The sequence below is a fragment of the Actinopolyspora sabaoui genome, from assembly GCF_051225635.1.
Lineage (GTDB): Bacteria > Actinomycetota > Actinomycetes > Mycobacteriales > Pseudonocardiaceae > Actinopolyspora.
On the sequence record NZ_JBMIHH010000007.1, the window covers coordinates 114,228 to 171,898 of the forward strand.

Sequence of the window (57,671 nt, forward strand, 5' to 3'; positions counted from 1 at the left end):
GAAAAATTCTTCACGACCTCCCACTACAACGGTCGGCCGATGCTGCTCGTCCGTCTCGATGGTGTCGATCGCGCCGAAGCAGCGGAACTGCTCGAGGAGTCCTTCCGGCTGCGGGCTCCCGCACGTCTCGTCGCGGAACTCGACGGGAAGTAGTGCGGGAGCCGAGAGATCCCGCCGGAGGGCGGACGGCCACCACGGCCCCGGGGAATCGCTCACGGGGAATCGCTCACGGGGATTTCCAGCCGGGAGTTACCGGGGCTTGCCTGCGAAAGCGAGTTGGATCCCCTCCGCCACACCGACACGGACATTCTCGAATGCAGCACCGCGCTGCAACTCCTCGAGTTCCTCGTCGGTGTAGACGTGCATAGCCGAACCCCAGACGTTGTCGGGCGGTTCCGGTCCCGGCACGGTGGCTATGACGAGTCGACCACCGGGGGCGAGGACGCGATGGATCTCGGTGAGCACGGTGTGGGGGTTCTCGAAGAAGAAGAACGCGCTGGTGGTCACCACGAGCGTGAACTCCCCGTCGGCGCAGGGGAGCTCACGGACGTCGGCGAGCCTCAACCGGGCGGTCCCCAGCCGACAGGCGTCCGCATTGCGGCGACGAGCGAATTCGAGGACGTCGGGACTGTGATCAACACCGGTCACCTCGGCCGCTCCCAGCTGGAGCAGTCGCTCCATCAGGCGGCCTCCCCCGCACCCCATGTCCAGAACGCGTTCGCCGGTTACCGATCCCACCCGCGCCAGCAGCAGATCGAAAATCTCCTCGTGGCCGGGCGGCGCTCCGGAAGCGCCACCGTAACCCTCCTGGGCGAGCCGCCCGCGCGGGCGGCGGGCGCTGTCGTCGATGAAACGTTGCCGGTCCATGCCCGTCACGGTGCCCGCGCGCGATGCGCGGGTCTTGGACGAATGCGAAACGCTTCAGCCGGGTAGCGGCACGTGGTTGAGCCGCTCACCTCGCTGCCGGAGGTATTCTGTCGGAGGTAGGCCGCAGTGCGAGCGGAACTCCCGGATGAGGTGCGCCTGGTCGTAGTAACCGTGCGCCGCCGCGAACGCCGACCAACCGAGCCGCGCGGCTTCGTCTATGTCCTCCAGCGCCGTTCGGAAGCGCCACAACCGCTGGTAGGCCTTCGGCGAAAGCCCCACATCGGTGCGAAACACCTGTTCCACCCGCCGTGCCGTCCACCCGAGACGTTCCCCGAGCCGACCGATGCGCCGACTCCCGGCCGCGTCGGAAAGGCAGGCTGTAGCGGCCACGGCCACTGGATGCGCGAGCTCGGCACGGCGGCTCAGCCGCTCGTGCAGAACGGATTCGAGCGTACGTAGCCGCGACCCGGTATCGGGCGCGGCGAGTACCCGCTCACGCACCAGTTCCGCGTCCGCTCCCCAGAGAGCCTCCAACGGGACGTGGCGCTCGCGCAGTTCGTGCAGCGGCGCTTCGACCAACGGCCGTGCGCCACCGGGTCGGAACACCACCCCGAGCACTCGCGACTGCTGGGTCGTGTCCAACACGTACGCACGGCGGTACGGCCCGGCCATCACCGCGCCCCTGGAGTTCCCGCTCGGCGCGGTGCCGCCGGGCAATCGGAAGGAATCCTCCCGCAGGTTGAACATCAGCTCGACCGCACCGGTGGGAAGTCGCAGTTCGGCGTGCCGCGCAGGGTTTCCACCCTCGTGGAGCCAGATCGACTCCACGAACTCGCCCACCGGGCCACCAGGCGTCATCGAGGTGAACATCGTGCCGGAAACCTTAGCGCCGATGCTCGTTCCGGGCAGGACGATCCCGCGGCGGTCCGGAGCGGACCGCCGCGGGACGAACGCGCCGTTCTCCTGCCGCGGATCGCTCCGCTCCCGCGGGAAGTGACGGTCCCGATCACGACCGGAAGGCGGGGCACGCTTCAATCGGTCCGCGAGTCGCGCCCATCGGATGCCGCCCCCTCCGCGGTGGCGACCCGCCTGTGAACCTCGCCTCGAAGCAACCGCAGTTCCGTGAACGGCAACGTCGCACGGTCCAGCAGATGAGCCACCCCCGAGCTGCCGCCCGTTCCCGCCGTCTCGCCCAGCACCCTGCTGGTCAGCCCCACGTGGCCGACCTTCCAACGCAGGTAGCCGTTGCCCAGGTGCAGCAGCGCCTCGACGATGCGGTGTTCGGTACCGGCGGCGACTCCCGCCTCGACGATCTTGGCCATGGTGCCGCCGGTCCGTTCCACCCCTCGAGCGAACGCCGGATAAAGGGTGCCGCTACGGGAGGCGTTCCCGATGATCCGGTCGAGTTCGCGGAACTGGGATGACTGTGCTCCACTCGCCGACCCCAGGTGACGCCGGAAGTCGGCGAAGTCCTCCAGGGGCAACCGCTCCAGCGCGACCAGCTGCTCGTGCAGCATTCGCAGCAGATCCCCCACGCGGTAGAGCAGGTCGACCGCCCGTTCCAATTCGGCCGGACGCATCGTCGAGAACGCTTCCTCTACAGCCGACAGGTCGGCCAGGATCTGCTTGAGCCACAGCTCGCAGGTCTGATGGCAGATGATGAAGAAGTGCTCCGACAGTACGGTGTGCTCGGTGTCGTGGTTCTCGGAGAGTGGCTGCTGCAACGAAAGCAGCTCTCCGATCCGCAGATAGCCGTGATAGGAGACCTCGGTGTCCATCAGCCTTTCCTCTTCTGTTCGACCAACGACACGATGCGCTCGACCCCGGCAGCCAACTGCCCGTACTCGACGCAGAACGCGATCCGCACCAACCGACTGGCGATGCCCCCCGGCAGGACCGGACGCAGTGTCCCGTCCGCGCCGAACTCCGGTCGGGCGGAGAAACCGCTGCCCGGTACGACCGCGACGTGTTCGTCCCGCAGGAGCTCAGCGGTGAATTCCTCCCCGGACAGGCCGCTAGCCGACACGTCGACCATCGCATACCAACCGCCCCCCGGCAGGGCGGGCAGCAGCCCGGCATCCACCAGGGTGGGCAACACGCTGTCCCGATTCGCTCGCACGTACTTGTGGTTCTCGGCGAGCGATTCCCGCGCCCGCATCGCTTCCAGTCCGGCGTACTGGATCGGGGCGGAAGGAGCGATGATGCTCGACTCCTGCACCATTCGCATCGCGGCGCACACATCCGGGCGCCCCACGGCCACGTAGCCGAGGCGGTAACCGGTCATCGCCAGCCCTTTGGAGAAGGTGAACACGCTGTTGACCAGCCGTCGGGAGGGTTCCACATCGCGTTCGAGGGAGGCTGTCGACAGATGTTGTGCCTCGAACGCGAAGTCCTCGTACGCTTCGTCGCTGATGATCTGCCACCCACGCTCGGAGGCCAGCTCGTAGAGCCGTGCCAGCACGTCGCGCCCGAGCAACGCACCCGTCGGATTGGCGGGCGAGTTCAACAGCAGGATTCGCGTGTTCGCGGTGGAAACGTCGCGGACCGACTCGGGATCCGGCGCCAAGTTGTCGTCCAGCCCGTAGAACACCGGACGCAGCCCGGCCAGCAGCGCCTGCTGCAGGTGCACCGGCCAGTGGATCTCGGGTATCAGGATCTCGCCGCCGGGCTCGGCGAGGGTCCGCATCAGGGCTGCAAGTCCCTGGCACGACCCCGGTGTCACGAAGAGGTGATCGACCGGGGCGTCGATGTCGTTGGCGGTGTCGAGCTTGTCGCTGATGGTCTCACGCAGCTCGTGCAGTCCTTGTACGTCGATGTAGCGGGTCCGACCGTCGAGCGCCGCGTCGGCCAGGCCCCGACCGACCGCTTCCGGCGGGCCGAACGCGGGCTCACCGACGTTCAGCTTGATCAGCGACGGAACTCGCCGCTCCTGCTCGTTGGCTTGCCGGAAGGACTCGTACAGCCACGAGGCCGGGATCGCGGACGCTACCGGGAAAATCGGCGTGTCCTGGGACATGTTCTTGCCTCCTCCTACTGGGCTCGACGGGGTGTCGGTTCAGGCCGTTCTGCCACCGTCCACAGCGATCAAGGAACCGGTGACCCAGGCGGCGCCCGTGGGGTCGAGCAGATGACAGATCCAGGTGGCGACCTCGCCGGGTTCGCCGAAACGTCCCATCGGAGTGCCCGCGATGATCCGCTCGCGGAGCGCCCCGACATCGTCCGAGGCGGCTTCCTCCCAGAGCTTGGTGTCCACGGGGCCGGGCAGCACCGCGTTGACCCGGACGTCGGGGGACAACTCGGTGGCCAACGAGCGTGTCAGTGAGTTCAGGGCAGCCTTGCTCGCGCCGTAGTGAGCGCGCCCGGGCATGGCCAGCACACCGCCGACCGAGGAGACGTTGACGACGCTGCCGCGATTGCTCCGGAGTTCGGGCAGACTCGCCCTGATCAGTTCGGACGCCGCGACCACATTGGTCGCGAGCATCCGCTCGAACTCGTCCGGCCCGGCGTGCTCCAGCGGCGCGAATCGCGCGTGTCCCGCGTTGTTGACCACGGCATCGATCCCGCCGAGTCGTTCGCACGCGACGGACGTGATCGTCGCGGCCGCTCCCCACGCTGTGACGTCACAGGCGTGGGTGTGGACTCGGGGGGCCGCTCGCTCGGCCACCCGCGCCAGGCTGTCGGTGTCACGTCCCACCGCCAGCACTTCGGCTCCCAGCTCGACCGCTTTGAGCACGGTCGCCTCCCCGATGCCCGAACCACCACCGGTGACGACGACGCGTTGCCCGGACCAAGGATCGTGCCCGCTCATGCCGGCGCCCCCGAACCGGCTCCGAGCCGCTCCCGCAGCAGATCGGCCAACAGGTCGCGAGGATTCTCGAAGAGGTGAAAGTGCCCGCCGCGGCGAACCCGCGTGGCGAGGGTCCCCGTGGTCCACGCCGCCCATTCCGGACCCACATCGCAGGGTACGAGCGGATCCTCGGAGCCGAGATAGCACCGGATGTCGACTCCCAGCCTGCCCACCGGAGGATCGGAGACGTATCGCCCGTGCGCGGTGATGTCCGCGCGGAGAGCGGACAGCAGCAGACCACGTAGCTCGGGGTCCTCACCCAGCGACGGATCGAGCCCGCCGAGCTCCGTCACGCGTTGCCAGAGTCGCTCGTCCGGCAGAGCGGCGACCTTCCGCGACACCGCCGGTGCCACGGAAGGAGCGCGGGCGCCGCTGACTCCCAGCGCGGCCGGGGCCGTTCCGGCTCGTTCGAGCAGTCGTGCCGTCTCGTAGGCCACCATCGCCCCGAAACTGTGGCCGAAGAGCAGCGACCGTACCGGGTCCAGGGCGGCGAGCTCGGCGCTGATCGCCTCGGCCATGACCCGAACATCCGTTTCCGGTTCCTCGGCGATCCGGTCGCCGTGTCCCGGATACTGGATCGCCAGGAGTTCGACGCTGGGCGACTCCGCGTCGCCGTCGAGGCGGCAGGTGTACTCACGCCACGTCGAGAAACTCTCGGCCCAACCGCCGGAGTGGGGGAAGCAGACCACGAGCGTTCGGGCTCGATCCGGCGGAGTGGAGACGTCGCGGGACTCCAGGGATCTCACCCACTTGCACGGTTCCATGCCGCCCTCCGATCCGTCGATGGCGCCTAGACGATGGCACGCGAACGGGGGCGGACTCACCGAATCCTTCTGGTTTCATTCAACCGCCTTACTCGGACTCGTCCGCCCTGCCAAGCTCATCGAGCAGACCCGCGCGGGACCTCTCACGCGCCCCGAGAGCTTCGACGAGGACCGAGACATGACGCTGACAGCCCGATCGGTGTCGCCACTGGATCTGACCGACCCCACGGCCCTGGTGGACAACGACCCCTACGCCTACTGGGAGCGGATGCGTGCGGAGGCACCGGTCGCCTGGCACGAATCACCGCACGGCACCGGATTCTGGTCGGTGTCCAGACACAGCGATGTGGTGGCCTGCTACAAGGACGCCACGGGCCTCAGCTCGGCCGGCGGCACCGTACTCGACGTGCTGCTGCGAGGCCGGGACTCCGCGGGTGGTCGGATGCTGGCCGTCATGGACCGACCGCGCCACCGCGCGCTGCGCCGCGTGCTGCAGCAGGCGTTCTCGCCACGGCTGATCCGGCAGGTCGAGCAGCAGGTGTCGAGTCGCGCGGACGAGCTGGTGGCCACCGTGGTGGGCTCGGGCCCGGTGGACTTCGCGGCCGAGGTCGCCGAGGCACTCCCGATCAACACGATCTGCGACCTGCTGGAACTGCCCGCGTCGGACCGTCCGGACCTGCTCTCCTGGAACAAGCGCGCGCTGTCCTCCGATGAGGACGACGCCGATCCGATGGATCCCCTCGAAGCGCGCAACGAGATCCTCGGCTACTTCATCGAAATGGCGCGGGAACGCAGGCGACGTCCCGGTGAGGACGTGATCAGCATGCTCGCGGACGCGCGGGTGGAGGGTGAGCCGCTGTCCGACGACGACATCGCCCTCAACTGCTACAGCCTGATCATCGGCGGGGACGAATCCACCCGCATGTCGACCATCGGGGCACTAGACGCCCTGGGACGTCACGAAGACCAGTGGCGCCGTCTCAGGGCCGGCTCCGCCACGGTCGGAACCACCGTGGAGGAAGTGCTGCGCTGGGTCACCCCCGCCATGCACTTCGCGCGGACCGCCACCCGCGAGCTGCTCATCGGCGGACAGCGCATCCGCCCGGGCGAGATCGTGAGCATGTGGAACATCTCGGCCAACAACGATCCCGATGTGTTCGACGCACCCCGCTCCTTCGACGTCGGCCGTGTCAACAACCCACACGTGTCTCTGGGCCACGGTCCGCATTTCTGCCTGGGGGCCTTCCTCGGCAGACTCGAACTGAGCGCTGTGCTGAACTCGATCATCAGCCGGGCTAGCACGATCGAGGTGCTGGCGCCCCCGCCCAGGGTCTACAGCACGTTCCTCTTCGGATACACCGAGCTGCGACTCGTACTGCGCTGAGCCGGGTGGGGACGCCCCGGAATACTTCGATGAGCCGGGGAGCGGCAGGGCGCCGAGGCACCGTCGCACTCTACGATTCCGGCAACCTCTTCCACAGGTCGGCCATCGTCGGGCTCTCGAGGATCAGGCGGACGGGAAGGGTCGTGCCCCACTCGTTCCGTACGCTGCGTGCCAGTTTGACCGCGAGCACGGAGTGACCTCCCCGATCGAAGAAATTCTCGTCCGGCCCGATCGACGGGACGTCGAGCACGAACGCAGCCAGCTCGCAGAGCCCGTGGAGACCCCGGCCGTTCCCGTCGACCTCCCGACCGTCGGCGGCCTGCTCGTCCGGGGCGTTCTCTCCCGGGGCGTTCTCGCCCACCGATCGCGGTGTCCGCGCGCTCCGCTCCTCCAGAGCGCGCCTGTCGACCTTGCCGTTGCTCGTCGTGGGCAGCTCGTCCAGGACCACGATGTCGGCGGGGATCATGTGGGAGGGCAGCCTGCGCGCCAACCGGTGATGCAGCTCGCCGGCTTTCGGTTCGCTTCCCCGGTGCGCCGCGACGTATGCCGTCATACGCGCGGTGTCCAGCGCGCCGCTCACCACCACGGCGCTGAGCGCCACTCCGGGGCAGAAGTCCAGCGCGGACTCTATCTCCCCCAGCTCGACGCGGAACCCGCGCAGCTTGACCTGGTGGTCAGCCCGGCCCGCGAAATACAACTCGCCGTCCGTCGAGCGGTAGCCGCGGTCACCGGAGCGGTACATCCTGGTGCCGGGTTCGCCGAAGGGATCGGCGACGAACCGCTCGGCGGTCAGGCCCGGCCGGTTCAGGTACCCCAGGGCCTCGCCGGAACCGACCAGGTAGAGCTCGCCCTCCTCGCCGGTCACGCAGGGACGCAGCTGTTCGTCGAGCACCCGAACCTCGTTGCCCGGCCAGGGACGGCCGATGCTCACCGGGGAATCGGGCCGCACCGGTCCTGCCATCGTGACACCGACGGTCATCTCGGTGGGGCCGTAGCCGTTGTACATGCGCCGGTTCGGCGCCCAGGAGCGCACCAGCGACGGCGTACATACATCCCCTGTGGACAGAAGCACGCCGCCTTCCAGCACCCCCTCGTTCTCGGTGAGACTGAGGGCGACCGGGGGGAGTACCGCGTGGCTGATGCTCCGGTCCCGCAGCGTGCGGTGCAGCTCGTCCCCGGGCAGGACGTCGCGCTCGTCGGTGATTACCAGGGTGGCTCCGGACAGCAGCGCCAGGGTCATGTCCCAGAAGCCCGCGTCGAAGTTGAACGATGCCCACTGCAACACCCGGTCACCTCTTCCGGCGCCGATCCACAGCCGCTGCGTCGCGACGAGGTCCGAGACACCGGTGTGCGGGACGACGACACCCTTCGGCACCCCCGTCGAACCCGACGTGTAGATGACGTACATCGGGTGCTCGGCCGTCAGCGGTCGGACGAGCTCTTCCCGCGAGACCGGATCGGCGGACCGGGCGGACAGCAGGGCACCGATCTCGGGATCGTCGAGATCGACAACCGCCGCCGCGCCGGTGAGGGCCTCGTGCGAGCCGCTGTGCAGCACGTGGTCCAGCGAAGCGTCGCCCACCACGTGCTCGACCCATTCCCGGGGATAGCTCGGGTCCAGGGGAACGTAGGCGGCACCCGCCGTGGCGACCGCCAGGGCCGCCACCGGCAACCAGCGACCCCGCGCGATGGAGAACCCGACGAGGTCACCGGGACCGAGTCCACGGCTGATCAGCAGTCGGGAGAGCCTGTTGACCCGCGCCGCGAGTTCCTCGTAGGTCAGCGACTCCCCGCCCGTCTCGACCGCGGGTGCATCCGGTTGGGCGGCCACGATCCGTTCGAAGTGTTCCGCCAGCGTCGGCTGCTCACTGTTCCGGCCCCGGACGGAGCGCACATCGGTCCACACGCGTTCGACGTGGGCGCGGGCGTCGTCCGGTTCGGAGGGTCCGTGCTCCACGATCCAGCCCGCCGGCACGGTCTCATCCACCGGCCACAGCGAGCGTTGACCGCGCTCGTTGCGCAACACGACGTAGTTCTTCCCCTCGCGCTCGAACGGGTTCCGACTCATCGCTGACCTCCGAGATCCCACGGTGCCACGGGTTCGGCCCGTGTCCGTCGTACGTTGCGGCGACGCGCGTCCGAGCGCTGCCACCGGACACACACCGCCGATCCACGATGAGGCCTCGCCCGCGCCGCCGTCCGAAGGCGCGACAGGTTCGTGAAGGTGACACCGCCGGGACTCGGCACCGGCGGCCAAGTTCTCGCACTTTTCTTTCATCGCCACCCGGCCACGGACTCGCCGGTGGCTATGTTGCTGGCGTGGCAGCCGAATCCCAGCCTTCCGTCGGGCAAACGCTGCTCTGGTTCCTCGACCGCTACCGCGGCGAGGAAGGAGCCCTCAACTGCCCGACCCTGTGCCGCATACACGGGCCTGTCGACAGAACACGCGTGCGCCGTGCCGTCGCCGAGGTGATGACGCGGCACGAGTCGCTGCGGACGACCTTCACCGGGGGTGGACGCAGACTCAAAGCGATCATCGCCGACACCGCCTCACCTCCCTTGAACGAGGTCGACCTTTCCGGCGAACCCGACCCGGAAACGGCGGTCGGAGATGCCATCAGGACAGAGCTGAGCACCCGTATCGACCCGACGGGGAGCTGCGTACGGCTCACCCTGTGGAAGCTCGCGGCCGATCACCACATTCTCTGCTTCAACATGCACCACATGGTCACCGACGCGTGGTCGTGCCGCGTGGTCCTCCAGGACCTGTGCGCCGCCCTGGACCGCTCCGGGAACGAGGCCGCGCCGGAGGCCGCCAAGCCCTACTCCGAGTTCGCCGCGGAGCAGCGACGGTACCTGACCTCGGAGGCGGGCAAGCGGCTCACCTCGTTCTGGTCCGAGCGGCTTCGCGACATGACGCTCGCGCCGTTGCCGATGTCGCGCGCCACGCCCGGAGCGACTCGACGCACCGATCTCGTGCAGGACACATTGGACGCCAAGACCACGACCGCGCTCGACGCGGTCGCGCGTGCGGAGCGCAGCACCTTGTTCGTCAGCCTGCTGACGGCGTACTACCGGGCGCTGCGGCAGGTGAGCGGCAGCGACGACCTGCTGGTCGCCACGCTCTTCGCCAACCGAACGCCGGAATACCGGGACACCGTCGGATTCCTGGCGAACATGGTGCTTCTTCGAACCCGGCTCTCCTCCGGGGGCGGCCTCACGGACGACCTGCGCGCCACCCACTCCACAGTGATGGACGCCTTCGTCCACCAGGCGATGCCGATACAGATGCTGCCCATCACCCCGGACGACACGAGCCGCAGGCTGGACGACGTGGTCTTCCAGATGATGCCCGATCCCGTCTACTCCACCCGGGCGGGAGGTCTGGACATCGAGGTCCTCGTCCCCGACGACGTAGCGACCCGCTTCGAACTGGAGCTGGTGGCCGTGCCCACCGAGGACACCATCCGTGTCCTCCTGTTCTTCAACCCCGACCGGTTCTCCCACGAGTTCGCCCACGAGCTGCTCGCAACGTACATCAGGATCTGCCGCGGCTTCGACCGGTTACACCGCGGCGTGAAGGAAGGGTCCGCATGATCGAGCGAGAAAACGACGAGACGGAGCGCCCTCGAATCCCGGGGGTGGAAGAGATCCGCACGGCCGTCGCGACCAGGCTCGGCATTCCGGTCTCCGAAATCGGGACCGAGGACGACCTCACGGAGCTCGGCCTCGACTCGCTGGGGGTAATGAACCTGGCGTCCACCTGGCAGGCGGCGGGTGTGGCGGTCACCTTCGGCGAGCTGATCGAGGAGGCGACGATCGCCGCGTGGGCGCGGCTCATGGCCGGGGACGGGTCCCACGCTCCGGAAGCTCCGGAACCGACGGACGACGGAACGTTCGAGGACGGGGCATTCGAGCTGGCCCCCATGCAGCACGCCTACTGGTCCGGACGTCAGCCCGGCATGCCGCTCCGGACCGGCTCGCACTTCTACTTCGAGTTCGACACCGACCTCGATCCCCACCGGCTCGACGCCGCGGTCGCCGCGCTACGTGAGCGCCACCCGATGCTGCGGACGGGAATCGACGGTGACGGTGTCCAACACGTCCACCCAACGCTCCACGGGCTGGACGAGGTGGTGGACCTACGCGCGCTGGACGCGGACACGACGGAACAACGACTGGCGGGCATACGCTCGCGCATGTCCCACCAGACGCTGCGCATAGCGGAGGGGCAGGGACTGGACATACGGCTGGTCCGCATCGCCGAGGACGCGTGTCGGCTGTTCCTCGACATCGACATGATCGTCTGCGACGCCCGGAGCTTCGGCATCGTGGTCTCCGACCTGGCGCGACTGTACGAGGCGGGTGACACCGACACCTCGTCGGTTGACCTGAGCTTCCGCGACTACCTCCGGCTGGTCGAACAATCGGGCCGAGGCCGCCGGGAACGGGACGCCGAGTACTGGCGTTCCCGGGCCGAGTCACTGCCGGTCGCCCCCGCGCTGCCCCTGGCCACCGCTCCCGAACAGCTCGAGGAGGTATCCGGGGTACGACGCCACACGTGGCTGTCCGGCGAGGCCTACGCGCGGCTGTCCGAGCACGCCCGCGCCCACGGTGTGACTACCTCGATGGCCCTCGCGGCCGCGTATGCCGATGTGCTCGCGGCGTGGAGCGACGATCCGCACTTCCTGCTCAACCTGCCCGTGTTCAACCGCGCCCCGGTACACCCGGATGTCGAGCAGCTGGTCGGCGACTTCACGGATCTACAGCTGCTGGAGGTCCGTCCCGACGGGAGCCTTTCGTTCGCCGAGCGCGCCCGCGCGGTCCAGGAGCAGTATCGGCGCGATGCCGCGCATTCCAGCTACGGCGGCACCTCGGTCCTGCGGGATCTGGCACGCACCACCAACGGGCCGGGTAACCGCTCAGGAGTGGTTTTCACCAGCGTGCTGGGTATGGGCGAGCTGTTCGACCGGTCCGCACTGCACCTGCTCGGGCAACCGGTCTGGATGAGTTCGCAGACCCCGGGAGTCTGGATCGACCTACAGTTGATCGAGCAGGACGGCGGGGTACTCATCAACTGGGAGACCGCCGAGAACCTGTTCAGCGCGGGTGTGCCCGCCGCCATGTTCGAAGCCTTCGCCGAACGTGTGCGCTCGCTGGCCTCGGACCCCGACTCCTGGTCGCGGACCCTGCCGATCCCGTTGCCGGTGGGTCAGGCGGAGGTGCGTGCCCGGGTCAACGACACCGGACCCGGCAGCCCACCACGACTTCTGCACCCACCGGTCTTCGACAACGCCCACACCCACCCCGACCGCATCGCCGTCCACGGCCACGACCACACACTCACCTACCACCAACTCACCCAACAAGCCCTGGCCATCGCCGGACACCTACGCAGCCGCGGCATCGCCCACGGCGACCCCGTCGCCATCTCCATCCCCAAAGGACCCGACCAAATCACCGCCGTCCTCGGCATCCTCGCCGCCGGCGCCTGCTACGTCCCCATCGGCACCGACCAACCACCCCACCGCCGCAACCGCATCCTCACCTCCGCACAAGCCCACCACGCCCTCATCACCACCACACCCGACCCCGACTGGCCCACCACCACCGAACCCATCGACCTCACCACCGCCACCCACACCGAACCCCTCCCACAACCAGCCCAACCCTCACCCCACCAACTCGCCTACATCATCTACACCTCCGGCTCCACCGGAGACCCCAAAGGCGTCGAAATCACCCACGCCGCCGCCGCCAACACCATCGACGCCATCAACCACCGCTACAACATCGGCCCCCACGACCACATCCTCGCCATCTCCGCCCTCGACTTCGACCTCTCCGTCTACGACACCTTCGGCCTCCTCACCGCAGGCGGACAAATCACCACCATCACCGAAAACACCCGCCGCGAACCCACCCACTGGGCACACCTCATCCAGCAGAACCACATCACCACCTGGAACACCGTGCCCACCCTGCTCGACATGCTCCTGACCACCACCGACACCCACCAACTCCCCAGCCTCACCCTCGCCATGCTCTCCGGCGACTGGATCGGCCTCGACCTCAAAGACCGCCTCACCACCACCGCACCCAACGCCCACCTCGCCGCCCTCGGCGGCGCCACCGAAGCCGCCATCTGGTCCAACGTCCACGACGTCACCCACATCGACCCCACCTGGGTCTCCATCCCCTACGGCCACCCCCTCCCCGGCCAGCACTACCGCGTCGTCAACCCCCACGGCCACGACTGCCCCGACTGGGTCCCCGGCGAACTCTGGATCGGCGGCGCAGGCCTCGCCCACGGCTACCGCAACGACCCCCACAAAACCACCACCTCCTTCATCACCACCAACAACCAACGCTGGTACCGCACCGGCGACCAAGGCCGCTACCACCCCGACGGCACCCTCGAATTCCTCGGCCGCACCGACCACCAAGTCAAAATCCGCGGCCACCGCATCGAACTCGGCGAAATCGAGCGCGCCCTCGAACACGCCGAGCCGGTGCGGGAAGCGGTGGTCACCGTGGTTCCGGAACCCCGCGCCACGCTGTGCGCCATGCTGCTCGGGCACAACGGCGGCGAGACCTCACCCGAGGAGGTGTTGGAGACCGCCGCCCGGCACCTGCCCGAGTTCATGGTGCCCGCCCACGTCGAGTTCACCGACGCCTTCCCGTTGAACGCCAACGGCAAGATCGACCGGGCCGGGGTGCGCGCGGTTCTCACCGACCGGCTCGCCGCCCGCGCGGACGCGGACGAAGCGCCGGAGGAGGAGCTCGTCGGGAACGAAGCGGTGCTCGCCTCGGTGTGGACCGAACTGCTGGATGTCCGCTCGCCCACGCGGCGGTCGAACTTCTTCCACCTCGGTGGCGACAGCCTGCTGGCTACCCGAATGCTCGCGGCCCTGCGCCGCGACGGGCTCTCCGGCAGCCTCGGTGACCTGTTCAGCGCCCCGACGATCGCGGGATTCGCGAGTCGCCTGACCAACGTGGATGGTTCCAACGACCCCACGCCGACGATCGTCGCCGACCCCGAGCACCGGCACGAGCCCTTCGAACTCACCGATGTGCAGCGGGCCTACTGGTTGGGGCGCCACACCGGATTCACCTTGGGCGGGGTCGGGTCCTACTGGTACTGGGAATTCGAGGCCGAGTCGGTGGACCTCGACCGGCTGGAGGACGCGTGGAACTCGGTGATCGAACGTCACGAGATGATGCGCGCCGTCCTGGACGGCGACGGCCATCAGCGCATCCTGGCGACCGTGCCGAGATTCCGGTTCCAGGTGCGCCACACCAACGCGGCGGACCACGACGAAGCGGTGTCCGAGCTGCGCGGCATGGACAGCCAGATCCTGGACGTGACGAGCTGGCCGCTGTTCGACGTGCGCGCGGTCCAGCGGGACGACGGGCACACGGTCCTCGGCATCGGGTTCGACTACATCGTCCTGGACGCGCTCAGCATCGTCACGGTCCTGAGCGAGCTGTCCGCCCGGTACACCGACCCGGACCTTCATCTGCCCGAGCTGGAACTGTCCTATCGCGACTACCTGCTGGCCACCAGGACCGACGACGACGTCCGACAACGGGACGAGGCCTACTGGCTCCGGGCGATCGAGGAGCTTCCCCCACCGCCCGCGCTCCCGCTGCGGATCGCCCCGGAGCAGGTGGAACAACCCCGCTTCGTCCGCCGCGAGACCCGCATCGACCCCGCACAGTGGCAGAAACTGCGCGATCGGGCCGCCGAGCACGGGCTGACCGTCTCGACCGTGGTGGCAACGGCGTTCGCCGAGGTACTGACCGTGTGGAGCGGCGAACCCGAGCTGACGCTGACACTGACGGTGTTCGACCGCCAGGACCTACACCCCGACATCAACCGAGTGGTCGGCGACTTCACCTCGCTGATGCTGCTGGCCCATCGGAGCAGGCCGGATGAGCCGTGGTCGCGGACCGTCCGCAGGGTGCAGGGGCAGGTATGGGAAGGCCTGGAGCACAACGGGGTCTCCTCGATCTGGGTGCTCCAGCAGCTGGCGCAGCGTCACGGTGCCTCGCAGATGCTCATGCCGGTCGTGTTCACGTCGACCCTGGGAGTTTCCGACGAGTTCCCGGACCTGGAGCTCTCGTTCGGCTCCCAGACCAGGGGGCTGTCCCAGACGCCCCAGGTCACTCTGGACTGCCAGGTGATCGAGCAGAACGGCGGACTCACCGTCAACTGGGACTACGTCGAAGGCCTCTTCGCACCCGGCGTGGTGGAGAACGCCGCCGACGCGCTGCGATTCCTGCTGGAGGCGCTGGTCGACCGGGAGTGGGAGGCCCCACCACCGAACGTCCCGTTGCCGGTGGGTCAGGCGGAGGTGCGTGCCCGGGTCAACGACACCGGACCCGGCAGCCCACCACGACTTCTGCACCCACCGGTCTTCGACAACGCCCACACCCACCCCGACCGCATCGCCGTCCACGGCCACGACCACACACTCACCTACCACCAACTCACCCAACAAGCCCTGGCCATCGCCGGACACCTACGCAGCCGCGGCATCGCCCACGGCGACCCCGTCGCCATCTCCATCCCCAAAGGACCCGACCAAATCACCGCCGTCCTCGGCATCCTCGCCGCCGGCGCCTGCTACGTCCCCATCGGCACCGACCAACCACCCCACCGCCGCAACCGCATCCTCACCTCCGCACAAGCCCACCACGCCCTCATCACCACCACACCCGACCCCGACTGGCCCACCACCACCGAACCCATCGACCTCACCACCGCCACCCACACCGAACCCCTCCCACAACCAGCCCAACCCTCACCCCACCAACTCGCCTACATCATCTACACCTCCGGCTCCACCGGAGACCCCAAAGGCGTCGAAATCACCCACGCCGCCGCCGCCAACACCATCGACGCCATCAACCACCGCTACAACATCGGCCCCCACGACCACATCCTCGCCATCTCCGCCCTCGACTTCGACCTCTCCGTCTACGACACCTTCGGCCTCCTCACCGCAGGCGGACAAATCACCACCATCACCGAAAACACCCGCCGCGAACCCACCCACTGGGCACACCTCATCCAGCAGAACCACATCACCACCTGGAACACCGTGCCCACCCTGCTCGACATGCTCCTGACCACCACCGACACCCACCAACTCCCCAGCCTCACCCTCGCCATGCTCTCCGGCGACTGGATCGGCCTCGACCTCAAAGACCGCCTCACCACCACCGCACCCAACGCCCACCTCGCCGCCCTCGGCGGCGCCACCGAAGCCGCCATCTGGTCCAACGTCCACGACGTCACCCACATCGACCCCACCTGGGTCTCCATCCCCTACGGCCACCCCCTCCCCGGCCAGCACTACCGCGTCGTCAACCCCCACGGCCACGACTGCCCCGACTGGGTCCCCGGCGAACTCTGGATCGGCGGCGCAGGCCTCGCCCACGGCTACCGCAACGACCCCCACAAAACCACCACCTCCTTCATCACCACCAACAACCAACGCTGGTACCGCACCGGCGACCAAGGCCGCTACCACCCCGACGGCACCCTCGAATTCCTCGGCCGCACCGACCACCAAGTCAAAATCCGCGGCCACCGCATCGAACTCGGCGAAATCGAGACTCGGTTGCGGGAACTGCCCGACATCACGCACGCGGCGGTGTGGGTGGAGGAGTCGGGAGCCGCGAAGCGCATCGCCGCGGCGGTGGCGGGCACCGACTCCGACGCGGAGAAGGTGCGCGCCGAACTGGCCGGAACCGTCCCCGACTACATGGTCCCGGAACACGTCCGGGTGCTGGAAGCGATGCCGCTCAACGCCAACGGCAAGATCGACCGGGCCGCCCTGATTCGCGCCTCGCCCGCGATCCCCGAGGCCCCCCGGGAGTCGGTTCCCCCGCGAACCGAAACGGAGCTGGCCGTGGCCGAGATCTGGCAGGAGCTGCTGGGGATGGCAGAGGTGTCGCGCGACGCCGGATTCTTCGAGCTCGGCGGGGACAGCCTGACCGCGACCCGCGTCGCACAACGCCTGCTCCGACGTTTCGACGTGGAGCTCACGCTACGCCAGCTGTTCGACCATCCCACGCTCAGCCAGGTCGCCGGTCTCGTCGACGAGCTGATCCTGGTGACCGACGATCACGACGCTCCCGTGCGACTGGAAGAAGGTGTGCTGTGACCGCTAGCGAGATCATCGCCGAGCTGGAACAAGCCGGCCTCCACCTGTGGGAGGACGAGGGAAAAGTCCGCTTCCGCGGCCCGGAAGGGGCGATGACGCCGGAGCTTCGCGATTCGATCGTCAACATGCGTGACGAGGTGATCCGCGCACTGCGCGAACGCGACAGCCAGGTGGTCGACCCGCGACCCGAGGAGCGCTTCGAACCGTTCCCGCTGACCGACGTGCAGTCCGCCTATCTGCTCGGCAGGCGCGGCGTTTTCGAGTACGGCTCGGTGCCGTGCCACGCCTACGGCGAGCTGATGTTCGACGCGCTCGACCACGACCGCCTCCAGCGGGCTTGGTCCACCGTCGTCGACCGGCACGACATGTTGCGCACGGTTCTCGACTACGACGGGTTCCAGCGTGTCCTCCCGGATCCGCCGGAGCCGACGATCGACTGGACTGACGCGCGCGAGCTCGCCTCGGCCGAGGGCGAGGCACGGGTCGTCGAGACCCGGAACCGGCTCTCGCACGAGTCGAAGGAGGTCACCGAGTGCCCGCTGTACAGCATCGCGGTCACCGAGCTCGCCGATCGCGCCGTGCTGCACTTCTCCATCGACTTCCTGATCGCGGACTACGTGAGCATCTACCAGCTGCTCGACGAGTTCGGCGCGTTCTACGAGGATCCCGACGCGAAGCTGCCGACCCCGACCATCAGCTTCCGCGACTATCTGCGGGCCGAGCGGCAAGTGCGGCAGGGCCCCGCTTACGAGCGCGACCGCGAGTACTGGTTGGAACGCCTCGACACCCTTCCGGCCGCTCCGGAACTGCCGTTGGTGCCCGAGCCCAGCCGGTACGGCCCCAGCGGATTCACGCGGCGGGAGCTTCGGCTCGACACCGAGACCTGGGCGAGTCTGAGACGACGCGCCGGGAACCACAACCTGTCAGCGTCCAATGTGGTCATGGCCGCCTACGCGGAGGTGCTCGGCCGATGGAGCCGTCATCCGCGATTCACGCTCGACATCACGGTGCTGAGCAGGCTGCCGCTGCACCCGGACGTCACCGGTCTCGTGGGTGACTTCACCTCCGTGAATCTGCTCGCCGTCGACACCGCGGGGGCCGACGACTTCGTGGACCGCGCCAAGGCACTAAACGAGCAGCTCTTCGAGGACCTGGACCACCGCCTCTTCTCCGGAGTGGAGGTGCTGCGCGAGCTGAGCCGCAGACGCGGGCAGCAGGGCGGTCTGATGCCCGTGGTGTTCACCAGTGCGATCGGGCTGTCCGACACCGAGGAACCGAACGGTCCGATGCGCACGCCGATCGAGAACGGCATCAGCCAGACTCCGCAGGTCTGGCTCGACTGCCAGGCGATGGAAGCGGGGGGTGCGCTTCGGATCAACTGGGACTCGCGCGACAACGTGATCCCCCCGGCCGCGCTGGACGACATGTTCGCGACTTTCGAAGCCCTCCTGCACCGACTCGCCGAGGACGAGTCCGCCTGGTTCGGCGACCCGGTGGAGCTGCCCGCCGCTCAGCTAGCCCGCAGGGCCGAGGTCAACGACACCGAAAGGCCGTTGAGCGGGGCGACGCTCGCCGAGGCCCTCGTCGACCGGGCGCTGGACAGCCCCGACGGGGTGGCGGTCGTGGACGACGGGGCGAGCATCACCTACCGGGAACTGTTGGCCCGGGCCACGGCGGTGGCGAACGCGCTCCGCGCGGCGGGACGGGAGCGGGGCGACCGCATCGGCATCGTCATGGAAAAGGGCCGGCACCAGGTCGCCGCCGCCGTCGGAGTCCTGTTGTTCGGCGGGGCGTACGTGCCGGTCGAGGCCGGCCAGCCGGAGAGCAGGCGTCAACAGATCCTGACCGGTGCGGGGATCGAGGTGGTTCTCAGCCACTCGGAGAGCACGGCCGCCGTGCCGCGGGAGTGTCGCCGCATCGACGTCGACGCCCTGGAGGAGGCCACCGATCCCCCGGAACGTCCGCGGGTCTCACCGACCGAGTCCGCCTACGTCATCTTCACGTCCGGCTCCACCGGCTCCCCGAAGGGCGTCGAGATCAGCCACCGGGCCGCCGTCAACACGCTGGACGACGTGTGCAGTCGCTTCGCCGTCACCTCGGACGACGTCGTTCTCGGGTTGTCCAGTCTGGCGTTCGATCTGTCGGTGTTCGACGTCTTCGGCGTGCTGGGCCGCGGCGGAACCCTGGTCCTGCCGGACCCGGCACGACACGCGGACCCCTCCCACTGGGCGGAGCTCATCCAAGAGCGCGGGGTGACCGTGCTCAACACCGTGCCCGCCCAGATGACGCTGCTGGAGGAGTACCTCCGCGGGGCGGACACCGACCGCGGCAGCGTGCGGCTCGGGATGATGTCGGGCGACTGGATCCCGTTGTCCCTGCCCGACGCGATCCGTGCGCGCATCCCGTCGATCGAGCTGGTGGGCCTCGGCGGCGCCACCGAGGCCGCGATCTGGTCGATCTTCCACCCGATCGACCGCGTCGATCCCGCGTGGCCCAGCATCCCCTACGGGACACCGCTGGAGAACCAGCGCTTCCACGTGCTCGACGACGAGCTGCGGGCACGCCCCGATCTCGTCATCGGCGATCTGTACATCGCCGGTGCGGGCCTGGCCGAGGGATACCTCGGCGACCCGGAGAAGACCGCGTCGTCCTTCATCCGGTTGCCCTCAGGCGAACGGGCCTACCGCACCGGCGACATGGGGCGGTACCTGCCGGACGGGAAGATCGAGTTCATCGGTCGGGACGATCGCCAGGTCAAGATCCGCGGTCACCGGGTGGAACTGGCCGAGGTCGAGTCAGCGCTGGCCGCCGATCCCGAGGTCGAGTCCGTTGCCGTCACGACACGGGGCGAGCGCAACGCTCGCAGGCTGGTCGCGTTCCTCGAAACCGCGAACACCGACGAGCGGGGCCGGTCCGCCGACGCCGACATCGTCGACGAAGTGGTCGCGGCGGGCGACGAGATTCGGCGGGAGGTGGACGTTTCCAGAGTGGTCGAGTTCGCCGCGGTGCTCGACGACGCGGCTCTCCGCCGCATGATCGACGTGCTGCGCCGGTCGGGACTGTGGCCCACCGCCGAGGCGCGGCACACCACGGCGGAGATCATGCGCACCGCCCGGGTCGCTCCGAAGCACGAGCGTCTGGTGCGACGCTGGCTGACCGTCTGCGTCGAGAACGGCTACCTGCTCGAACACGACGACGGCTACGGGTGTCCACGACTGATCGAGCCCGACGACGTGGCGCGGGCCTGGGCCGAAGTGGACCGTCTGATGCCCGAGGCACACGACCGCCCCGAGCTGGTGGAGTACTTCAGGACCGCCTCCGAGCACTTGCCCGAACTCGTGCGCGACGAGCGGGACCCGCTGCGACTGCTCTTCCCCGAAGGGGACTTGAGCATCCAGGAAGCGGCCTACATGGAGGGGTTCCTCTCGCGCTACCTCAACCGTCTGGCAACCAGCACGGTACGAGGGGTCGCCCGCGGCAACGACGGGCGCGCACCGCTGCGGGTCCTGGAAGTCGGGGCCGGGGTCGGCGGCACCAGCGCGGACACCATACCCGCGCTGGACGGCGAGAACGTGCGCTACTCGTTCACCGACGTATCGCGGTTCTTCCTCAACAAGGCCGCCGACCGATTCGGCGACTACCCCTGGGTCGACTATGCGCTGTTCGACTTCAACGAGCCGTTCCGCGACCAGGGGGTGCGCCCCAACTCGATCGACGTGATCCTGTGCGGCAACGTCATGCACTACGCCAAGGACGCCCGCGAGGCGCTGCGGCGAATGCGGGAGGCGCTGGCCCCCGGCGGCTGGTTGGTGTTCATCGAGACCACGCGCGACAACTACCAGGTCCTGACCTCGATGGAGTTCCTGTTCGACGCCACCGCGGGCGACTTCCGGGACGTCCGGCAGGGCCGGGACCAAACCTTCATCGCCCATGGCCAGTGGCACGAGCTCCTCACCGAGGCGGAGGCGGACATCGTCTACTGCCTGCCGGACGAGTCCGACGAACTGGCCGACATCGGCATGCACGTCTTCGCCGCGAGGTTCAAGCGGGACCGCGTGGCGATCGACACCGAGGAGCTGGCGCGACGGCTCGGGACGCGGCTCCCCGCGGAGATGATTCCCTCGCACTTCCACGTGCTCGACTCACTACCGCTGACGGACAACTACAAGATCGACCGAGCCACTCTCGAGGAGTGGGCCGAGGAACGCGGCCTCGATTCCGAGCAGTCCCTCGCGGACGAGGCGCAGGAAGCCGGTGAGCTCAACCGAACCATCGCCCGCATCTATGCCGAGGTGCTGGGCAAGAACGACGTCAGCCTCGACACGAACTTCTACTCCCTCGGGGGCGACTCGCTGCTGGCCGCGCAGGTGGTCACCCAACTTCGCGAGAACGTCCCCGAGGCCACAGCAGTCCTGTTCGACGAGCTGCTCAGGGAACTGCTCAACGGAGCGTCAGTACAGGAGGTCGCGATGTTCCTCGACGACGAGCAAGCGGACAAGGCGGAGACGAGCGCCGGATCGAACTACGCCCTCACCGGAGCCGCCGACGCGCTCGGCAACCCGGTGCACGTGCTGTTCAACGACGGCTTCGGGGAGGACGCCGTCCGGATAGGGGAGGAGCTGGGTGAGCACGATCCCGTCGTGCAGGTCCCCATGCTCGCCGTCGGGGACGAGCTGGCCATCGAGGATCTGGCCCACGAGGTCGTGCGGGAGATCCGCACGCTCAGCCCGGGACCGTTCCATCTCGTCGGAGTGCGTGGTGGTGGTCTGCTGGCGCTCAACACGGCTCAACAGCTGACCGAACTGGGCATACCGGTCAGTGGGCTGACCCTGGTGAGCAGTTACCCGTTGCCCGCCGTGATCCGCGACGAGGTGGTCTACGAGGCGATGTTCCTCCTGGGGACCGGCACCGATCCCGCGAAACTCGGCTACCCCGACGAGGCAGGGCTGGGCCGTGTCCTGGGGGAACTGGTACCCGCGGGTGACATCCCCCCTGGGGCGATGGCGGGACTCGCCGACCACCGGGACGCGGAGCTGCGATCGGTGGCGGAGATCGCGGCCGATCTCGATTCGCGGACACGTGACGAGCGGGTCCAGGCGATCGCCGATCAACTCGGGTGGCCTGCCGAGGACATCGGCGCCGCGCTGCGCGGCACGCTGGCGCTGTTCAACGCCGCGGCCTCGTACACGCCGGACGTCTACACCGGCGATGTCCGGCTCCTCGTGCACAACGAGGAAACGCCCGTCTGGTCGACGATGGCCACCGACATGCGGGCCTACTGGGAGAACATCTGCGTGGGGCGTCTCGACGTGGAAACGATATCCGGCAGCCACTTCAACTGCACCGAGCGGCTCAGCAGCGAGCACATCGACCTGCCGGAGGAGGAGCGGTGACGGACGTCGATATCGCGGTGCTCGGCGGCTACGGGGCCGTCGGGGCCGCCGCGCTGGAGGCGATCGCCGAGCGTCGGCCCGACGTGACGGCGAGGGTCGGCGGGCGTGACGAGGCGCGGGCCGAGGCGCTGCTCGAAAAACTCGGTGTCCGGGGCGAGTCCCACCGGGTCGACCTGCGGGACGGCCGCTCGCTCGCAGAGTTCTGCCGAGGCGCTCGGCTGGTCCTCAACTGCGCCGGGCCGTCGTACCAGGTGCTGGATCGGGTGGCCTGGGCCGCGATGGCGGCCGGTGCCGACTACGTGGATCCCGGCGGGGACGAGCCGGTCTTCAACGCCCTGAGTCGGCCCGGGTCGTTCACCGGCACCGCGGTGCTCACCGCGGGGATGCAGCCGGGCCTGACCGGACTGCTGCCCCGGCACCTGGCGCGCCCGATGTCCGATCCGCGAGCGCTCACGGCGTACGTCGGGACCATGGACCGGCTGACTCCGGCGGGAGCGGCGGACTACCTGCTCAGCCTGGGCGGTTCGTACGGTGAGTCCCAGGCCGCCGTTCGGAACGGGGTCCGGGTGGAACGCGCGCTGGAACCACGTACCGACATCGAGCTTCCCTACGCCGGACGCAGGCTCGACGCGTATCCGTATTTGAGTTTCGAGTCCGAGGAGATCGCCCGGGAACTAAAACTGTCCGAGGTGGACTGGTTCAACATCTTCGAGGGCGGGGCGCACATGATGACCTGCCTGAGCAGGCTCCAGGGCGCCATCCGCGGCGAGTCGGACCTGACCGGGGCCGCCGACGAACTGACGCGGGCGGCGGCTCTGGACCTGTTCGGCAAGAGTCCCTTCCAGCTCATGCTGTTCGAGGTCACCGGCAGCCACCTGGGCCGACCCGCGACGCGCGGCCTGGTACTGCGTGCCCACGACACCTACGCCCTCACCGGGCTGGCGAGCGCGCTGGCCGCGCTGGACGTGCTGGACGAGCGGATCGGCCCCGGGATCCACTTCGCGGCCACGGCCCTGGACTCCTCGGTCGTGTTCGATGCCCTGCGGGCGAGCCCGGCGGTCACGACCGTGGAGGTGCACGAGGGGCCGCTCCTCGGAGCCTTCGAAACCGAGGAGGGACAGTTATGACCGCCGACGTTCCCCGGCCCGAGGTTTCCGCCGCGGACCGGTCCGCGGCACGACCGCCGAGGGTGGTGGTGGCCGGGACCGGCTTCGGCCGGGCCTACCTGGCCGCCTTCGAACGTCCCGATTTTCCCTTCGAGCTGGCCGGGATCATCGCCAACGGAAGCGAACGCAGCAAGGCCTGCGCCGAGCACTACGACGTACCGCTGTGGACCGAGCCCGGCCAGGTGCCCGGGGACGTCGACATGGCGTGCGTGGTGGTGGGTGGCGCGATGAACGGGGGACGGGGACCGGAGCTCTCACGGGAACTGATGTCCCGGGGACTGCACGTATTGCAGGAGCATCCGCTGCATCCCGACGAGCTGGCCTCCTGCCTGCGAACGGCCCGCGAGCGGCGGGTGGTGTTCCGGCTGAACACCCACTACCCCCACGTGGAACCGGTTCGGCGTTTCCTGGCCTGCGCCCGCGAGCTCGGTGAACGCCAGCGTCCGCTCTTCATCGACGTCACCTGTGCCTTCCAGGTCCTCTACACGGTCTTCGACCTGCTCGGCGAGGCACTCGACTCGATCAGGCCCCTCGGTGTCCACGGAGTGACCGAGGAGCCGGCCAACGGTGCGGCACCGCCGCCGTACCGCGGTGTGAGCGGACGTTTCGCGGGCGTTCCGCTGACCATGCGGCTGCAGAACGAACTCGTGCCATCCGAGCCGGACAACTACAGTCACCTGCTGCACCGGATCAGCATCGGTTACGAGGGGGGCGACCTGACGCTGTTCGACACCCACGGACCAGTTCAGTGGCACATGCGCCCCCACATGCCCGCCGAGCTGAAGAACCTGGTGCGATTCTCCGACGCCACCGCGGAGCACCTGCGAATGCCGAGCGTGCAGCCCATAGGTCCCGCGGTCGGCGCTTCGTACGACGAGGTGCTGGGCACGCTGTGGCCGCAGGCCACGGCTCGCGCGATCACCGCGCTCCGACAAGCGGTCGTCGACAACGCCTCGTCGGATGCGCACGTGCAACGGCACATCACCCTCACCCGGATGGCCATGTCGGTGGCCGAGGCCTGCGGTCCGGTGCGTCTGCACCAACCCCGGACCCCGCCGGTTCAGATCAGCGCGGAGGAATTCGGCGAACACCTACGGAGGTAAGACGCTATGACGATGATCCGCAACGCGTGGCTGCGGACGTTCTTCCCGCGTCCGAACGCCACCCTGAGGCTGTTGTTCTTTCCGCACGCCGGTGGTTCGGCCAGCTTCTACCGCTCGGTGGCCGGAGCCCTGCCGGAGCACGTGGAACCCGTGATCGTGCAGTACCCCGGGCGGGAGGACCGGATCAACGAGGAACTCCGCGTCGACATGGACGAGCTCGTGGCCGATCTGACCGAAGCGCTCGATCCGCTCACGGACAAGCCGATGTGGTTCTTCGGGCACAGCATGGGAGCTTCGGTGGCCCACGAGGTGACCCGTCTGCTCACGGCGCGGGACCGTCCAGTGCCGGAGCACCTGATCGTCTCCGCCCGCCCCGGTCCGCCGCGTCAACGGTGCGACGACAAGTATCTGGACGACGAGCGGCTGTGGGCGGACGTCCGCGAGATGGGGGGCACGGATGCCGGTCTGCTGGCCATGCCCGAGGTGAAGGCCATGGCCTTGCCCATGATCAGGTCCGACTACCGCTTGATCGAGACCTACCGTGCCCGGCTCGACGCCGACCTGGACATCCCGCTGACCGCGTGCTTCAGCGATCGCGACCCCGAGGTCGGTCGCGAGGACGCCGAAGCGTGGCGGACGGCGACGGTCGGCCCGTTCGCGGTGGAAAGTTTCACGGGCGGCCATTTCTATCTGCGTGAGGAAAGCGAGCGCGCCGTCGTCGACTGGCTCACCGAACGGACCGGGAACCGGCGGACGTGAGAGCGCTCAGAGGTGGGCGAGCACGTTGATCACATTGCCGTCGCGATCCCGGAAAAAGAACCGGCGAACTCCCCAATCCTCGTCGTGAAGTTCGTAGATGATCTCCATTCCGGCCTGTTCCGCTGCCGTGTAAGCGGCATCGACGTTCTCGACCTCGATTGATGCATCCATATTGGACGGACCTGTTCGATCCTTTGTTATCAGACCTATTTGGGCAGCGGGATGCTCCGGCGAGGCCAGGATGGCGATCCAGCCATGGTTCATCACGACTTCCATACCGGTAGTCCGCGCATAGGCGTCGACGGCGCTGTCGAGATCGCTCACCGTCAATACGGACATCACACGACGTACAGCCATGGCAACAGGCTATCCGGAATGAATTCGGGCGGGTGCGCAGGCCTGTTGGCACTCTTTCATCGACGCACCCCACCCGGCCGCACCGGGCTACATTCACGCCGACAGACGCGGGAACGCAACCGATCCGCTGCGCTCCCGGCATTGTTCACATCCGCCTGAGGAGGATTGACGTGGTACTCGTCAACGCAGCCGGAACTGCCGTCAAGAACACCGCGTTCGAGGAGCTGCGCGACTCGATCCGCGGCGAGTTGATAACACCCACCGATCCCGACTACGACGCGCGCAAGCAGATCTGGAACGGATTCTTCCAGAAGAGTCCCGGTGCCATCGCGCGGGTGGACGGAGCCTCGGACGTCACCAAGGTCGTGAAGTTCGCTCGCGAGAACGAGGTCGAGTTGGCCGTCAAGGGCGGTGGGCACTGCTTCGCGGGCACGGGCACGGTCGAGGGGGGACTGGTGCTGGACACCTCGAATCTGCGCGGCATCCGGGTCGATCCGTGGCGGCGTCGCATGGTGGTCCAGCCGGGACTGCTGCAGGGCGACGTCGACGCGGAGACGCAGAGCTTCGGTCTGGCCGTCACCGGGTCGCAGGAGTCCTACATCGGTATCGGAGGTGTGACGCTCGGAGGTGGTCTGGGCTGGCTGGCCCGTTACCGGGGGCTGCTGGTCGACAACATGATCTCGGCCGATGTCGTGCTCGCCAACGGCGAAATGGTCCGGGCCAGCCCACAGGACGACGCCGACCTGTTCTGGGCGATCCGCGGTGGCGGCGGCAACTTCGGCGTCGCGACCAGCTTCGAGTTCGAGCTCCACCCGCAGGGGCAGTGCGTGGCCGGAATCCTGGGTTTCCCGATCGACCAGACGGTGGAGGTGACCCGCCGCATCGACGAGTTCAACCAGTCCGCCCCCGATGCGCTGACCACCTCGTTCGCCTTCCTGATCGCTCCCAACGGCGAACCGGCCGTCGGCTTGGGCTTCTGCCACGCGGCGCCGGACGAGAACACCGAGAGTCTGGTGGACCAGATGCGCGGCCTGGGCACGAACCTGGTGCTCGACCACTGCGGCACCATGCCCTACGTGGCAGTGCAACAACTGCTGGACGACAACACGATCGCGGGACACCGCTACTACCCACGCTCGTTCCTCCTGCCGTCGTTGAACGGGGAGGCAATGCAGATCCTGGCTGACGGTTTCCTCAACACGCCCTCGCAACGCAGCCTGGTCGGCGGCGCCCAGATGGGCGGAGCGATGCTGCGAACGGCGCCGGACGCGACGCCGTTCCCCCACCGGGACGGATACCTGACGAGCATCCTGCCCTCGTGGACCGACCCGTCCCAGGACGAGGAAGCCATCGAGTGGACGGAGCGGATCTACACCGATCTGCTGCCCCACACGATCGAAGGTGTCTACGCCAATCATCTCGGCGTCGACGCCCCCGAGCGTGTCGGCGAAGCCTACGGCGGCAACTACAACCGGCTCGCGGAGCTGAAGTCGGTTTACGACCCCGACAATTTCTTCCACACGAACGTCAACATCAAGCCGAAGGTCTGAGGAAGTACTTCCGGAACGCCGCGTCGATTCGGTTGCTCGACCGGCGTCGATCGAGGTGTTCCGGGCCGCCGAGTCCGTGTCGTCGCGGGAGGGCTGGGCACGTGGTTTAGTCGCGGCCACTGCTCGAGGGGCCCCGCGACGCGACCGGGCATCGGACTCGGCCACCGGCTCACCGGACGGGCGGGGCTCCTGGGCGTGCGCCGCTCCCGAGCTCCCCTCTCCGAAGCGGACGATCCGAGAACCGGAAACCACCGGACCGGGCCTGGTGCGAGGAAATCCCGCGTGCGACCCCGAGGTCGAGATGATCATCCTCGAAAGCCGTGACCGGTTAGGTGATGCCCCGGCACGAACGAAAGCTCCGGATGCACCAAGATCTTTTACGAGCAGTATTCCGACCGGAGCAGCGAGCGCCTCGACATCTCTACTCCGAAAAGACGAAATCCGAACCCCGCAGTTGACAATCGCAGCAAAACAGACAATACTGTTGAGCGATAATCCGAACGAAACAACAAATCAGGAAACAAGTCCGAGCAAATTCGGTACAACATATTTCTCCGCGCTCCCACCATCGGGGGAAGCACACAAGGGAAGACGCGGTGAAAAATTCACAGCACGAGATTTTCCCGGTCGGGTACCAACCGAAAAACCGGTAAAACCAAGCGGACCGGCCGGATTCCGGGGGAAAACCGTAGTGTGACGCAGAACTGGGGTGAGCACCACGGAAGCCTGCTGGTTCCGAGCTGTCCGGATATTTGATTTCCGCGAACCGAGCAACCCCCGGCGGCGCACGTTTTTTCGCCCGACTGCCAAGAGAACCATCGGACGAGCTTTCCATACTTTCACTCGGCGAATATCGATCACGTGTGACACACACATGGGGGCGACGTAGATGTGGGAGCGACATGTCGAACACCGAGACACCCCGTGCCACTGCCTACAGCATTCCTCGTCAAGTGTTTCTCGACCCCTCAAGAAATCGCGGGAATACGCCGCTGATTCGGCGATGAGCACTCGTCCGGAAGTCGTGTTCCTACGCTGGCCCGCGCAGAGCCAGGAGCGCACCCGATTGCGTGAGGCCGGAGTTCCCGCTCTGCTGATAGTGGAGGGGGGCGTCAACCCACCGACCGACGTCGCTCCCACGGAGGACTGGGTCCGGCAGCCGATTCCGCGTTGTGACATCGAGGCGCGGGTTTCGGTGCTGCGACAGCGCACGGCCGATACAGTTCCTGTGCTGGATCCGGCCGGGGTGCTCTACTACGCCGGTGAGTCGGTGCCGATGTCGAACGCCCAGGTGGCGATGATGCACTGTTTCCTCGCCGACTTCCGTCGCGTGGTTCGTCGCGGTGAGTTGCAGGAAGCGCTGGCCGACATCCGGGTCGGATTCTCCAACAACGCGTTGGACCTGCACATTCTGCGGCTGCGCAAACGAATCGCCAGGCTCAGTCTCGAGCTGCGAACCGTTTGGGGGCGCGGCTACATCCTGGGGTGGGCGGCTTCGGAGGCCAGGAGCGCGCCCGAGAACCCGGTTCACCGCGTGCGGGTGAGTTCCTAGTAGGGCTCCGCGGCCCCGGTTTTCCAGCACTCACCGGGGAACTCTCTCGTACTCTCGTTCCGGCGCCCGACGCAGGGCAGCGATCTCCGCCCTGCGTCGGGCCTTTTCCTGGTCCGGGCTCTCGGGAAACCGAGGGACCGCATCGGTCGAAGCCGTTCTCCCGCGCGGGTGCCGCTCCCGCGGATTGTCGAACCTCCTTCCGACACCGTGCCGGAAGCCGGTTTCCCCGACAGGAGCGAAAAGTTCGGCACGGTGCGCTGCCCGCGCACCGTGCCGAACTCACCGAATATTCGGATGGTTGTCCGGATCACGGCCTCGGCAACCGGCCGGACAACCGGTCTTCGGGGTACTACTCCCGCCGTTCCGCGGCGGAACCCTGTCCGGCAGCCCCGCCGTCGCTGGGTCGTCCGTCCCCCTGGTGGTGCTCCGCAGCGCTCCCACCGTCGGTGGACAGTTCCGCACGCTTGATACGCAGTCCGAACACGACCACGAGCGCGGTGGCGAGCAGCATCCCGCTGACGACGAGGAAGGCCTGGGTGGCGCCGGCGGTGAACGCGATCTCGTAGAACCGGTCCGCCTGGGGATCGGATCCTTCCGAGGACACCGGCGGAGCTCCACCGAGCAGCTCCGCCTGCTTGTCGAGCAGCGCGCGCACCCCGATCGTGGAAAGCACCGCGATACCGAGGGCACCCCCCACCTGCTGCATGGAGTTGAGGACGGCCGAGGTGACCCCCTGCTCGTTCGCGTCGACACCGTGCACCGCGGTCAGGGTGAGCGAGATGAACATCAGCGCGAAGCCGGTAGCCGCGACGATCATCGGGGGAAAGAGGTTGGCCCAGTAGGTCGAGTCGGCCTGGAGCATCGAATACCAGTACATCCCGACCGCGCCCAGGAGCGCACCGCTGCCCGCGACCCACCTCGGATCGAAACGCGAGACCAGGGACGAGGCCAGCTGTGACGCCACCATCATGAATACCGCGAACGGCAGGAACGCGATGCCCGTCTGCAGGGCGGAGTAGTCCATGACGTCCTGGGCGTACTGGCTGAGGTACAGGAAGAACGAGTACATCGCCGCGGCCACGATCAGCATCGCGAAGTAGCTGGTTGCCCGGGTGCGTTCACGCAGGATGTGCAGCGGCAACAGCGGTCCGACCGAACGCCGCTCGACCAGGATGAACACGAGCAGGAACAGCACACCGGCACCGAGTGCGATCATCGTCTCGGGTTCCGACCACCGACTGCCGCCCCCTGCCGTACCGCCGCTCGCGTGGGTAAAGCCGTAGACCAGCGATACCAGACCGACCGTCGCGGTCAGCGCGCCCACGAGGTCGAACGCACCTCGTTTCGGATTCGACTCGGCGAGGAACTTGGGAGCGAGCAGTGCCACCGCGATCCCGAGCGGCACGTTGATGAGGAACGTCAACCGCCAGGACAACTCGGTCAGCACGCCGCCCAGCAGCAGACCGACCGTCGATCCCAGGCCGGACATGGCCGCGTAGACGCCCATCGCGCGGTTGCGTTGCGGTCCCGCCGGGAACGTGGTGGAGATGAGAGCGAGTGCCGCGGGTGCGGCCATCGCCGCGCCGACGCCCTGAAGTCCTCGCGAGAGGATCATCCAGCCGGGATTGGAGGCGACTCCGCCCAGCAACGACGCGAACGCGAACAACGCCGAGCCGAGGATGAAGACACGTCGTCGCCCGATCAGGTCGCCCAGCCTGCCACCGAGCAGCAGCAGTCCACCAAAGGCCACCGAGTAGGAGGTGAGCACCCAGGACACGTTCTCCGGAGCGAATCCGAGATCAGTGCGCAATCGCGGCAACGCGATGGTCACGATCGTCGCGTCGAGCACGACCATCAGCTGCACCGTGCTGATGAGCACGAGTGCCATGCCGAGACGACGCTGACCGCGCTCGTTGGCGACCGAGTGCTCGTCACTCGAATCAGTCAAGTCGGCAGACACAGGAGAAACCCTCTTTTCTCTAGAGGTCCGCGAGATGGTTCGCCCGAGCATCAGGCGGGAAGAACGACAGCGGTTCCGGCCGTGTCGACGATCGCCACATGGGTTCTCCTCAACTCGGGCGTGGGCAGTGCTCGGGCACGGGCAGTGGTCGGTTCGAACGTAGTCGTTCGCGACCTGGTGGAGGGCGTCGGTGAAAGAGCGATGACAGGGTTGGGCGCTTGCCCGGCACATCCCGGTTAGCCTGCCGCCGCAGCCGTGCTCACGGGACCGGAGCGGCAGCACGTCGAACGAGCCGTTCGTTCACCGAGCCCTCCGGAGCCGGTCCGAACCAAGGAGGCAGCCGTGTCAGCCCACCCCCCGCCTCGACGTACACGAACAACGACCGGGCGTGGGGCGGTGGCACCGCGTCCCCGGCCCGATGGCGGCGCGGGAGAGTCCCCCGCGACGGCCCGGGGCCTGTCCGTGCGGTTCTTCGGCGCAGGCCTGGCAACCGCTGAACTCATGACCTGCTACCTCGGTCTGGAGATCGGCGCCTACCGGGCGCTGGCCGATCTCGGTCCCGCGACACCCGCCGAGGTCGCGCGCCGCGCCGAGCTCGACGAACGCATGACCGTGGAATGGTTGGAACAGCAGGCCGGTGCGGGCATCCTGCGCATCGAGGATCCCGAGTCGGATCCGGACCGACGACGCTTCGAGCTACCACCGGAACACGCCGAGGCGCTTCTCGATCCAGACAGTCCACATTGGATAGCTCCGCTGGCGGTGATGCCGATCGGCGGTATAGCCGCGGTGCTCCCACGACTCGTGGCGGCCTACAAGAACCGGACCGGGCTGCCGCAGAGCGCCTACGGCGAAGCCATGCGAACCGGCCAGGAGAATCTCAACCTCGGGGTCTTCAACCACCACCTGGGCGACTGGATCGCTCGGCACCTTCCCGACATCGAAGCACGGCTGCACCTGCCCGGTGCCGCCATCGCGGATGTCGCCTGCGGTTCGGGCCTCTCCACGATCAGGCTGGCGCGGCTGTTCCCGCTGGCCGAAGTGCACGGCATCGATCTGGACCCCGATCGCATCGCGATGGCCCGCGGCCACTTGGCGGAGACCGATCTCGGCGACCGGGTGGTATTCAGCGACCGGGACGCGGCCGAGGGCGACGACGAGGGGAAGCACCTGCTCGTGTGCGTTTTCGACGCACTGCACGACATGCCTCGACCGGTCGAGGTGCTCCGTGCCTGTCGACGGATGCTGGCACCGGGTGGCGCCGTCCTGCTGATGGAGCCCTCCGTGGGGGAGCGGTTCAGCACCGAGCCCGCCGACAGCGAACGTTTCCACTACGCCGTCAGCGTGCTGCACTGCCTGCCGATCGGCATGAGTGAGACTCCCACGGCAGCAACCGGCACCGTCATGCGGCCCGCTACCGTGCGCGCCTACGCGCGCGAAGCCGGATTGGACACCGAGGTGATCGACGTCGGTCACCTCTTCCACCGGCTCTACCGGCTACGGGCCGTCTGAGACGGTGCCCGCGACCCGACGACGGCCCGCCTCAGTCCGCGTGGCCGTCGTCGGCCGCCCGGTCGCGTGCCCGGGCGCCGCTGAGTGGTTTTCCGACCTTGCCGGTTCGCAGGTACTCGCCGACCAGGTTGTTGACCTCGGTTGGTTTCTCCAGCAGGGACGCGTGGCCGCTGTTCCGGATCTCGGTGTACTCGGCGGTCGGGATCAGCTCGGCCAGTTCCCGCGCGTACTGCCGCGGCGCGACGATGTCGTGCTCCATACCGACGACGAGCAACGGCACGCTGACCTCGGCGACCTCCTGCTCGGAGGGACGGAACAGTCGGGCGGCCTCCGCGTGACCGATCGCACCGTGGCCGCCGGACTCCGCCCAGCCCTGCAAGCCCTCCAGGAACGGTGCGATGAACGCGTCGCGGTTCAGCGCTCGTGGACCGAACAAGTACATCGCGCGATAGACGCCTTCGAGCAGCGCCGGGACCTTCTGGTCCGACTGCAACCGCGTCACCGCCTCGGCCTGGATGGCTTCCTGGAGCTTGCTGGCTTTCCACGGCACGCCGATCAGTGCCGCGCGCTCGACCAGCTCGGGGCGCTTCATCGCGAACTCCAGCAGGATCATCGCCCCTACTGAGTATCCGATGTAGGTGCACTCGCCGAGCCCCAGCAGTTCGTTGAGCGCGGCCAGATCCTCGGCGAGCAGCTCGACGGTGTAAGGCGGCGGGGTTTCCTCCGAGGGCGCGACGCCACGCAGGTCGAAGGTCACGACCCGGTACCCCATCTTGGTCAGGTACGGCACCTGCACGTCCTCGAACAGGGACGCCTGGTGCTGTCCCGGAACGAGCACGACGACCGGGCCGTCCTCCGGGCCGAAGATGTCGTAGCTCAACGTGACGTCGGTCGACAGTGTTGCCTTCATGCGGTTCCCCTTCCTCTGGGCGGGCTGGGCTGTGCTCAGGAAGAGACGAGCTGTTCCTGCGCCGTGAGCTGACCGATGACGTATTCCAGGACCTGCTCGGTGGTCTGAATGCTCCGTCCGGTCTCCTCGTCGATCGGTGGCAGGTCGAAGTCGTCCTCGACCGCGAAGGCCAGCTCCAGCAGGGCCAGGGAGTGGAAGCCGAGGTCGTCGACCAGCTGCAGATTCTTCGCCGGATCGAACCGTGTCGGCTCCGGTGCGAGCTGCTCGATGATCCCGAGCACGGTCTCGCGAACTTCCTCCGCCGTGTAATACATCCGCCTTCTCCAGTTCTCGACCTTCTCAGGTGGGTCGATCCACCCGGCTGGAATGGCTCAGCGTGAGCCACAGCTCCCGACGCCGGTACTTGCCGCTGGTGGTGCGGGGGATGGTTCCGCGGGGAACGCACTCGACGTGTCGCGTGGCGCCGGGACACGTCGAGCCCAGCACTCGATCCGCGATCGCCGCGTACTCGGCGTCGAGCTCTTCGAGGACGGCGTACGCGTGAGCCCTTGAGGCGATCTCCCCGAGCACCACGCAGACGCGGTTGAGGTCCAACCCGGCACGGCCGAGGGCCATCTCGACGTCCTCCGCGAGGAGGAACCGCGCGTTGACCTTGATGCCGTCGCCCAGCCTGCCGAGGACGTACACCTCGCCGTCCCGTTCGAAGGCCACGTCGCGGGTGTGCAGACGGCCGTCCCGGAAGGCGGTGTCGGCGGCCCGCACGCCGTCCGGCGCGTCCTCCAGATAACCGTCGGCGAGCGAGTCACCCGTGACCACGAGTTCGCCGAGGTGCCCCTCGGGAACCGGATCGCCGTTCGCGTCGACCAGCAGAACGTCCGTTCCGGAGAGCGGTACGCCGCAGCTGATCACGTCGACGATCCCGTCGTCGTCCAGGTCCGAGATGTCGGTGCGCACTGGCGCACCGACCGCCAGCTCACCGCGGCGTACCCGCACGTCGGCCGGACTCCGGTGCAACGGCACCCCGGTGACGGCGAGTGTGCTCTCCGCGAGGCCGTAGGCGGGGGTGAGGGCACGTGCGTCGAGGCCGTGCTCAGCCAGCAGCTCGGTGAACGACCGCGCGAGGTTGGGGTCGATCCGCTCCGCGCCGACGATCACTGCTCGCCAGCCGGAGAAGTCCAACCCGGCGAGCTCTTCGGGGCTCACCCGTTCGACGACGCGACGCAGCCCGAAGGTGGGGGTGGCCGTGATGGTGGCACCGCCTCGGTCGAAATGGCGCAGGTAAGCCAGCGGGTGTCGGAGGAAGCTCTCGGGGGCGCACACGGAGAGAGCGTTGGTTCCGCCCGACACCGGAACGACCATGCAGCCGATCAGCCCCATGTCGTGGTGCATCGGCAACCAGGAGCACCAGGCGTCCCGTTCGGTGGCGCCTTCCCAGGCCCGGATCGCCGCGACGTTGGCCGCCAAGGCGTCGTGGGAGATCCGCACGGCGCGCGGCCGACCGGAGCTGCCCGAGGTGAACTGCACGATCGCGAGCTCAGCGGCGTCACGCCGCACCGGATCGGCCATTGCCAGCTCTTCCAGCACAAGCAGCCGCACGTGTCGCCCCGTGGCGAACCCGGGTTCGGTCACCACCTGCCGCGCGTAGTGCTCGTGATGCGCGTCGACCACGAGCACGTCGGCTTCCAGAACGTCGAGCACCCGCCGGATCCGCTCGCGGTTCTCGTCGCCGGACATCCGGGTGGGCGGAGCTAGCACGGACACCGCGCATCCGGCGGCCTGCACACCGTAGAAGCCCGCGATCAGATCCGGGCCCGTTCGACACAGCAGGGGCACCACGGAACCGGCCGCCACGCCGCACTCCACCAGACCGCCCGCTGTCCCCAGAGCACGCGCGGCGATGTCGGTGTACGACGTTCGACCGGCCGAATCGGCGTCGAAGAACTCCACGCTGGTGTCCGTGCGTGGCCGCTCCAGCCACGCCAGTGGATGAGCCGCGCTGCCGGTCATGGATCTCCCCCTGCTCGACGGGTGGACGGCCGCCCGCGTGTCCACGGCCGACCAGTTCGGAACAGTAGGAGACACGTTCACGACACCGGCCGTCTCTTTCAAAGCTCTGTCGCGGCACCGGATCGCGTGCGCCGACTGCTCGAAACTGGCCGCGGGTGCCAATCACGCGCACCGCGAAGAGCACACGCGACCGCAACCGCGCCGTCTTGTGAGGATGCCGATGACCGAGAACTTCCCGATGACCGACAAGTTCACCGCTTGGCCCGCGGCGGATGCCGAACGTTATCGGCGCGCGGGGTTGTGGCAGGGCGTTCCCCTCGGAACCGCCCTCACCGCCATGGCGGACGAAGTGCCGGACGCGACGGCCGGGGTCGACCGCCAGCGGAGGATCAGTCACGGTCAGCTGCGTGTCGAGGCCGACGAAACGGCCCGCGGTCTGCTGGCCGCGGGCATCGGTCCCGGCGATCGCGTCGTGGTGCAACTGCCCAATGTGGTCGAGTTCCTCACCGTGACCGTCGGCATGCTGCGGGCGGGCATCATTCCCGTGCTGGCACTGCCTGGTCATCGCCGTACCGAGATCGAGCACCTCGCGGAGGTCTCCGAGGCGGTCGGCTACGTGACGACCGACCGCTTCCACGGTTTCGACTACCGAAAGATCGCCCGGCATCTTCGGGAGACATCACCCGAGCTGCGCTGCGTGGTCCGCGGCGACGCCCAGGAATTCACCTCGCTCGAAACGGTCCGGAGCACCGGAGCGGTTTCGGCGAGCGACCCGCTTCCACGGGTGGACCCGTCCGGCGTGGCGCTGCTGCTGCTCTCCGGCGGAAGCACCGGCAGGCCCAAGCTGATTCCGCGGACGCACGACGACTACGCCCTCAACATACGTGGCTGCGCCGAGGCCCTCCGGTTCGGTCGGGAATCGGTGTATCTCGCCGTCAATCCGGCCGCCCACAACGCGGCCCTGGGCTGCCCCGGGGTGTGGGGCGCGCTGCTCGTGGGAGGGACGGCGGTGTTCGCGGCGAGCGCCGCTCCCGACGAGGTCTTCGAGCTGATCGAGCGGGAAGGGGTAACCCACACGACCGTGGTACCCGCCGTGGCCGCGCTGTGGTCGTCCGCGAGTACGACTCGAAAAGTCGACATGAGCGACGTGCTGTTGCAGGTCGGCAGCTCGAAGTTCGACGAGGAGGCGGCTCGGCACACCCAGGGCGCGCTGGGGTGTCGGATCAGCAACTGGTTCGGTATCGGCGAGGGTCTGCTGACCTACACCCGACTCGACGACCCCGAGGAAATCGTCCACGGCACGGAGGGCAGGCCGATGTCGGTGTACGACGAGGTACGCGTAGTGGACGAGGAATCGCGTGACGTGCCCCCCGGAGAGATCGGCGAACTCATCACGCGGGGGCCTTACACGATCCGCGGGTACTGGAACGCACCCGAGGCGAACCGTACCGCGTTCACCACCGACGGATTCTTCCGAACGGGTGATCTCGCCCGGACGACCCCCGAGGGCAACCTGGTCATCGCCGGGCGCGTCAAGGACACCATCAACCGGGGCGGCGAGAAGGTGTCGGCCGAGGAGGTGGAGCTCCACCTGCGCAGTCACGAGAGGATCAGCGAGGCGGCCCTGGTCGGCCGTCCCGACACCGAGCTGGGGGAGGCCTCCGTGGCCTACGTCGTGCTCTCCGGTGCGGACGAGCTCGGCCTCTCCGACCTCAAGCGCTACCTGACCGCCAGGGGACTCGCCGTCTTCAAGCTGCCCGACGATCTGCGGCTGCTACCCGCTCTACCGCGCACTCCGGTCGGCAAGATCGACAAGACGAGTCTCCGCGAGGACGCGGTCAAGCCGGCCCCGAACGGCTGACCGACGCTTTCCTGTCGTGTTGTCGAGGGGGATCGGTCCTTTCGGCTCCGAAACGCCGAAAGCCGGGTCGCCAACGCGACCACCCGCGGTTCTGCCGTGCGGCTCTCGCGAGAACGCCGGAGACGTGGCGCAGTACCTACCCGATGTCTCCGGGCTCCGCTCACGAGCCGTGCGAGAGGTTCCGTCGAGCGAGCGACCCGACGACCCGGTCGGAAAGCTCCGATGAGTCCCGCCGGGAGTGTCGGTGCGCCCCGGTCACACACACGAACTCTTCGACGAGGGACGCTCACCCGGACACTCCCGGATCCGGGCGAGCACCGGAGGGGCGATCAGGCGGCACTGGCAGCGACGGGAACGCTCTCGTAGGCCCAGTAGGGATACCGGAAACCGCCGCTGCTGGGATTCCAGGCCGCGGCCCCGGCCGGTTCGAGGTGTGCGAAACGGGCCACCAGCCGCTCGAACAGGACACCACCTTCGACCCGGGCCAACGCCGCGCCGAGACAGTGGTGAACCCCGCCCCCGAAGCTCAGGTGCGGATTGGGTGAGCGGGTCAGATCGATCCGGCCAGGGTCGGCGAAGACCGAATCGTCGTGATTCGCCGAGGCCAGCAGCAACACCACGACCCGCCTCGGACGGAGGGTGTGCCCGGAGATCTCGATCGGTTCCAGAACCAGCCTCGACGTGGCGTGGATCGGCGCGTCGTAACGCATGAACTCCTCCAGCGCGGTACCGACGAGGTGGGGGTTCGCGCGCAGCTCGCGCTGGGCCCCGGGCTGGTTGATGAGGACGTTCCCACCGGTGGCGATCACATTGGTGGTGGTCTCGAAACCCGCGTAGTAAACGAACAGCGCGTTGTCGACGATCTCCTCGTCGGTGAGTGGCTCGGTGCCTCCGCGATCCGCGGCGATCATCCGCGACAGCAGGTCGTCGCCCGGTTTGCGACGCCGCTCGCGAAGGAGATCGGCGAAGTACTCGCGGAGCCGGACCACGGCGTCGTGCGCCTCCTGCCGCTTGTCCTCGGGAATGAACACCGCGAAGGTCTGCGCCAGCGAAGTGGACCACCGTGCGATCATGTCGCGGTCGGCCACCGGGATGTCGAGCAGCTCGCTCATCACCGATATCGGTACCGGGACGGCCAGATCGGACACCAGGTCCCACGTGTCGCGCTCCACCAGCCCGTCGAGTATCCGATCCACGAGCGCGCGGACCGGCTCGCTCAGCGCGCGCACCGTGGCGGGGTTGAGTGCCTTGGTCAGCAGCCGCCGCAACCTGACGTGGCCCCCGTGGTCGCGGTTGATCACGATACGCCGGAGGTAGTCGTTGGCCGGTCCTTCCCCGACGGACATCGCCTGGTACTGCTCGGGGTACTCGCGCCCCAGACGGGGATCGCGCAGCAGCGCACTGACCTCGGCGTGCCGCGGGAAGACCCACTGGCCCGGACCTCCCCGACACACCGGCCCGTACTCCCTGAGCTGCCGGTAGCTCGGATACGGATCCGGCACATTTCTGGCGTCGTCGAGCACGTACCGCGGCATGTCCGACAGCATGAAGCACCTCCAAAACGAGGTCAGACTAATGGGGACGGCGCGATCCCCGCGCCGAGCGCGAAGGTTCGACGACAGGTTCGGCGCCGCGCCGCCGTCGCTCTGCGAGGCTCGGAAGTCGACCGAAACGTGCGACAGCGAGGGTGGCAGACAGGGATGCGACAGATCCCGGCGAAGTTCGACTCGAACGATCCGCGCGTACTCGACTCTCCCTACACGGTGTACGCCGAGGTCCGGGAATCCGGACGGCTGGCACGCGGCGCCGCCGGGCAGTGGGTGGCCTCGCACCACGCGGACGTGTCCCGGCTGCTCAAGGACCGGCGGTTGGGGCACCAGTACCCGGCGGAGTACCACGAGTTCTCCAACGGCACCGGCCCGGCCAACGACTTCCTGCAGCGCATCGTCCTGGATCAGGACCCGCCGACGCACACGTTCTGGCGCCGGATCATGCACCACTCGTTCAGCCCCCCGCTGATGCGGCGGCTCTACGGCTACGTGGCGGGGCAGGTGGACGAACTGATGAGCTCGGCCCTCGCGCGGGGCCACTTGGACGTGGTCGGCGACCTCGCCTTCCCTCTGCCGGTGACGGTGGTCTGCGAGCTGATCGGCATCCCCGACGTCGATCGCGAAGCCGTGCGCCCGCACGCCGTCGAACTGGCCAAGGCGTTCGCGCTGTACGTGCGGCCCGAGGAACGGCGAGGAGCGCACGAGGCGGTCACCTGGCTGCGGGAGTACATCACGACCCTGGTGGAGGAACGTGCGGGCAGACCAGCCGACGACCTGATCAGCAACCTGCTCGCCGTAGAACGCGAAACCCCCGAAGTGGACCGTGCCACGCTGATCGACAACATCGTGTTCCTGTTCTTCGCCGGTTTCGAGACCACGACCAACCTGATCTCGACCACCTGGTCAGCGCTGCTCACGAATCCCGAACAGCTCCGGCTGCTGCGCGAACGCCCCGAGCTGGCGGAGAGCGCCGTCGCGGAGATGCTCCGCTACGACGCCCCGATCCAGGCCACCGCCCGCTACGTCAGGGAACCGGTCGAGATCGACGGACGCACCGTGCGCGCGGGACGGATACTCGTCCTCCTGCTCGGCGCGGCGAATCACGATCCGGCACGCTTCGATCGGCCCGACGAACTCGACATCACCCGTGATCCCAATCCGCACGTCAGCTTCGGTGGCGGACCGCACCATTGTCTCGGGGCCGCGCTGGCGCAGGTCGAGGGTCGCGCGGTCGTCGACTGGCTGGCACACGCCGCGGAAACGCCGCGGCTGAACGGCCGGATCATCAGGCGCCCCAGCGTTTCCTTCCGCTCCTATCGGAGCATCCCCGTCACGTTGTCCCGCGGAGCGTAGCGTGCACTGACCGTGACAGGACCGTGGCAGATGGTGCGCTGGAGCGCGTGTCTACGGCTAGGATATCGGCCATGTACATGTTTCCCCGCATCATCGTGCACTCCCCCGACCAAGCAGCGAACTTCTACCGGGAAGCCCTCGGTGCCAAGGAAGTGTTCCGTGCTCCGCAGCTCGACGACGGCCGTCCCTCCGTGATCGACCACCAGATCGGCGATTCGTCCCTGCGGGTTTCGCCCGCCGTCTCGGAGTGGGGCTGGCTCGCCCCGGAGGACGTGGGCGGTTCCCCGGTACTCCTGGAGATCGATGCCGAGGAACCGGACGCCCTGGGCGAACAGATGACCGCTCACGGGGCGGAGACCATAGTGCCGATTGAGAACCGCGCTTACGGCAAGCGCTCGGGCCGCATCCGCGACCCGTTCGGACATCTGTGGATCATCACCGGCGAGCTTCGGTGATCGAGGTTTTCCGGTCGTTTTCTCGAACCGTGCGCTCGACGGACCCCGCCGCCGGCTCTCGCGGCGAGTGCCCGCCCCAGTGTAGCGACCTGCCCGGGGTCGGCCCGTCCGAACGGGACAGTGCGGGCGCTCGTGCCGCCGGTGGTGGGGCTTTCCGGCACTCCCGGCGCAGGAAAGCCCCACACTGATCGGTCACACGACCGACAAAGCATCGGCGAGTCGGGTCGCGCCTCGGTCACGCCGCCTGACTGGTCGGTGGCCAGGGGTTCAGCCGGTACCCGAAGCCCTGCTCACTGCGCTTGATTCCCTTTTTGATCGCCATCGGCAGGGTGAGGTCGCGCATCATCCGCTCCCACCAGTGCCGGGGGGTCATGATCGACCCCATGCGCTGGGCCTGCTTGCACATCTCCGCCACCCGTGCACGACGGTCGGCCTGGAACTCCGCGAAGGCGGTGGTGACCTCCGGCTGGCGACGCAGTGCGGCGGTCAGTTCGTAGGCGTCCTCCAACGCGAGCGTCGCCCCGATACCGAGATGCGGCTGGATGGCGTGCGCGGCATCCCCGATCACCATGGCCGTACCCCGGTGCCATTGCTCGAGCTGTGGCACCTCGTAAACCGGCCACCGCCACACCGTCCCCGCGGCGGACCGGATGATCTCGCGGAGCTCCCGCGCATCCGTCCGGTGCCGCTCGACGAGGGATTCCATCCACTCGTCGTCGGTGAGGTCCGCGAGTTCACTGAAGGTTCGCTCCTCCGACTCGTAGTGGTTCTCGAACCAGAGAATCCGGCCGGGGCTGATCACCTGGTAACCGAAGAAACCCCGCAGCCCGAAGGTCATGTGGAACGTACCGTCGACCTCGAAGCGTTCGGAGACCTCCGAGAGCCCCCCGGAGCCGATGACACCCGCGTAGCTCGGCACCGGTGCCTGCGGCAGCGCGTGGCGGCGGACGTCCGAGTGCACCCCGTCGGAGCCGATGACGACATCCGCCTCGGCGGTCGAGCCGTCGGCGAAGGACAGCTCCCAGCTGCCGTCGGGCTGTTCGACCAAGGAGCTCAGCCGCTTCTCGCGCTTTAGCTCCACTCCCTCGTCGATGGCCGCTTCACGGAGCGCGGCGGAGAGTTCGCCGCGCATGATGTTGGTAGTGGTTTCCGGATTGTTGGCGAGCCAGCGTCCCTTGTGATTGCGGAAACTGATGCCCGTGCAGACGGTGCCGCTGTCGAGAACGTGCTGGATTCCCAACTCCTCGAGGACGGTGCGTCCGAGAGGAGCCAGATTGAAGAACGAGCCCACGTCCTGCACCCGGCGCGTGTGCGCCTCGTAGATGGTCACGTGATAGCCCGATCGGGCGAGACCCACCGCGAGCGTCGGCCCGGCTACCCCTCCTCCGACGACAGCCACGTTCCGGTCGGTCCTCGGTCCACTCATGTCGGACCCCTCTCCGCGAATCGCCTCAGCACAGGTGGAAGGACGTCATCACGGTAGGAAATCGCGACGCCCCCGAGCGGATTGATTTCGCGAATCTGTCGCCTCCGGCGAAACTCGGCACGCCGAGGGGAGCCTCGATGTGTCGAAGGGGTGCCCCTCGGGGCCACACGTGGTGTCGTGGCCGGACCCCCGGCGCCCGCGCCGTCCGAGACGGATAGAGCCTTCGGACTCGCCGCCCCGCCGAGCCGGAGGCGAAACCTCGACCGCTTCCGCTAGCCACGCGAGGAGTCGAGCACCGCGGCCACGACCGCTTCCGGAGCGTCGTCGGGAACCAGGTGTCCCGCCTCGGGGACGACTCCGAACTCGGTGTGCGGCATGCGTTCGGCCAATGCCCGACCTCGTTCGAGGGGAATCCACGCGTCCCGCTCGCCCCACAGCAGGGTGACCGGACAGCGGATCTCGTCGTAGCGGTCCTGGATCTCGTCGGTGTAGCCGTCGTGCATCTGGGCGATCTGGCGGTAGAACGCGGACTGTCCCTCCTCTCCCAACCAGGGGTCGAGGTAGTACCGCATCTCCCGCTCGGAAAGCGAACGGCACAACGCTCCGCCGATGTAGGCGCGCAGGATCGCCTCGTGAATGTAGGCGGGCAGTTCATCGAAAGCGTCCTCGTGGCGCCGGGCCGTTCGCACCAGTTCCGAACCGTGCGGACTGAGCGCCACCGGGTCGATCAACGTCATCGAGCGGTAGTCACGGCCATCGAGCAGGTGAGTGCGCAGCGCGGTGGTTCCGCCGAAGTCGTGCCCGACCACGTGTGGGGAATCGAGCCCCCAGTGGTCGAGCAGCGCGGTGAATACCCTGTTCTGCACCCCCAGTGAGACGTCCTGTCCGGCCTTCTTCTCGGAACGGCCGTAGCCGAGCAGGTCGAAGTAGTGCACCCGATGGTGGCGGGCGAGTTGCGGCGCGATCCGTCGCCACACCACCGAGGAGAACGGCGTGCCGTGCAGCAGGACCACGGGATCGCCCTCTCCCACGACTCCGTAACGGACCTGCTGACCACGGAACTCGAACGTCTCGGGCGGGTTCCACGTAGTACGGTCCGATGTCTCGAACATAACTAACCCCTTTGTTTGTTTTTATGGTTAGTATGGTTGTCGCAGCACACCGAGCTGTCAACCCGACCGGCGACACACTCGCGGAGGAGAAATGACCGACTGGTCCACTACCTCGTTGATCGGTGATCATCCGGTGCTGGTCTTCGTCAACACGGTCGGAGGCCGCACCAGAAACCGTGACGTGGAGTACCTGCGCGAATTCACCGACGCGGCCGACTGGGCGCACGCGATCGGGTTGCTCGAACGGGAGGAACACGAGTACCTGCTGAGCCGCGCGGCGGACGATCGTGCGGAAGCGGACGCGGCGCTGGCAGAACTGCGCGAACAACGCGAGGCGCTGCACACGTTCCTGCTCGCGGGAGTGGAAGAGGTTCGATGCGAGCGGGCCGTCCGGGAGCGGGTCAAAGCCGACATCCTGATCGCGCAACGCGAGGCGGATCCCACGGAGCTGTTCCGCACTCGACGGGCCTGGGTGTTCGACATCGCTCGCCTCGGGCCGCGCCTGGTGGCCCGCAGAACCGCGCTGGCGAGTGCGGAACTGCTGTTGAGCGAGCAGCGGTCGCTGATCGGTGTGTGCGGCCGGTGTTCGTGGCTCTTCCTGGACCCGTCGCCGAGCCGACGACGCCGGTGGTGCTCGATGGCGATCTGCGGCAACAGAGCCAAGGTCGAACGCCACCAGCGGGCACGGAATCAGTGACACCGCCCGGGCACACCGAACTCACGGAAAACGCGCGCGGCGATCTCGCGAGAAAACGACGGCCCGCCTGCCATCGGTCGACGCCTGCCGTCGGTCAACCCCGGCTGCCGGTCAGAACAGCCCGCCCCGGTAGCTGCCGTGTGCCGTGCGCACGGCCACGGTGAGCCACGCGAGCACCAGCAGCAGGTAGAGCGCCACGGCGGCGACGGTGAACAGCAGCGAACCGGTGCGGGCGGCCAGACCGCTGGTGCCGGTGACGACGGTGCCCACCGGGAAGGTGAAGCTCCACCAGGTCAGCGCGAAGGGCAGCCCGGAGCGGGCGGCACGGAGGGTGAGCGCGGCGGCCAGCACCAACCAGACGAGGGCGAATCCCCAGGCGGCCACGCCGTAGAACAGGCCGAGGGCATCGGCGGCCGCGCCGTAGGGCTCGGGCAGCACGTTCCCGGCGGGGCGGGCCAGCAGATTGACCGCGGTGACTGACTGCCCGAGCGGGCCGAGCACGATCCACACCGTGGGCACGGTCGCGGCGGCGCCGGTCTTGTGGCGCAGCAGGCGCTGCCAGAGCTGCGGGACGATGAACAGCGTCGCGAACAGGCTGATACCGAACATCGCGTAGCAGCCCAGCAGCATGGTCAGGCGCGGCTGCCCCGCGGGCAGGTGCTCGACGAGCAGCGCCCCGTTGGCGGCCGAGACCATGGGAGGAACCACGGGCATCAGCCAACCGCCGAAGGCGCTGTCGCGCGTTATCGCGTGTGTGGTCATCATTCGGTACGGGATCCACGCGGTGGTGAACAGCCCGAGAAGGGTTCCGGCCGTCCACAGTATCCAGTCCACGGTCAGTGCCGGGCCGAGTCCGATCCAGTCCCCGCCCAGCAGCAGGGTGCCCGCACCGACCGTCATCAGCGCCATCGGAGGTGCGCCCCAGAACTGGGCCATGACCGGATCATGGGCGTGACCACGTGCCGTCCCGGTGTGGCGGATCCAGTGCACCGCCCACGCGGCGCAGAGCGCGAGGAGCAGCAGCGCACCGAACGCCCAGACCACGGTGGCCGCGGTGCGCAACCCGGGCAGCCACACCGGCAGGGTCGCGGCGGCGTTGGCCACGATGCCGGTGCCCATCACGGAGGCGAACCAGTTGGGGCCGAGTCGGGCGAAAACCCGGGAAGGGTGATCGAGTTCGCGCAACGGGGCGAAACGGCGGAACGATGCGGGTTCCTCGGCGAGGGCGGTGCCGGTCATGCTTCCACCCTCGTTCGCTTCCTCGCGGCCGAGTAGTCCCTCGTCGGTTGGGAATGCATAAGCTGTGCCTATGTCTTCCAGGCCGTTACCCCGGTCAGTGCGCGATCTGACCGGTTACGAGCTGCTGCTGAGCGTGGCCGAATTCGGCAGTATCGGGCAGGCAGCGGGCTCGCACGGCATGTCCCAACCCGCCGCCAGCGCGCGACTGCGGCAATTGGAGGCCGATGTCGGCACCGCCCTGCTCGAACGCGGCGCGCGCGGAACCCGGCTGACCACGGCAGGAGAACTCGTGGCGAGCTGGGCACAGGCCACGGTCGAGGCGGCATCGGACCTGGCGGCGGGCATCGCGGCGCTGCGGGCCGATCGCCACGGCCACGTCCGGATCGCGGCGAGCCTGACGGTGGCCGAGTACCTGTTGCCCCGCTGGTTGATCGCGCTGCGCGCCGCCGATCCGGAGACCGTCGTCGCGCTGGACTCGGGCAACTCCGCCGAGGTCGCGACGAAAGTGTTGGCAGGAACCGCGGACATCGGATTCGTCGAGACCCCGGAAGTGGCGGGGGGACTGTCCGCGCGTGAGGTCGCCAGGGACGAACTGGCGTTGGTCGTCGCGCCCTCGCATCCCTGGGCCAACCGGCGGCGGGAGCCGAGGGCCAAGGAGCTGGCCGCCACCTCGCTGGTCAGCCGGGAACGCGGTTCCGGAACCCGCCTGGCACTGGAACGGGCGTTGCGGGAGCACGCCGGGCTCGAAACCGCCGAACCACTGTTGGAGGTCTCCTCCACCACCGCGATCAAGGCGGCCGTGACCGGCGGAATCGGTCCAGCCGTGCTCAGCGCCCGCGCCGTGAGCACCGAACTCGCCGCGGGAACGCTCGTGCGGCTCGGAGTCACCGAACTCAATCTGACCCGGAGTCTGCGCGCGGTCTGGCCCGAAGGAACACCGCTGCGCGGCCCGGCCCGCGATCTACTCGCCATCGCGCTCCGGGGTGAGTGACCCCGGCCGTCAATTTCTCGCGAAATCGACGTCCGGCGGACGGGACGGCCGGAACGGTAAAGCACTACCCACCGGGAAGGATGTTCGGGGTGCACGACGTATTCACGCTCATTCGCCGGGCTACCGAGCTGTTGCCGGAACACGCGCGGGCCGAGAACGGAGCGCTCCCGGACGACGTTCGGGACTGTCAGCGGGCTGGAGACTGGGAACTGGCACTCGACCTGCTGCTGCGGATCGGCGAGTCACATTCGGTCCCCGTCGACTTCTGGCGGCTGCTCACCGAGAGCGCACGACAACTGAGGCTCACGGAAACAGCCGCGTGGTGTGTGCTGCGCGACCACGAGACGCGACACGGCACGGTCCGGGCGCGGCTGAGCCTGCTGCCAACGAGCGAGGGTGGGCGACGAACCCCGATTCCCGGTGACGGACGGCTCCGACCGCTTTGGAACATCGGCAACCACACTCCCGGAGGCGAGTGGTCGTGCAACCTCGCGTGGCTGTGGTTGGAAGGGCTCGCCAAACTGTCACCGGGGCACAGTGCCACGGTCCGGCTCGCCCCGCTCAGCCCGGAGCAGTGGCGGCACCTGGCCGTGGGCGACGCGATCACGATGCACGAGAGTCGACCGCCCGTCGGCGTCGCGACGATCACGGAGCTCACTTCGCCCGTCGTTCCCGGACCCCCCCTGACCGAACTCGACCGGATCCCTGCCACCCGGCCGTCAATTTCTCGCGAAATCGCCGCGCGGGTGTGACGTTGTCCACTCCGGGTGCGACTTCGGACGACCCCCGGGAACCGAATGCTCCTCCCGGACGACGTGCACGGCGAACACGGTTCGTCCCACGACCAGACGGTCGAGAAACGGAAACGGGCATGCACGGTGAGATGGCGGCAATGCACATGCCACTTTTACCCATGTGGTTACGAATCGTGTGGGCACTGGCACTTTTCGTGGTTATCGTGGTGCACGCTGGCCATCTGGTCGCGATGTCCGGGCAACACCGTGCCTGGCACGCCGGGCACACGGTCATGGCGGCGGGAATGGCCGGGATGTATCTGTTCCCGCGCATGGCGAATCCGGAGCTGTATCGGATCGGCCTGGTCCTGTTCGTTCTCATGGCACTCACCCAGGCCGCCCTCACCGTCACTTTCCGCGTCCGAGAGGGCGCGGTCAACCCACTATGGCTGTTGTCCACAGTGGACATGGCAGCCATGGCCTACATGTTGCTGGCACCGACGGCACGCCCCGACTGGCTGAACTGGGTGTTCGTTGTCTACCTGACCTGCCAGGCAGTGGCCTACGGCGTGGGAGCATGGGACCGACTTCCGGTGTTCAACCACCGGGTTCCGGCCACCGTCGCCACCACGTCCACCCCGGCGGCGGAACCCGTCCGGCAGCAAGAGCACGGGGTGACACCACTGACGGCCGAACCAGCGCCCGACCCGGCGGCGGGGCCGGTGGTGGGACTGGTCGCGCACTCCACGGTGGGAGTGCGGGTGACGCTGGCGGTGATGGCGGCGAGCATGGCCTACATGATCGCCGTCATGTAGCGGAAAGCGAGGACGATGTCGGCGGTGACCCCCCTGACCTGGTCGAACGCACTGACCAGCTGGCAACTCTCACCCTGGGACGGGCTCGTGGTGCTGCTGGCCGTGGCCTACCTGGCGGGACTGCTCCGGTACCGGCGCGTCGGCCGCTGGCCGGTCCGGCGCTCCGTCGCCTTCCTGGGTGGGCTGTTCGCACTGGTCCTGGCGGTCAACAGCGCCATCGGCGTCTACAGCGAAGCCCTGACCTGGGTACACATGGTCCAGCACCTGGTGCTGATCATGGCGGTGCCGATCCTGCTGATCGTGGGACGCCCGCTGGAACTCTGGGTCACGGGGGGCGGAACCAGCGCGTCAGGGCGTCTGGAGAGCGCGCTGCGAAGCCGGACCGTGAATGCGCTCACTCACCCGGCGACCTCGTTCGTGTACTACACCGCCGTGTTGGTGGTCACTCACCTGACGGTGTTCGCGCAGCTGCGGCTGGAACACGAATGGCTGCGGCACTTCGAGATCGTGCTTTACCTGACCAGCGGCTACCTGCTCTTCCTCCCCGTTCTCGGCAGCGAGCCGCTCCGGTGGCGACGCTTCCCCCACCCGCTGCGAGTGGTGCTGCTGATGGCGGGAATGCTGCCGGACACCCTGGTCGGCGTGGTGCTGATGATGTCTCCCAGCCCCATCGCACCGGGTTACCGCCTGGCCCGTCCCGACTGGGGACCGACGCTGCTGGACGACCAGCACCTCGCCGGAGCGATCATGTGGTTCTTCGGTGACGCCACCATGGCCGTGCTGGCACTGATCACCGTCGGGGTGTGGCTGCGCTCCCGCGGCCCCGAAGCGGGTTTCGGCACATGGCTGGAGTCCGCGCGCCGCAGCGCGCTGGCCCAAACCGCCTCGGGTACCGCCCCCGGGCTGCGCGATTCCGCCGACGTGGACGCCGACGAGCGGGCACTGGCCGACTACAACGCCATGCTCGCCCGGTTGCACCAGGGCACAGGGTCACACCAGGGCACGGAGGTACACCGGGACGAGGGGCAGCAGGCACCGGATGGTTCCACCGACGAAGCCGCCCGGGCGACTCCCCCTTCAGGCGAGGACAGTACGAGGGAGACGCCACACGACCGGCCGGAACGGGAGAGCGGATGACTTCGGTGGCACCGTCCGAGGAGTCATACTCCGAGGGCTACTCGGTGAACCTGGCCGTCACGGGGATGACCTGCGCCGCGTGCGCGACTCGGGTGCAGCGCAAGCTCAACAAGCTCGACGGCGTGTCGGCCAGTGTCAACTACGCCACCGAGAAGGCCACCGTCGAGGCCTCGAACGACGTGACGGTCGAACGACTGCTGCGGCAGGTCGAGACCGCGGGATACAGCGCCGAGGTGCTCCGCCCCGACAGCCCGGAGGACAGCGACCCGGCCGAACGGGTCCGCTACCTGTGGCGCCGCCTGGTGGTGGCACTGCTGTGCGGGGTGCCGCTGGCCGACCTGTCGATCACGCTGGCCCTGACCCCCTCGCTGCGGTTCCCCGGGTGGTCGTGGGTGTTGCTGGCGCTGACGCTGCCGGTGGCCACCTGGTGTGCCTGGCCGTTCCACCGCCAGGCACTGCTGCAGGCCCGCCACGGAACCACCTCCATGGACACCCTGGTCTCCATCGGCATCCTGGCGTCCGCCTGCTGGTCGGGATACACGATCTTCGCCTATCGGGGAGCGACGACCGGGGAGCGGGGTCTGACGGGGCTGCTGCTGGAACCCGCCGGGTCGGTCTACCTGGACGTGGCGGCCGCGGTCACCATATTCATGCTCGCCGGACGGCTGCTCGAGGCCAAGGCCAAGCAGCGCGCGGGCGGTGCCCTGCACGCGCTGGCCGCACTCGGCGCCAAGGACGTCGCGGTGCTGGACCGGGACGGCAACGAGAGTCGGGTACCCGTCGAGCGGCTGCGACGCGAGGACCACTTCACGGTTCGCCCCGGGGAGACCGTGGCCACCGACGGCGAGGTGCTGCGCGGGCACGGCACCGTGGACACCAGCGCGATGAGCGGGGAACCGGTTCCCGTCGAGACCTCGGCGGGGGACGCGGTCGTGGGAGGCACCATCCTCACGAGCGGCAGGCTGGTGGTGCGGGCCACCCGCGTCGGCGAAGAGACCCAACTCGCCCGATTGCGGGGGCTGGTCGAGCGGGCGCAGCACGACAAGGCCCGGACGCAACGGCTGGCCGATCGCATCTCCGGCTGGTTCGTACCCGCCGTCGGCGTGCTGGCCGCGCTGACCCTGCTGAGCTGGTGGCTACTCGACGCGCCCCCGGAACGGGCCTTCAGCGCCGCGCTGACCGTGCTGATCATCGCCTGTCCCTGCGCGTTGGGGCTGGCCACCCCCACCGCACTGCTGGCCGCCACGGGACGCGGTGCGCAGCTGGGGATCTTCATCAAGGGGCACCGGGCCCTGGAATCCGCCAGGGCGATCGACACCGTGGTGCTGGACAAGACCGGCACCCTGACCACCGGCAGGATGGCCGTGGTCGACCTGCGCACCACCGCGGACACCGACACCGCCACGGTGCTGCGGCTGGCGGGCGCTGTGGAGGACGCCTGCGAACACGCCGTGGCTCGGGCGATCAGCACGCTGGCCGAGGAGGAACTCGGGCGACCCGAACCTGTAACGGACTTCACCAGCCTATCCGGCCTGGGGGCGGCCGGGACGGTGGCGGGCCGTTCGGTGCTGGTGGGTTCGGCCAGGTTGCTGCGGGAGCGCGGCAGTGAGCTTCCCGAGGAACTCGAAGCCAGGCGTGTGGCATGGGAGAGCCAGGGACGCACCACGGTGGCCGTGGCGGTGGACGGCCACGCGCAGGGGATCTTCGCCCTGACCGACACGGTCAAGCCCTCGGCTGCTCGCATGGTCGGTGAGCTGCACCGGTTGGGACTGCGCACGGTGCTGCTCTCCGGTGACAACGCCGCCACGGTGCGCGCGGTCGCCGAGCGAGTGGGCATCGACGAGACGCTGGCCGAGGTGCTGCCCGCGGACAAGGCGGCCACCATCGCGGAACTGCGGGAGCAGGGCCGCACCGTCGCCATGGTCGGCGACGGGATCAACGACGCTCCCGCACTGGCCAGTGCCGATCTCGGGATCGCCGTCATCTCCGGCACCGATGTGGCGCTGGAAGCTGCCGACCTGCTGCTCGTGCGGGATCGGCTGGAGGTCGTCCCCGAGTCGATCACCCTGGCCCGACGGACGTTGCGGACCATCCGGGGCAACCTGGCCTGGGCCTTCGGCTACAACCTCGCCGCCCTGCCCCTGGCCGCCCTCGGACTGCTCAACCCGCTTATAGCGGCGGCGGCCATGGCGTTGTCCTCGCTGTTCGTGGTCACCAACAGCCTGCGACTGCGCAGGTTCGGCACCGAATCGTCCAGCCGGGAGGCCTTCCAGGAGGGAGCGCCCACCGGGGAGCAATCGGCGCAGGAATCCCGAGCGGGCAGCGCGGCCACCCCGTAACGGCGTCCGCTCGGGGGCGTCGATTTCCCGCGAAATCGCCGGGCGGGCGGCGCGGTGTGGCCCCGCGTCCGTCAATTTCCCGCGAAATCGCCGCGCCATCGACGCAAGGCGAACTCCCACAACCCTCGCGGCTAGAGCTCCGACCACTCACACAGGCGGAGCTCCGAGCACTCACGCAACAGGCACCGCCGCGGGTTCTCGCGTGCGGCTCTCGCGAGGAAGGCCCGACGTTGTGTAGGCCGCTACCCGATGTCGGGCCTCCCCGCAGCGAGAGCCGTGCGCGAGGTTCCGCCACGGCACCACCCACGAAGCCGCGGTCCCCGGTTCCCGAGAAACATCACTCCGAATCGACGGTGAGCCCGGTGCCCTCGGCAACGTCGACCGTGACCTTGTCACCGTCCTTGATGTCACCGGCCAGCAGCTTGCGGGACAGCTCGTCACCGATGGCCGACTCCACCAGCCGCCGCAGTGGTCGAGCGCCGAACACCTGGTCGAAGCCGTGCGTCGCCAGCCATTCCCGCGCCGGCTGCCGCACGTCCAGGGTCAGCCGCCGCTGTGCCAGCCGCCTGGCCAGCCGGTCCACCTGGATGTCCACGATGGAGGTCAGCTGCTCGGTGGACAGCGCGTGGAATACCAGCGTGCCGTCCAGCCGGTTCAGGAACTCCGGTTTGAACTGGGCGCGCACCACCGACATGACCGCCTCGTCGCGTTCGGCCTCCGACAGGTCGGGATTCGCGATGGCCTGCGAGCCCAGGTTGGAGGTCATCACCAGGATGGTGTTGCGGAAGTCCACGGTGCGTCCCTGCCCGTCGGTGAGCCTGCCGTCGTCGAGCACCTGCAGCAGCACGTCGAACACGTCCTGGTGCGCCTTCTCCACCTCGTCGAGCAGCACCACCGAGTAGGGCCGCCTGCGTATCGTCTCGGTGAGCTGGCCGCCCTGGTCGTAGCCGACGTAGCCGGGCGGCGCGCCCACCAGGCGTGCCACCGAGTGCTTCTCGGAGTACTCGCTCATGTCGATGCGCACCATCGCGCGTTCGTCGTCGAACAGGAATTCGGCCAGCGCCTTGGCCAGCTCGGTCTTGCCGACACCGGTCGGACCGAGGAACAGGAAGGAACCGGTGGGGCGATCCGGGTCGGCAACCCCGGCGCGAGCGCGGCGCACCGCGTCCGAGACCGCGCGCACCGCCTCCTGCTGCCCGATGACGCGCGCCCCGACGGCGTCCTCCATGCGCAGCAGTTTCTCCGTCTCGCCTTCCAGCAGCCTGCCCGCCGGAATCCCGGTCCACGAGCTGACCACCTCGGCCACGTCGTCGGGAGTGACCTCCTCCTGCAGCATCGCCTTGGAGCGGTTCTGCTCCTCGGTGGCCTGCTCCAGTTCCTTCTCCAGCTCCGGGATGCGCCCGTAGCGCAGCTCGGCAGCCTTTCCCAGATCGCCGTCGCGCTCGGCGCGCTCGGACTCGCCGCGCACCGATTCCAGCCGGCTCTTGAGATCCCTTACCTTGTCGATGGACTCCTTCTCGCGCTGCCAGCGGGCGATCAGTTCGGACAACCGTTCTCGCTGGTCGGCAAGCTCCTGCCGCAGCGAGGCGAGACGCTCCCGCGAGGAGGGATCGTCCTCGCGGGACAGCGCCATCTCCTCGATCTCCAACCTGCGGACGGCGCGCTCGACCTCGTCGATCTCCACCGGCCGGGAGTCGATCTCCATCCGCAGCCGGGAGGCGGCCTCGTCCACCAGGTCGATGGCCTTGTCCGGCAGGAACCGGTCGGTGATGTAGCGGTCGGAGAGCGTGGCCGCGGCCACCAGCGCGCCGTCGGTGATCCGCACACCGTGGTGCACCTCGTAGCGCTCCTTGAGGCCGCGGAGGATCGCCACGGTGTCGTCAGGGGTGGGCTCGCCGGTCATGACCTGCTGGAACCTGCGCTCCAGCGCGGCGTCGGTCTCGATGTGCTTGCGGTACTCGTCCAGCGTGGTCGCGCCGACCATGCGCAGCTCGCCGCGCGCAAGCATCGGCTTGATCATGTTCCCGGCGTCCATGGCGCCCTCACCGGTGGCACCGGCACCGACGATGGTGTGCAGCTCGTCGATGAAGGTGATCACCTGCCCCTCGGACTCGGTGATCTCCTTGAGCACCGCCTTGAGGCGTTCCTCGAACTCGCCACGGTACTTGGCGCCCGCGACCATCGACCCCATGTCCAGCGCGACGACCCGCTTGTCGCGCAACGACTCGGGCACGTCGCCCGCGATGATGCGCTGCGCCAGGCCCTCGACGATCGCGGTCTTGCCCACACCGGGTTCGCCGATGAGCACCGGATTGTTCTTGGTGCGCCGGGAGAGCACCTGCACGACCCTGCGGATCTCGGCGTCCCTGCCGATGACCGGGTCGAGATCACCGTTGCGGGCGCGGTCGGTCAGGTCGAGGCCGTACTGCTCCAGCGCGTTGTAGGTGCTCTCCGGATCGGGGCTGGTGACGCGCGCCGATCCGCGCACCTTGGTGAAGGCGTCCTTGAGCGCGTCCGGGGTCGCGCCGTAGCGGTTGAGCAGCTCACCGACCTGCCCTCCCTCGGCGGACAGCCCGACGAGCAGGTGCTCGGTGGAGACGTACTCGTCGCCGAGCTCCGTCGCCAGTTGTTGACTGTGGGTGAGAGCCTTGATCGACTCGCGGGACAGTTGCGGAGTGGACACCGAGGAACCACTCGCCGAGGGCAGCGCGTTGGCGAGCTGTTCGCACTCCTCGCGCACCCGCGCCGGATCGGCTCCCACCGCGGAGAGCAGCGAAGGGGTGAGTCCGTCGCTCTGCGCCAGCAGCGCACCCAGCAGGTGAGCGGGGGCAATGTCGGGGTTGCCCGCCATGGTCGCGGCCTGCGCCGCGGCGGAGATCGCCTGTTGGGTCTTGGTCGTCGGGTTGAACGCGTCCATTCCTCACCTCTCTCGTAGCGGCTTCGTCGCCCCGGCGAGGGCATGCCTTCCGCCATACCCCGAAGGCCGCCCGACGTAACAGCCGCAACACAGCGACTATGGAAACAAAGTTGAGCCTATATGACTCAACTATACAGACACGACCCGACTCGCGTCATCCGCGCTCGCTCGAACCCGGCGCAACCACGAATTCGGGGGACGTCTCGTACGAAACGTCCCCCGAAGGCGATTGATGTCGTGGCGCCCGGCCTCAGCCGAAAGCCCCGATGTGCTCCCTGGCCCACTGCCGGAAAGTACGCGGGGGCCTGCCCGTGATCCGCCGAACCGTGTCCGGCAGCCCCGGATCCCCACCTTCCGTCGAGAGCATGTCCTCGACGATCCCGGCGGGCATGTACTCCAGCATCCGCTGCCGGGCCTGTTCGGTGCTCAGCTCCACGAACTCGACGGGGCGCCCCAGTTCCTCGGCAAGCACGGCCACCCGCTGCGCGACGGTGATCCGTTCGGGCCCCGTCAGCGAGTGGATCCGCTGTTCGTGCCCCGACTCGGTGAGTGCACTGGCCGCTACCGCGGCGATGTCGGCGGGGTCGACGACCTGCGAGCCCTCCGGATTCTCGTGGGCGTACACACTGCCGCGCTCTCGGATCGAGGAGATCCACCAGAACGCGTTGGACGTGAATTCCCAGGGACGCAGCACGGTCCACTCGAGCCCGCTGTCCCGGACGGCCTTCTCCCCCGCCAGCGCCCCACTGCCGATGAAGGAGTCCGGATGTGTCTCGGCGAGCAGCGAGGAGACCAGCGCCACCCGCCGCACCCCTGCCTCGGCGGCCCGATGCAGTATCGCCGGAACATCACCGGGGGAACCGAGCAGGAAGAACCCGTCGACTCCCGCGAAGGCGTCCCGGAGCGAGTCCGGATCGTCGAGATCACCGGATACGACCTCGACCCCCTCGGGGAACTCGGCCCTGCCGGGATCGCGGGTGGTCGCCCGCACCGCGTATCCCGCGTCGTGCAGGTCACGTACCAGGCAGCGACCGATGTTGCCGGTCGCCGAAGTCACCAGGATCATGCGCTCTCCGAACCTCGTCTCGAAACCAACAGGTGAAACCGCCGGGTAAGGCGAACTCCGTCGGGAGACTCCGCGGGGAGTTCGCGCCCCAAGGGCGGTATGTGGACGAGTCTGGATCTTCGAGCGCGCTCGAAGTCAACGACGCTCGGAGCACGGCGGCGCGCACCACCACGCCACGCACGGCCGCGCCAGGGAGTCGCGGAACGGAGCGCCGGACGGAAATGTTTCGCGTGAAACATCGAACCGGAGGCGGCGACCCGCTCAGCTCGCGTCCTCGGCGAACACCGCCTGCACGTCGAGCTCGATCCGCAGCGTGGTGCCGATCGCGGCGATCCCGGTACTCAGCGACTGGTTGAAGGTCATCGCGAAGTCCTCGCGCCGCAGGATCGTGGTGGCCGAGGCCGAGGCCCTGGTGCCGCCCCACGGGTCGGGCCCCACGCCGGTGAACCTGGTCTCCAACCGCACCGGACGGGTGACCCCGCACAGCGTCAGTTCACCGTCGAGCTCCCAGCGGTCGTGACCACGCGAGATCCCGGTGGTGGTGAAGCCGATCCGGGGATGGTTCGCCACGTCGAGGAAGTCGCCGCTGCGCAAGTGCTCGTCTCGCTGCGCGTTTCCGGTGTCCACACTCGCGGCCTCGATCCGGACGTCGACCGAGGAGGACTCCACCGGTCTGGCGATTCGGATCTCACCGTCGAACTCGTTGAACCGCCCGTGGATGCTGCTGATCCCCAGATGCTTCGCGGCGGCACGAATGGCGGAGTGCGCCGGATCGATGCGCCACAACCCGGGTTCGGGCAGCTCGTCACCACCTCCCACCGGGGAGAGCTCCACCCCGTCCAGCTCGACGGCGTTGCCCTGCCGCACCATCGCGGTGCGCGCGAGCGGCTGGTGCCCCAGCGCCGTGACGATCGCCGTGTAGCGCCCCGGCGACAGCGCCGTCACCGTGGCTTCCCCTGCCGAATCGGCGGGTGCGCGCCCCACCTGGGTTCCCGAGGCGTCGGTGAGCGTGAGTACCGCCTCCGGCAGTGGCCAACCGCCGAGCGTTCGGACCCGCACCGTGACCGCTCCGCTCGGTGCCTGATCCTGTCGTTCGCCCACTTCGCCCTGGTCGAGGCTCATCGGAGTGTCCTCTCCTGCGTGAGAACCGCGGAAACGGGAATCGCCGGATCCGCCGGTCCGGTTGGAAGAATCGTGTCGTCGGTGACCGTCCTGGGGATGACCGCCCTGCCGGTGACCACCCTGTCGGCGACCACCCTGTCGGCGACCGCGCCGGCAACGGTCGGGGGCCGGTGAGCGGTCCCGCGGAGCGGCCACCCCCTCGGACGGCTTCGCCCACTACTCCAGACCGAGCGCGATGTCGTGGTCGACGTGCTCGTCCCGCACGCTGAGGTTGTTCGCGGTCGGCGCGTATCCGGTGGCGATGACGGTGTAGTCCCCGTGCGAGAGATCGGTGAACCGGTATTCCCCGTCCGGACCGGTGACCGTGGTCGCGACCACCCCGCCCGAGGCGTCCAGCAGGGTCACCTGGGCCTCCGGCACGGCGTGCCCGAGACGGGCGGAACGGATCACACCACGCACCTCGGCACCCGACTCCAGCGACACGTCCAGCGTGACGCGTTGCCCCTCGGGCAGCGCCACCTCGGTGCTGGTGGGTTGGCATCCCTCGGCGGTGACGGTGAGGGCATAGGAACCGCCGACCAGCTCGTTGAACTCGTAACCACCACCACCGCCCGTGCGCGCGGCCGCCACCACGGAGCCACGCACGTCGGTGAGCACCACCGTGGCATCCGGCACCGGTACCGCACCGCTGTGGACCATGCCGGACAGTCCGGCACCGCCGGAGAGCTCGACGTCGTGGCGCACCGTGCGCCCGGAGACCGCGACCATCGCCGCCGAGGGCTGGTACTCGCCGGCCGCGGCTATCAGCACATAGGTGCCCCCACCGGCGGGTTTCACCTGATAGTTCCCCTCGTCATCCGAGTGGGTGCGATCGACCTGATTTCCCACCGAGTCGGTGAGCGTGAGCACCACCCCCGAAAGAGCGACCCCACCCGGGCCCCGGACCACGCCGTACACGGTGGGAGCACCGTCGTCCGGGTAGAGCGAACCGGCCAGACTGACCCCGTTCGCACTGTGCCCGTTCATCTCGAATCCGTTGTTCGACAATGCGGCTGACCTGCCACCCACCGAGTTCTCCCCCACGTTGTCCACAGACCTTTCCACAGAGTTGTCCACAGGGTTGCTCGATGTGTTCACAGGGCGCTCCACTGCCTCCGATGCGTGTCCTTCGCGGGTGATCGGCCGCAACGAACTCGATGAACCGGCCACCGAGCCGTCACTACCACTCGACGAGTTGTCCACAGATTCGCTCAAGTTCTCCACAGCCCGGTGCTTACCGCCCTCCGTCGACTGGTCGTGCTTCTCCACGGTGCTACGCAGCGGCACCTCGCGAATGAACAGTACGGCGAGCAGCGTCACCACGGAGACGCAGGCGGTGATCAGGAACAGATCCCCGATCGCCCTGCCGTAGGAGTCGTGCAGGATCGCCTCGATCGGTGCGGGCAGACTGTTGATGTCCAGCGACACGCCGCCGTTCCCGCCACCCAGCGGGGGAGTCGGCCCGGGCAGTTCCGCCATCCCTTCTCTGGCGTACTCGCCGACCCTGCTGCC

Annotated in this window: 40 protein-coding genes (2 of these 40 cut by a window edge); 20 read left to right on the forward strand and 20 right to left on the reverse strand. The window is 68.3% G+C overall.

Translation table 11 applies throughout. The annotated features are described in order from the left end of the window. Nucleotides 1-153, forward strand: the final stretch of a protein-coding gene (locus tag ACOQFL_RS15105; protein WP_435544798.1) for an MmcQ/YjbR family DNA-binding protein. It extends 192 nt beyond the left edge of the window; the window shows 153 of its 345 coding nt (coding positions 193-345); the start codon falls outside the window, past its left edge; its stop codon occupies nt 151-153. A gap of 96 nt (nt 154-249) precedes the next feature. Here ACOQFL_RS15105 and ACOQFL_RS15110 read toward each other — a convergent pair whose 3' ends face one another. The 6 genes from ACOQFL_RS15110 to ACOQFL_RS15135 form a co-directional block, all read right to left on the reverse strand. Continuing rightward, nucleotides 250-867, reverse strand: coding sequence for a class I SAM-dependent methyltransferase (locus ACOQFL_RS15110; RefSeq protein WP_435544799.1), 618 nt, complete (start codon nt 865-867; stop codon nt 250-252). Nucleotides 868-921: 54 nt separating this feature from the next. Further along, nucleotides 922-1,737, reverse strand: a complete 816-nt coding sequence (locus ACOQFL_RS15115) for a DUF6597 domain-containing transcriptional factor (RefSeq protein WP_435544800.1) — start codon at nt 1,735-1,737, stop codon at nt 922-924. 161 nt (nt 1,738-1,898) lie between these two features. Beyond that, entirely contained in the window at nt 1,899-2,645 is a 747-nt protein-coding gene (locus tag ACOQFL_RS15120) for a tryptophan 2,3-dioxygenase family protein (RefSeq protein ID WP_435544801.1), read from the reverse strand. Next, nucleotides 2,645-3,883, reverse strand: a complete 1,239-nt coding sequence (locus ACOQFL_RS15125; RefSeq protein WP_435544802.1) for a pyridoxal phosphate-dependent aminotransferase — start codon at nt 3,881-3,883, stop codon at nt 2,645-2,647. The genes ACOQFL_RS15120 and ACOQFL_RS15125 overlap by 1 nt, the downstream gene beginning before the upstream one ends. 39 nt (nt 3,884-3,922) lie before the next feature. After that, complete coding sequence (locus ACOQFL_RS15130; RefSeq protein WP_435544803.1) at nt 3,923-4,675, reverse strand: SDR family NAD(P)-dependent oxidoreductase; 753 nt, start codon at nt 4,673-4,675, stop codon at nt 3,923-3,925. Next, complete coding sequence (locus ACOQFL_RS15135) at nt 4,672-5,460, reverse strand: thioesterase II family protein (RefSeq protein WP_435544804.1); 789 nt, start codon at nt 5,458-5,460, stop codon at nt 4,672-4,674. The genes ACOQFL_RS15130 and ACOQFL_RS15135 overlap by 4 nt, the downstream gene beginning before the upstream one ends. 196 nt (nt 5,461-5,656) lie before the next feature. Here ACOQFL_RS15135 and ACOQFL_RS15140 point away from each other — a divergent pair, with 196 nt between their 5' ends. Continuing rightward, nucleotides 5,657-6,862: a cytochrome P450 gene (locus ACOQFL_RS15140; protein WP_435544805.1), complete on the forward strand. Its 1,206-nt coding sequence runs from the start codon at nt 5,657-5,659 to the stop codon at nt 6,860-6,862. Between the two features lie 70 nt (nt 6,863-6,932). On the opposite strand, the gene ACOQFL_RS15145 is transcribed toward ACOQFL_RS15140, so the two are convergent. Then, a complete protein-coding gene (locus tag ACOQFL_RS15145; RefSeq protein WP_435544806.1) occupies nt 6,933-8,930 on the reverse strand; it encodes an amino acid adenylation domain-containing protein in 1,998 nt (665 codons plus the stop codon). A gap of 251 nt (nt 8,931-9,181) precedes the next feature. Between ACOQFL_RS15145 and ACOQFL_RS15150 the strand changes: the two genes are divergently transcribed. Genes ACOQFL_RS15150 through ACOQFL_RS15175 form a run of 6 tightly spaced genes read left to right on the forward strand, consistent with a single transcriptional unit; the run spans nt 9,182 to nt 25,458 of the window. Further along, nucleotides 9,182-10,459, forward strand: coding sequence for a condensation domain-containing protein (locus tag ACOQFL_RS15150; protein WP_435544807.1), 1,278 nt, complete (start codon nt 9,182-9,184; stop codon nt 10,457-10,459). Then, nucleotides 10,456-17,037, forward strand: a complete 6,582-nt coding sequence (locus ACOQFL_RS15155) for a non-ribosomal peptide synthetase (protein ID WP_435544808.1) — start codon at nt 10,456-10,458, stop codon at nt 17,035-17,037. The genes ACOQFL_RS15150 and ACOQFL_RS15155 overlap by 4 nt, the downstream gene beginning before the upstream one ends. Next, nucleotides 17,034-22,430, forward strand: coding sequence for a non-ribosomal peptide synthetase (locus ACOQFL_RS15160; protein WP_435544809.1), 5,397 nt, complete (start codon nt 17,034-17,036; stop codon nt 22,428-22,430). The genes ACOQFL_RS15155 and ACOQFL_RS15160 overlap by 4 nt, the downstream gene beginning before the upstream one ends. Beyond that, entirely contained in the window at nt 22,427-23,557 is a 1,131-nt protein-coding gene (locus tag ACOQFL_RS15165) for a saccharopine dehydrogenase NADP-binding domain-containing protein (protein WP_435544810.1), read from the forward strand. Before ACOQFL_RS15160 ends, ACOQFL_RS15165 begins: the two co-directional genes overlap by 4 nt. Beyond that, nucleotides 23,554-24,699 carry a Gfo/Idh/MocA family oxidoreductase gene (locus tag ACOQFL_RS15170; protein ID WP_435544811.1) on the forward strand — a complete coding sequence of 382 codons (1,146 nt, stop codon included), beginning with the start codon at nt 23,554-23,556 and terminating at the stop codon, nt 24,697-24,699. The genes ACOQFL_RS15165 and ACOQFL_RS15170 overlap by 4 nt, the downstream gene beginning before the upstream one ends. A 6-nt stretch (nt 24,700-24,705) precedes the next feature. After that, complete coding sequence (locus ACOQFL_RS15175; protein WP_435544812.1) at nt 24,706-25,458, forward strand: thioesterase II family protein; 753 nt, start codon at nt 24,706-24,708, stop codon at nt 25,456-25,458. 6 nt (nt 25,459-25,464) lie between these two features. Here the strand turns inward: ACOQFL_RS15175 and ACOQFL_RS15180 are convergent, their stop codons facing one another. Continuing rightward, complete coding sequence (locus tag ACOQFL_RS15180; protein ID WP_435544813.1) at nt 25,465-25,815, reverse strand: VOC family protein; 351 nt, start codon at nt 25,813-25,815, stop codon at nt 25,465-25,467. 170 nt (nt 25,816-25,985) lie between these two features. Between ACOQFL_RS15180 and ACOQFL_RS15185 the strand changes: the two genes are divergently transcribed. Then, on the forward strand, nt 25,986-27,365 hold the full coding sequence (locus ACOQFL_RS15185; protein WP_435544814.1) for an FAD-binding oxidoreductase: 1,380 nt from the start codon (nt 25,986-25,988) through the stop codon (nt 27,363-27,365). Between the two features lie 1,003 nt (nt 27,366-28,368). Next, nucleotides 28,369-28,917, forward strand: coding sequence for a helix-turn-helix domain-containing protein (locus ACOQFL_RS15190; protein WP_435544815.1), 549 nt, complete (start codon nt 28,369-28,371; stop codon nt 28,915-28,917). Nucleotides 28,918-29,266: 349 nt separating this feature from the next. Here the strand turns inward: ACOQFL_RS15190 and ACOQFL_RS15195 are convergent, their stop codons facing one another. Further along, nucleotides 29,267-30,865: an MFS transporter gene (locus ACOQFL_RS15195; RefSeq protein ID WP_435544816.1), complete on the reverse strand. Its 1,599-nt coding sequence runs from the start codon at nt 30,863-30,865 to the stop codon at nt 29,267-29,269. A gap of 408 nt (nt 30,866-31,273) precedes the next feature. On the opposite strand from ACOQFL_RS15195, the gene ACOQFL_RS15200 reads away from it, so the two are divergent. Further along, the gene (locus tag ACOQFL_RS15200) at nt 31,274-32,389 is read left to right on the forward strand and encodes a class I SAM-dependent methyltransferase (RefSeq protein WP_435544817.1); all 1,116 of its coding nucleotides are present in this window, start codon (nt 31,274-31,276) and stop codon (nt 32,387-32,389) included. A 31-nt stretch (nt 32,390-32,420) separates the two neighbouring features. Here the strand turns inward: ACOQFL_RS15200 and ACOQFL_RS15205 are convergent, their stop codons facing one another. Genes ACOQFL_RS15205 through ACOQFL_RS15215 form a run of 3 tightly spaced genes read right to left on the reverse strand, consistent with a single transcriptional unit; the run spans nt 32,421 to nt 35,306 of the window. Further along, nucleotides 32,421-33,299 carry an alpha/beta fold hydrolase gene (locus ACOQFL_RS15205; RefSeq protein ID WP_435544818.1) on the reverse strand — a complete coding sequence of 293 codons (879 nt, stop codon included), beginning with the start codon at nt 33,297-33,299 and terminating at the stop codon, nt 32,421-32,423. Nucleotides 33,300-33,334: 35 nt separating this feature from the next. Further along, nucleotides 33,335-33,613 (reverse strand): acyl carrier protein, encoded by a 279-nt coding sequence (locus tag ACOQFL_RS15210; RefSeq protein ID WP_435544819.1) that lies wholly within the window; start codon nt 33,611-33,613, stop codon nt 33,335-33,337. Between the two features lie 25 nt (nt 33,614-33,638). Beyond that, nucleotides 33,639-35,306 carry an AMP-binding protein gene (locus ACOQFL_RS15215; RefSeq protein ID WP_435544820.1) on the reverse strand — a complete coding sequence of 556 codons (1,668 nt, stop codon included), beginning with the start codon at nt 35,304-35,306 and terminating at the stop codon, nt 33,639-33,641. A 220-nt stretch (nt 35,307-35,526) separates the two neighbouring features. Between ACOQFL_RS15215 and ACOQFL_RS15220 the strand changes: the two genes are divergently transcribed. Further along, a complete protein-coding gene (locus ACOQFL_RS15220) occupies nt 35,527-37,167 on the forward strand; it encodes a (2,3-dihydroxybenzoyl)adenylate synthase (protein WP_435544821.1) in 1,641 nt (546 codons plus the stop codon). Between the two features lie 329 nt (nt 37,168-37,496). On the opposite strand, the gene ACOQFL_RS15225 is transcribed toward ACOQFL_RS15220, so the two are convergent. Then, nucleotides 37,497-38,714 (reverse strand): cytochrome P450, encoded by a 1,218-nt coding sequence (locus ACOQFL_RS15225; protein ID WP_435544822.1) that lies wholly within the window; start codon nt 38,712-38,714, stop codon nt 37,497-37,499. Between the two features lie 153 nt (nt 38,715-38,867). On the opposite strand from ACOQFL_RS15225, the gene ACOQFL_RS15230 reads away from it, so the two are divergent. Together ACOQFL_RS15230 and ACOQFL_RS15235 are read left to right on the forward strand one after the other, a co-directional pair. After that, nucleotides 38,868-40,070, forward strand: a complete 1,203-nt coding sequence (locus ACOQFL_RS15230) for a cytochrome P450 (protein WP_435544823.1) — start codon at nt 38,868-38,870, stop codon at nt 40,068-40,070. 71 nt (nt 40,071-40,141) lie between these two features. Further along, nucleotides 40,142-40,525, forward strand: a complete 384-nt coding sequence (locus tag ACOQFL_RS15235; protein WP_435544824.1) for a VOC family protein — start codon at nt 40,142-40,144, stop codon at nt 40,523-40,525. Between the two features lie 235 nt (nt 40,526-40,760). Here ACOQFL_RS15235 and ACOQFL_RS15240 read toward each other — a convergent pair whose 3' ends face one another. Together ACOQFL_RS15240 and ACOQFL_RS15245 are read right to left on the reverse strand one after the other, a co-directional pair. Beyond that, nucleotides 40,761-41,951: an FAD-dependent oxidoreductase gene (locus ACOQFL_RS15240; RefSeq protein ID WP_435544825.1), complete on the reverse strand. Its 1,191-nt coding sequence runs from the start codon at nt 41,949-41,951 to the stop codon at nt 40,761-40,763. 272 nt (nt 41,952-42,223) lie between these two features. Beyond that, nucleotides 42,224-43,063 carry an alpha/beta fold hydrolase gene (locus ACOQFL_RS15245; protein ID WP_435544826.1) on the reverse strand — a complete coding sequence of 280 codons (840 nt, stop codon included), beginning with the start codon at nt 43,061-43,063 and terminating at the stop codon, nt 42,224-42,226. 91 nt (nt 43,064-43,154) lie between these two features. Here ACOQFL_RS15245 and ACOQFL_RS15250 point away from each other — a divergent pair, with 91 nt between their 5' ends. Continuing rightward, a complete protein-coding gene (locus ACOQFL_RS15250) occupies nt 43,155-43,760 on the forward strand; it encodes a CGNR zinc finger domain-containing protein (RefSeq protein ID WP_435544827.1) in 606 nt (201 codons plus the stop codon). A gap of 111 nt (nt 43,761-43,871) precedes the next feature. Here ACOQFL_RS15250 and ACOQFL_RS15255 read toward each other — a convergent pair whose 3' ends face one another. Further along, nucleotides 43,872-44,999 carry a TDT family transporter gene (locus ACOQFL_RS15255; protein WP_435544828.1) on the reverse strand — a complete coding sequence of 376 codons (1,128 nt, stop codon included), beginning with the start codon at nt 44,997-44,999 and terminating at the stop codon, nt 43,872-43,874. A 70-nt stretch (nt 45,000-45,069) separates the two neighbouring features. Between ACOQFL_RS15255 and ACOQFL_RS15260 the strand changes: the two genes are divergently transcribed. The 5 genes from ACOQFL_RS15260 (at nt 45,070) to ACOQFL_RS15280 (ending at nt 51,015) form a co-directional block, all read left to right on the forward strand. Beyond that, a complete protein-coding gene (locus ACOQFL_RS15260; RefSeq protein ID WP_435544829.1) occupies nt 45,070-45,990 on the forward strand; it encodes a LysR family transcriptional regulator in 921 nt (306 codons plus the stop codon). Between the two features lie 80 nt (nt 45,991-46,070). Next, nucleotides 46,071-46,742, forward strand: a complete 672-nt coding sequence (locus tag ACOQFL_RS15265; RefSeq protein WP_435544830.1) for a hypothetical protein — start codon at nt 46,071-46,073, stop codon at nt 46,740-46,742. A gap of 140 nt (nt 46,743-46,882) precedes the next feature. Beyond that, nucleotides 46,883-47,539, forward strand: a complete 657-nt coding sequence (locus ACOQFL_RS15270) for a DUF5134 domain-containing protein (protein WP_435544831.1) — start codon at nt 46,883-46,885, stop codon at nt 47,537-47,539. 24 nt (nt 47,540-47,563) lie between these two features. Continuing rightward, the gene (locus tag ACOQFL_RS15275) at nt 47,564-48,676 is read left to right on the forward strand and encodes a cytochrome c oxidase assembly protein (protein WP_435544832.1); all 1,113 of its coding nucleotides are present in this window, start codon (nt 47,564-47,566) and stop codon (nt 48,674-48,676) included. Further along, entirely contained in the window at nt 48,673-51,015 is a 2,343-nt protein-coding gene (locus tag ACOQFL_RS15280; RefSeq protein WP_435544833.1) for a heavy metal translocating P-type ATPase, read from the forward strand. Before ACOQFL_RS15275 ends, ACOQFL_RS15280 begins: the two co-directional genes overlap by 4 nt. Nucleotides 51,016-51,352: 337 nt before the next feature. On the opposite strand, the gene clpB is transcribed toward ACOQFL_RS15280, so the two are convergent. The 4 genes from clpB to ACOQFL_RS15300 all read right to left on the reverse strand — a co-directional run. Further along, nucleotides 51,353-53,932, reverse strand: coding sequence for an ATP-dependent chaperone ClpB (gene clpB, locus ACOQFL_RS15285; protein WP_435544834.1), 2,580 nt, complete (start codon nt 53,930-53,932; stop codon nt 51,353-51,355). A 250-nt stretch (nt 53,933-54,182) separates the two neighbouring features. Continuing rightward, a complete protein-coding gene (locus ACOQFL_RS15290) occupies nt 54,183-54,998 on the reverse strand; it encodes an NAD(P)H-binding protein (RefSeq protein ID WP_435544835.1) in 816 nt (271 codons plus the stop codon). Between the two features lie 261 nt (nt 54,999-55,259). After that, on the reverse strand, nt 55,260-56,120 hold the full coding sequence (locus tag ACOQFL_RS15295) for a YceI family protein (RefSeq protein WP_435544836.1): 861 nt from the start codon (nt 56,118-56,120) through the stop codon (nt 55,260-55,262). Nucleotides 56,121-56,336: 216 nt separating this feature from the next. After that, nucleotides 56,337-57,671, reverse strand: partial view of an MFS transporter gene (locus tag ACOQFL_RS15300; RefSeq protein ID WP_435544837.1) — the end only. The gene runs 1,377 nt beyond the window's last position; only the last 1,335 of its 2,712 coding nucleotides appear in the window; the start codon falls outside the window, past its right edge; its stop codon occupies nt 56,337-56,339.

Excerpts from the sequence above, each read along its gene's own strand:
- ACOQFL_RS15125 (WP_435544802.1), bottom strand. The coding sequence starts at position 3,883 with ATGTCCCAGGACACGCCGATTTTCCCGGTAGCGTCCGCGATCCCGGCC.
- ACOQFL_RS15230 (WP_435544823.1), top strand. The coding sequence starts at position 38,868 with ATGCGACAGATCCCGGCGAAGTTCGACTCGAACGATCCGCGCGTACTC.
- ACOQFL_RS15255 (WP_435544828.1), bottom strand. The coding sequence starts at position 44,999 with ATGACCGGCACCGCCCTCGCCGAGGAACCCGCATCGTTCCGCCGTTTC.
- ACOQFL_RS15115 (WP_435544800.1), bottom strand. The coding sequence starts at position 1,737 with ATGTTCACCTCGATGACGCCTGGTGGCCCGGTGGGCGAGTTCGTGGAG.
- ACOQFL_RS15130 (WP_435544803.1), bottom strand. The coding sequence starts at position 4,675 with ATGAGCGGGCACGATCCTTGGTCCGGGCAACGCGTCGTCGTCACCGGT.
- ACOQFL_RS15120 (WP_435544801.1), bottom strand. The coding sequence starts at position 2,645 with ATGGACACCGAGGTCTCCTATCACGGCTATCTGCGGATCGGAGAGCTG.
- ACOQFL_RS15210 (WP_435544819.1), bottom strand. The coding sequence starts at position 33,613 with ATGTATTACACGGCGGAGGAAGTTCGCGAGACCGTGCTCGGGATCATC.
- ACOQFL_RS15290 (WP_435544835.1), bottom strand. The coding sequence starts at position 54,998 with ATGATCCTGGTGACTTCGGCGACCGGCAACATCGGTCGCTGCCTGGTA.
- ACOQFL_RS15270 (WP_435544831.1), top strand. The coding sequence starts at position 46,883 with ATGCACATGCCACTTTTACCCATGTGGTTACGAATCGTGTGGGCACTG.
- ACOQFL_RS15265 (WP_435544830.1), top strand. The coding sequence starts at position 46,071 with ATGTTCGGGGTGCACGACGTATTCACGCTCATTCGCCGGGCTACCGAG.
- ACOQFL_RS15205 (WP_435544818.1), bottom strand. The coding sequence starts at position 33,299 with ATGAAGGCAACACTGTCGACCGACGTCACGTTGAGCTACGACATCTTC.
- ACOQFL_RS15295 (WP_435544836.1), bottom strand. The coding sequence starts at position 56,120 with ATGAGCCTCGACCAGGGCGAAGTGGGCGAACGACAGGATCAGGCACCG.
- ACOQFL_RS15240 (WP_435544825.1), bottom strand. The coding sequence starts at position 41,951 with ATGAGTGGACCGAGGACCGACCGGAACGTGGCTGTCGTCGGAGGAGGG.
- ACOQFL_RS15215 (WP_435544820.1), bottom strand. The coding sequence starts at position 35,306 with ATGACCGGCAGCGCGGCTCATCCACTGGCGTGGCTGGAGCGGCCACGC.
- ACOQFL_RS15175 (WP_435544812.1), top strand. The coding sequence starts at position 24,706 with ATGACGATGATCCGCAACGCGTGGCTGCGGACGTTCTTCCCGCGTCCG.
- clpB (WP_435544834.1), bottom strand. The coding sequence starts at position 53,932 with ATGGACGCGTTCAACCCGACGACCAAGACCCAACAGGCGATCTCCGCC.
- ACOQFL_RS15225 (WP_435544822.1), bottom strand. The coding sequence starts at position 38,714 with ATGCTGTCGGACATGCCGCGGTACGTGCTCGACGACGCCAGAAATGTG.
- ACOQFL_RS15245 (WP_435544826.1), bottom strand. The coding sequence starts at position 43,063 with ATGTTCGAGACATCGGACCGTACTACGTGGAACCCGCCCGAGACGTTC.
- ACOQFL_RS15190 (WP_435544815.1), top strand. The coding sequence starts at position 28,369 with ATGAGCACTCGTCCGGAAGTCGTGTTCCTACGCTGGCCCGCGCAGAGC.
- ACOQFL_RS15170 (WP_435544811.1), top strand. The coding sequence starts at position 23,554 with ATGACCGCCGACGTTCCCCGGCCCGAGGTTTCCGCCGCGGACCGGTCC.
- ACOQFL_RS15260 (WP_435544829.1), top strand. The coding sequence starts at position 45,070 with ATGTCTTCCAGGCCGTTACCCCGGTCAGTGCGCGATCTGACCGGTTAC.
- ACOQFL_RS15280 (WP_435544833.1), top strand. The coding sequence starts at position 48,673 with ATGACTTCGGTGGCACCGTCCGAGGAGTCATACTCCGAGGGCTACTCG.
- ACOQFL_RS15180 (WP_435544813.1), bottom strand. The coding sequence starts at position 25,815 with ATGGCTGTACGTCGTGTGATGTCCGTATTGACGGTGAGCGATCTCGAC.
- ACOQFL_RS15220 (WP_435544821.1), top strand. The coding sequence starts at position 35,527 with ATGACCGAGAACTTCCCGATGACCGACAAGTTCACCGCTTGGCCCGCG.
- ACOQFL_RS15235 (WP_435544824.1), top strand. The coding sequence starts at position 40,142 with ATGTACATGTTTCCCCGCATCATCGTGCACTCCCCCGACCAAGCAGCG.
- ACOQFL_RS15250 (WP_435544827.1), top strand. The coding sequence starts at position 43,155 with ATGACCGACTGGTCCACTACCTCGTTGATCGGTGATCATCCGGTGCTG.
- ACOQFL_RS15110 (WP_435544799.1), bottom strand. The coding sequence starts at position 867 with ATGGACCGGCAACGTTTCATCGACGACAGCGCCCGCCGCCCGCGCGGG.
- ACOQFL_RS15145 (WP_435544806.1), bottom strand. The coding sequence starts at position 8,930 with ATGAGTCGGAACCCGTTCGAGCGCGAGGGGAAGAACTACGTCGTGTTG.
- ACOQFL_RS15155 (WP_435544808.1), top strand. The coding sequence starts at position 10,456 with ATGATCGAGCGAGAAAACGACGAGACGGAGCGCCCTCGAATCCCGGGG.
- ACOQFL_RS15140 (WP_435544805.1), top strand. The coding sequence starts at position 5,657 with ATGACGCTGACAGCCCGATCGGTGTCGCCACTGGATCTGACCGACCCC.